Annotated in this window: 52 protein-coding genes and 1 pseudogene (2 of these 53 cut by a window edge); 37 read left to right on the top strand and 16 right to left on the bottom strand. The window is 71.8% G+C overall.

The genetic code is table 11. The features are described from left to right. Both ACFV9W_RS26345 and ACFV9W_RS26340 read left to right on the top strand, forming a co-directional pair. A pseudogene (locus tag ACFV9W_RS26345) lies at positions 1 to 713 on the top strand (hypothetical protein); its annotated part reaches 223 nt to the left of the window's first position; the annotation flags it as partial. Between the two features lie 93 nt (positions 714 to 806). Then, a complete protein-coding gene (locus ACFV9W_RS26340; RefSeq protein ID WP_385765120.1) occupies positions 807 to 1517 on the top strand; it encodes a tetratricopeptide repeat protein in 711 nt (236 codons plus the stop codon). Positions 1518 to 1581: 64 nt separating this feature from the next. On the opposite strand, the gene ACFV9W_RS26335 is transcribed toward ACFV9W_RS26340, so the two are convergent. Next, positions 1582 to 2883 (bottom strand): DUF1015 family protein, encoded by a 1302-nt coding sequence (locus ACFV9W_RS26335; RefSeq protein WP_385765104.1) that lies wholly within the window; start codon positions 2881 to 2883, stop codon positions 1582 to 1584. Positions 2884 to 2955: 72 nt separating this feature from the next. Between ACFV9W_RS26335 and ACFV9W_RS26330 the strand changes: the two genes are divergently transcribed. The 4 genes from ACFV9W_RS26330 (at position 2956) to ACFV9W_RS26315 (ending at position 7339) form a co-directional block, all read left to right on the top strand. Further along, positions 2956 to 4023 carry an HAD hydrolase-like protein gene (locus ACFV9W_RS26330; protein WP_385765102.1) on the top strand — a complete coding sequence of 356 codons (1068 nt, stop codon included), beginning with the start codon at positions 2956 to 2958 and terminating at the stop codon, positions 4021 to 4023. A gap of 324 nt (positions 4024 to 4347) precedes the next feature. Then, the gene (locus ACFV9W_RS26325) at positions 4348 to 5394 is read left to right on the top strand and encodes a FecCD family ABC transporter permease (RefSeq protein ID WP_385765100.1); all 1047 of its coding nucleotides are present in this window, start codon (positions 4348 to 4350) and stop codon (positions 5392 to 5394) included. Then, positions 5391 to 6467 (top strand): FecCD family ABC transporter permease, encoded by a 1077-nt coding sequence (locus tag ACFV9W_RS26320; RefSeq protein ID WP_385765098.1) that lies wholly within the window; start codon positions 5391 to 5393, stop codon positions 6465 to 6467. Before ACFV9W_RS26325 ends, ACFV9W_RS26320 begins: the two co-directional genes overlap by 4 nt. Beyond that, a complete protein-coding gene (locus ACFV9W_RS26315; protein WP_385765096.1) occupies positions 6464 to 7339 on the top strand; it encodes an ABC transporter ATP-binding protein in 876 nt (291 codons plus the stop codon). Before ACFV9W_RS26320 ends, ACFV9W_RS26315 begins: the two co-directional genes overlap by 4 nt. Here the strand turns inward: ACFV9W_RS26315 and ACFV9W_RS26310 are convergent. Continuing rightward, on the bottom strand, positions 7323 to 7670 hold the full coding sequence (locus ACFV9W_RS26310; RefSeq protein WP_385765093.1) for an SCP2 sterol-binding domain-containing protein: 348 nt from the start codon (positions 7668 to 7670) through the stop codon (positions 7323 to 7325). The genes ACFV9W_RS26315 and ACFV9W_RS26310 overlap by 17 nt on opposite strands. Before the next feature lie 42 nt (positions 7671 to 7712). Between ACFV9W_RS26310 and ACFV9W_RS26305 the strand changes: the two genes are divergently transcribed. The 5 genes from ACFV9W_RS26305 (at position 7713) to ACFV9W_RS26285 (ending at position 12985) form a co-directional block, all read left to right on the top strand. Beyond that, complete coding sequence (locus ACFV9W_RS26305) at positions 7713 to 7997, top strand: hypothetical protein (protein ID WP_385765091.1); 285 nt, start codon at positions 7713 to 7715, stop codon at positions 7995 to 7997. A 6-nt stretch (positions 7998 to 8003) separates the two neighbouring features. After that, on the top strand, positions 8004 to 8819 hold the full coding sequence (locus tag ACFV9W_RS26300) for a TlyA family RNA methyltransferase (protein ID WP_385765089.1): 816 nt from the start codon (positions 8004 to 8006) through the stop codon (positions 8817 to 8819). Further along, entirely contained in the window at positions 8816 to 9745 is a 930-nt protein-coding gene (locus tag ACFV9W_RS26295) for an NAD kinase (RefSeq protein WP_385765087.1), read from the top strand. The genes ACFV9W_RS26300 and ACFV9W_RS26295 overlap by 4 nt, the downstream gene beginning before the upstream one ends. Before the next feature lie 148 nt (positions 9746 to 9893). Continuing rightward, complete coding sequence (gene recN, locus ACFV9W_RS26290) at positions 9894 to 11618, top strand: DNA repair protein RecN (protein ID WP_385765118.1); 1725 nt, start codon at positions 9894 to 9896, stop codon at positions 11616 to 11618. A gap of 236 nt (positions 11619 to 11854) precedes the next feature. Then, a complete protein-coding gene (locus ACFV9W_RS26285; protein WP_385765085.1) occupies positions 11855 to 12985 on the top strand; it encodes a glycosyltransferase family 4 protein in 1131 nt (376 codons plus the stop codon). Between the two features lie 9 nt (positions 12986 to 12994). On the opposite strand, the gene ACFV9W_RS26280 is transcribed toward ACFV9W_RS26285, so the two are convergent. Continuing rightward, positions 12995 to 14653 carry a PucR family transcriptional regulator gene (locus ACFV9W_RS26280; protein WP_385765083.1) on the bottom strand — a complete coding sequence of 553 codons (1659 nt, stop codon included), beginning with the start codon at positions 14651 to 14653 and terminating at the stop codon, positions 12995 to 12997. Between the two features lie 356 nt (positions 14654 to 15009). On the opposite strand from ACFV9W_RS26280, the gene ACFV9W_RS26275 reads away from it, so the two are divergent. After that, positions 15010 to 16437, top strand: a complete 1428-nt coding sequence (locus ACFV9W_RS26275; protein ID WP_385765116.1) for an APC family permease — start codon at positions 15010 to 15012, stop codon at positions 16435 to 16437. Here the strand turns inward: ACFV9W_RS26275 and ACFV9W_RS26270 are convergent. Beyond that, positions 16434 to 18236 carry a glycoside hydrolase family 15 protein gene (locus tag ACFV9W_RS26270; protein WP_385765114.1) on the bottom strand — a complete coding sequence of 601 codons (1803 nt, stop codon included), beginning with the start codon at positions 18234 to 18236 and terminating at the stop codon, positions 16434 to 16436. The two genes, ACFV9W_RS26275 and ACFV9W_RS26270, sit on opposite strands and share 4 nt — an antisense overlap. 553 nt (positions 18237 to 18789) lie before the next feature. Between ACFV9W_RS26270 and ACFV9W_RS26265 the strand changes: the two genes are divergently transcribed. The 11 genes from ACFV9W_RS26265 (at position 18790) to ACFV9W_RS26215 (ending at position 31701) form a co-directional block, all read left to right on the top strand. Then, positions 18790 to 20475, top strand: a complete 1686-nt coding sequence (locus tag ACFV9W_RS26265) for a CTP synthase (protein WP_385765081.1) — start codon at positions 18790 to 18792, stop codon at positions 20473 to 20475. A gap of 105 nt (positions 20476 to 20580) precedes the next feature. After that, positions 20581 to 21219, top strand: coding sequence for an NUDIX domain-containing protein (locus tag ACFV9W_RS26260; RefSeq protein WP_385765079.1), 639 nt, complete (start codon positions 20581 to 20583; stop codon positions 21217 to 21219). 336 nt (positions 21220 to 21555) lie between these two features. Continuing rightward, on the top strand, positions 21556 to 23538 hold the full coding sequence (locus tag ACFV9W_RS26255; RefSeq protein ID WP_385765112.1) for a tetratricopeptide repeat protein: 1983 nt from the start codon (positions 21556 to 21558) through the stop codon (positions 23536 to 23538). A 145-nt stretch (positions 23539 to 23683) separates the two neighbouring features. Further along, the gene (ald, locus tag ACFV9W_RS26250) at positions 23684 to 24799 is read left to right on the top strand and encodes an alanine dehydrogenase (RefSeq protein ID WP_385765077.1); all 1116 of its coding nucleotides are present in this window, start codon (positions 23684 to 23686) and stop codon (positions 24797 to 24799) included. 342 nt (positions 24800 to 25141) lie between these two features. Next, the gene (locus tag ACFV9W_RS26245; protein WP_385765075.1) at positions 25142 to 26320 is read left to right on the top strand and encodes a ParA family protein; all 1179 of its coding nucleotides are present in this window, start codon (positions 25142 to 25144) and stop codon (positions 26318 to 26320) included. Next, positions 26305 to 26883, top strand: a complete 579-nt coding sequence (locus tag ACFV9W_RS26240) for a hypothetical protein (RefSeq protein WP_385765073.1) — start codon at positions 26305 to 26307, stop codon at positions 26881 to 26883. Before ACFV9W_RS26245 ends, ACFV9W_RS26240 begins: the two co-directional genes overlap by 16 nt. Before the next feature lie 27 nt (positions 26884 to 26910). Further along, positions 26911 to 28026: a segregation and condensation protein A gene (locus ACFV9W_RS26235; RefSeq protein ID WP_385765071.1), complete on the top strand. Its 1116-nt coding sequence runs from the start codon at positions 26911 to 26913 to the stop codon at positions 28024 to 28026. Continuing rightward, positions 28023 to 28652 (top strand): SMC-Scp complex subunit ScpB, encoded by a 630-nt coding sequence (scpB, locus tag ACFV9W_RS26230; protein WP_385765069.1) that lies wholly within the window; start codon positions 28023 to 28025, stop codon positions 28650 to 28652. The genes ACFV9W_RS26235 and scpB overlap by 4 nt, the downstream gene beginning before the upstream one ends. A 10-nt stretch (positions 28653 to 28662) precedes the next feature. Next, positions 28663 to 29862: a pseudouridine synthase gene (locus ACFV9W_RS26225; RefSeq protein WP_385765067.1), complete on the top strand. Its 1200-nt coding sequence runs from the start codon at positions 28663 to 28665 to the stop codon at positions 29860 to 29862. Between the two features lie 79 nt (positions 29863 to 29941). Next, the gene (locus tag ACFV9W_RS26220) at positions 29942 to 30688 is read left to right on the top strand and encodes an NUDIX domain-containing protein (protein WP_385765065.1); all 747 of its coding nucleotides are present in this window, start codon (positions 29942 to 29944) and stop codon (positions 30686 to 30688) included. Continuing rightward, positions 30685 to 31701 carry an ADP-ribosylglycohydrolase family protein gene (locus ACFV9W_RS26215; RefSeq protein WP_385765063.1) on the top strand — a complete coding sequence of 339 codons (1017 nt, stop codon included), beginning with the start codon at positions 30685 to 30687 and terminating at the stop codon, positions 31699 to 31701. The genes ACFV9W_RS26220 and ACFV9W_RS26215 overlap by 4 nt, the downstream gene beginning before the upstream one ends. Here the strand turns inward: ACFV9W_RS26215 and ACFV9W_RS26210 are convergent. From ACFV9W_RS26210 to ACFV9W_RS26195, 4 genes are read right to left on the bottom strand one after another with little or no spacing between them, the layout of a single operon-like run. Beyond that, positions 31691 to 32380, bottom strand: coding sequence for a DNA polymerase beta superfamily protein (locus ACFV9W_RS26210; RefSeq protein WP_385765061.1), 690 nt, complete (start codon positions 32378 to 32380; stop codon positions 31691 to 31693). The genes ACFV9W_RS26215 and ACFV9W_RS26210 overlap by 11 nt on opposite strands. A gap of 22 nt (positions 32381 to 32402) precedes the next feature. Beyond that, positions 32403 to 32870, bottom strand: coding sequence for a Rieske (2Fe-2S) protein (locus tag ACFV9W_RS26205; RefSeq protein WP_385765059.1), 468 nt, complete (start codon positions 32868 to 32870; stop codon positions 32403 to 32405). Next, positions 32867 to 33445: a DUF6529 family protein gene (locus ACFV9W_RS26200; RefSeq protein ID WP_385765056.1), complete on the bottom strand. Its 579-nt coding sequence runs from the start codon at positions 33443 to 33445 to the stop codon at positions 32867 to 32869. Before ACFV9W_RS26200 ends, ACFV9W_RS26205 begins: the two co-directional genes overlap by 4 nt. Before the next feature lie 27 nt (positions 33446 to 33472). Then, positions 33473 to 34159, bottom strand: coding sequence for a hypothetical protein (locus ACFV9W_RS26195; RefSeq protein ID WP_385765054.1), 687 nt, complete (start codon positions 34157 to 34159; stop codon positions 33473 to 33475). Between the two features lie 138 nt (positions 34160 to 34297). On the opposite strand from ACFV9W_RS26195, the gene ACFV9W_RS26190 reads away from it, so the two are divergent. From ACFV9W_RS26190 to der, 6 genes are all read left to right on the top strand, one after another. Then, entirely contained in the window at positions 34298 to 34747 is a 450-nt protein-coding gene (locus ACFV9W_RS26190; protein WP_385765052.1) for a YidB family protein, read from the top strand. A 122-nt stretch (positions 34748 to 34869) separates the two neighbouring features. After that, positions 34870 to 35232, top strand: a complete 363-nt coding sequence (gene aroH, locus ACFV9W_RS26185) for a chorismate mutase (protein ID WP_385765051.1) — start codon at positions 34870 to 34872, stop codon at positions 35230 to 35232. Further along, entirely contained in the window at positions 35229 to 36314 is a 1086-nt protein-coding gene (locus ACFV9W_RS26180) for a prephenate dehydrogenase (protein ID WP_385765049.1), read from the top strand. Before aroH ends, ACFV9W_RS26180 begins: the two co-directional genes overlap by 4 nt. Before the next feature lie 113 nt (positions 36315 to 36427). After that, on the top strand, positions 36428 to 37120 hold the full coding sequence (gene cmk, locus ACFV9W_RS26175) for a (d)CMP kinase (RefSeq protein ID WP_385765047.1): 693 nt from the start codon (positions 36428 to 36430) through the stop codon (positions 37118 to 37120). Continuing rightward, positions 37117 to 37764 carry a lysophospholipid acyltransferase family protein gene (locus ACFV9W_RS26170; RefSeq protein WP_385765045.1) on the top strand — a complete coding sequence of 216 codons (648 nt, stop codon included), beginning with the start codon at positions 37117 to 37119 and terminating at the stop codon, positions 37762 to 37764. The genes cmk and ACFV9W_RS26170 overlap by 4 nt, the downstream gene beginning before the upstream one ends. A gap of 81 nt (positions 37765 to 37845) precedes the next feature. Further along, a complete protein-coding gene (der, locus tag ACFV9W_RS26165) occupies positions 37846 to 39321 on the top strand; it encodes a ribosome biogenesis GTPase Der (protein WP_385765043.1) in 1476 nt (491 codons plus the stop codon). 82 nt (positions 39322 to 39403) lie between these two features. On the opposite strand, the gene ACFV9W_RS26160 is transcribed toward der, so the two are convergent. Beyond that, the gene (locus ACFV9W_RS26160) at positions 39404 to 39691 is read right to left on the bottom strand and encodes a hypothetical protein (RefSeq protein ID WP_385765041.1); all 288 of its coding nucleotides are present in this window, start codon (positions 39689 to 39691) and stop codon (positions 39404 to 39406) included. A gap of 205 nt (positions 39692 to 39896) precedes the next feature. After that, complete coding sequence (locus ACFV9W_RS26155) at positions 39897 to 40697, bottom strand: hypothetical protein (RefSeq protein WP_385765039.1); 801 nt, start codon at positions 40695 to 40697, stop codon at positions 39897 to 39899. Between the two features lie 400 nt (positions 40698 to 41097). On the opposite strand from ACFV9W_RS26155, the gene ACFV9W_RS26150 reads away from it, so the two are divergent. Then, on the top strand, positions 41098 to 41748 hold the full coding sequence (locus tag ACFV9W_RS26150; RefSeq protein WP_385765037.1) for a transglycosylase family protein: 651 nt from the start codon (positions 41098 to 41100) through the stop codon (positions 41746 to 41748). Between the two features lie 110 nt (positions 41749 to 41858). After that, positions 41859 to 42434 carry a transglycosylase family protein gene (locus ACFV9W_RS26145; protein ID WP_385765035.1) on the top strand — a complete coding sequence of 192 codons (576 nt, stop codon included), beginning with the start codon at positions 41859 to 41861 and terminating at the stop codon, positions 42432 to 42434. Here the strand turns inward: ACFV9W_RS26145 and ACFV9W_RS26140 are convergent. Genes ACFV9W_RS26140 through ACFV9W_RS26130 form a run of 3 tightly spaced genes read right to left on the bottom strand, consistent with a single transcriptional unit; the run spans position 42394 to position 46136 of the window. After that, a complete protein-coding gene (locus tag ACFV9W_RS26140; RefSeq protein WP_385765033.1) occupies positions 42394 to 43107 on the bottom strand; it encodes an ATP-binding cassette domain-containing protein in 714 nt (237 codons plus the stop codon). The two genes, ACFV9W_RS26145 and ACFV9W_RS26140, sit on opposite strands and share 41 nt — an antisense overlap. Next, entirely contained in the window at positions 43104 to 45659 is a 2556-nt protein-coding gene (locus ACFV9W_RS26135; RefSeq protein WP_385765031.1) for an ATP-binding cassette domain-containing protein, read from the bottom strand. Before ACFV9W_RS26135 ends, ACFV9W_RS26140 begins: the two co-directional genes overlap by 4 nt. A gap of 12 nt (positions 45660 to 45671) precedes the next feature. Continuing rightward, the gene (locus ACFV9W_RS26130) at positions 45672 to 46136 is read right to left on the bottom strand and encodes a hypothetical protein (protein ID WP_385765029.1); all 465 of its coding nucleotides are present in this window, start codon (positions 46134 to 46136) and stop codon (positions 45672 to 45674) included. Between the two features lie 165 nt (positions 46137 to 46301). On the opposite strand from ACFV9W_RS26130, the gene ACFV9W_RS26125 reads away from it, so the two are divergent. The 4 genes from ACFV9W_RS26125 (at position 46302) to ACFV9W_RS26110 (ending at position 50409) form a co-directional block, all read left to right on the top strand. Next, complete coding sequence (locus ACFV9W_RS26125; RefSeq protein WP_385765027.1) at positions 46302 to 46904, top strand: hypothetical protein; 603 nt, start codon at positions 46302 to 46304, stop codon at positions 46902 to 46904. Further along, positions 46879 to 48159 carry an ABC transporter substrate-binding protein gene (locus ACFV9W_RS26120; RefSeq protein ID WP_385765025.1) on the top strand — a complete coding sequence of 427 codons (1281 nt, stop codon included), beginning with the start codon at positions 46879 to 46881 and terminating at the stop codon, positions 48157 to 48159. Before ACFV9W_RS26125 ends, ACFV9W_RS26120 begins: the two co-directional genes overlap by 26 nt. Positions 48160 to 48325: 166 nt before the next feature. Beyond that, a complete protein-coding gene (locus ACFV9W_RS26115; protein ID WP_385765023.1) occupies positions 48326 to 49573 on the top strand; it encodes a glycosyltransferase family 4 protein in 1248 nt (415 codons plus the stop codon). A 56-nt stretch (positions 49574 to 49629) separates the two neighbouring features. Beyond that, positions 49630 to 50409, top strand: a complete 780-nt coding sequence (locus ACFV9W_RS26110; RefSeq protein WP_385765021.1) for a hypothetical protein — start codon at positions 49630 to 49632, stop codon at positions 50407 to 50409. A gap of 30 nt (positions 50410 to 50439) precedes the next feature. On the opposite strand, the gene ctaD is transcribed toward ACFV9W_RS26110, so the two are convergent. Further along, complete coding sequence (gene ctaD, locus ACFV9W_RS26105) at positions 50440 to 52125, bottom strand: cytochrome c oxidase subunit I (RefSeq protein ID WP_385765019.1); 1686 nt, start codon at positions 52123 to 52125, stop codon at positions 50440 to 50442. A gap of 335 nt (positions 52126 to 52460) precedes the next feature. On the opposite strand from ctaD, the gene ACFV9W_RS26100 reads away from it, so the two are divergent. Next, positions 52461 to 52676, top strand: coding sequence for an I78 family peptidase inhibitor (locus ACFV9W_RS26100; RefSeq protein WP_385765017.1), 216 nt, complete (start codon positions 52461 to 52463; stop codon positions 52674 to 52676). 104 nt (positions 52677 to 52780) lie between these two features. Here ACFV9W_RS26100 and ACFV9W_RS26095 read toward each other — a convergent pair whose 3' ends face one another. Continuing rightward, positions 52781 to 53770, bottom strand: a complete 990-nt coding sequence (locus ACFV9W_RS26095) for a phosphatase PAP2 family protein (RefSeq protein WP_385765015.1) — start codon at positions 53768 to 53770, stop codon at positions 52781 to 52783. Positions 53771 to 53992: 222 nt separating this feature from the next. Next, positions 53993 to 55177: a hypothetical protein gene (locus ACFV9W_RS26090; RefSeq protein WP_385765012.1), complete on the bottom strand. Its 1185-nt coding sequence runs from the start codon at positions 55175 to 55177 to the stop codon at positions 53993 to 53995. Positions 55178 to 55436: 259 nt separating this feature from the next. On the opposite strand from ACFV9W_RS26090, the gene ACFV9W_RS26085 reads away from it, so the two are divergent. Next, a protein-coding gene (locus tag ACFV9W_RS26085; RefSeq protein ID WP_385765010.1) for an MFS transporter crosses the window boundary here: on the top strand, positions 55437 to 56672 show its 5' portion. The gene runs 396 nt beyond the window's last position; the window shows 1236 of its 1632 coding nt (coding positions 1-1236); the start codon lies at positions 55437 to 55439; its stop codon lies beyond the right edge, outside the window.

Below are 56672 nucleotides of genomic sequence, written 5' to 3'. Positions count from 1 at the left end.
GTTTCCGGCGTGATGACCGTCGGGACGACAACCGTGGCGGTGGCTTCCGTCGCGATGACCGCCGTGATGACCGGGACCGTGATCGTGGTCCGCGTCGTGATGACCGGCGTGACGACAATCGTGGTGGCGGTTTCCGGCGTGATGACCGTCGGGACGACAACCGCGGTGGTGGCTTCCGCCGTGACGACCGTCGCGATGACCGTTCGTATGGTGACCGTGATCGTGGGCCGCGTCGTGATGACCGGCGTGATGAGAATCGTGGTGGCGGTTTCCGTCGCGATGACCGCCGTGACGACCGTGATCGTGGGCCGCGTCGTGATGACCGGCGCGATGACAACCGTGGTGGCGGTTTCCGGCGTGATGACCGGGATCGTGGTCCGCGCCGTGACGACAACCGTGGCGGTGGCTTCCGCCGTGACGACCGGTCGTACGGTGACCGGGATCGTGGGCCGCGTCGTGACGACCGCCGTGATGATCGCCGTGATGACCGTCGGGACGACAACCGTGGCGGTGGCTTCCGGCGTGATGACCGGGACCGGGACCGGGACCGTGGGCCGCGTCGTGATGACCGGCGCGATGACAACCGTGGTGGCGGTTTCCGGCGGGACGATCGGGGCGGGCGTCCCGGTGGGTTCCGTGGGCGGGACGATCGGCGTGATGATCGTCGGGGCGACCGCCGTGACGATCGGCGTGATGACCGGCGTGGTGGTGGGCCCAGGTTCCGGGACGAGCGGGAGCGGGACCGTGAGCCGATCAAGCGGCTGCCGATTCCGGAGGACGTCTCCGGTGCTGAGCTCGACAAGAGCGTGCAGCAGGAGCTTCAGTCCCTCCCGAGGGGGCTTGCCGAGGATGTCGCCAACAACCTCGTGATGGTGGCCCGGCTCATCGACGAGGACCCGGAGAAGGCGTACGCGTACTCCAGGATCGCGCTGCGTCTCGCGTCGCGCGTCGCCGGAGTGCGGGAGGCCGCCGGGTTCGCCGCGTACGGGAACCAGAAGTACAGCGAGGCGCTCGCCGAGTTCAGGGCCGCGCGGCGGATGACCGGGACCGTGGACCTGTGGCCGCTCATGGCCGACTGCGAGCGTGGGCTCGGGCGGCCCGAGAAGGCCCTCGACATGGCCGGCGCCCCCGAGGTGTCGAAGCTGGACAAGGCCGGGCAGGTCGAGATGCGGCTCGTGGCCGCCGGCGCGCGGCGCGACATGGGGCAGCTGGACGCCGCCATCGTGACGCTGCAGAGCCCCGAGCTCGCCTCGAACTCCACGCAGCCGTGGACCGCGCGGCTGCGCTACGCGTACGCCGACGCGCTGCTGGAGGCCGGGCGCGAGGACGAGGCGCGGGAGTGGTTCGCCAAGGCCGTCGAGGCCGACAAGGACGGCAGCACGGACGCGTCGGACCGGCTCGCCGAGCTGGACGGTGTCGAGTTCGTGGACGCCTTCGACGACAGCGCGGAGGACGGCGCCCCGGCGCCCAAGACCGACAGCGACGGTGACGGTGAGAGCGACGCCGACGAGCGGTAGAGCGTGACATGACGAACGGGCGGGCTCCCTCAGGGGGCCCGCCCGTTCGTCGTTGTCGCCGGGGTCAGTCGTCCGTCAGCGTGCGCAGCACCAGGCCCGTGGCCGGCTTGGGGCCGAACGATGTGGACTTGCGGGGCATCGTCACGCCCTGGCGGGCCAGCTCGCGCACGACCTCCTCGCGGACCGGGTGCATCAGGACGGCCGTGCCGCCGTCGCGGCGCGCCTTGTCGACCGTCGCCTGCGTGTCGTGGATGTACGAGACGTCGGCGGGGGAGTCCTCCGGGATGCCCCAGACGTCGCCGAGGAGCGTGGAGTGCAGCACCGTGGCGTCGAGCGTGCGCCAGGCCTCGGGGCGGTCGGCCGGGATCGTACGGTCCAGGAGAGCCGGGTCGGGGCGGTCCAGGAGGTGGTACGTGTCCTCCGTGCCGGTGAGGAGGAACGCGTTGCCGTGGGAGGCCGCCTGTGCGAGGGCCTCCATCGCGTGCGGGAGCGGGCCCGGCACCTCGCGCACGCGGAAGTGCGGGCGGGCCGCCGCCAGCGCCCGGTCGAGGGGGAGGCGGCCCAGCAGACGGTGGATGGCGCGGACCTGGAGGGGGTAGCGGGCCGTGTCGACCAGGAGGACCAGGCCGTAGTCCCAGGGGGTGCGGTCCGGTGAGGTGTGTTCGGTGCGCAGGCGCAGGTAGGTGGCCCAGCGGTGGTGGCCGTCCGCGATCAGGGCCTGGTGGGCGGCGAGGCCGGCGCGGACCTGGCGCTGGTCGGCGGGGTCCGTGAGGGCCCAGAGGCGGTGGCTGTAGCCGTCCTCGGTGGTCGTGGCGAGGAGCGGGGGGCGCTGGACCGTGCGTTCGATGACGGCGGTGGCGCCGGTCGCGTTGCCGTTGCCCCGGTAGGTGAGCAGGAGCGGTTCGAGGTTCGCGGCAGTTGTGCGCATCAGGCCTGCCCGGTCCTCGACCACATGCGGCATGACGTCCTCGTGGGGCAGGACCACACCTTCTGAGGCCTCGGAGAGGTGGAGGGCGCCGATGATGCCGCGTTGCAGCATGTCGCCGTTTCGCTGCTCGTATACGTAGAAGGCGGGTTCGGCGTCGGGGGCGAGGACGCCCTCGGCGAGCCAGCGGTGCAGGGTGGCGGCCGCCAGGTCGTTGCGGGTCCGGGGTTCCACGGCCTGCGGCAGGATCAGGCGGACGATGTTGTGCGGGTCCGCGTTCTCCAGGTGGTGCAGTCCGTCGGGCCGTACGACCACGTCGTACGGGGGCGAGGTCACGGCGGCGAGGCTGCCGACCTGTTCGGGGACGTAGCGGACGCCCCTGAACGGGATCAGGTCCAGGCCGTTGCTGCCTGTCAGTGCCGTGCGACCTGCAGTGTTCATCCCCGCATCGTACGAGTGTCAGTGGTGTGGTGGATGATCGGGTCAGTGGGATCGAGCGAGGAGCGATGCGGAATGAGCCAGGGCGACAGGGCGAGCGGGGCGGCCGACGGCGGGGTTCGGGTGCGGCCCGGTGGCAGCGCGCGGGCGTTGAGCGAGGCGTACGACACCGCGCTGCTCGACCTCGACGGGGTGGTGTACGCGGGCGGGCAGGCCATCGCGCATGCCGTCGAGTCGCTGGCCGTGGCGCGGGGCGGCGGGATGGGGCTCGCGTACGTCACGAACAACGCGCTGCGCACGCCGGACGCCGTGGCCGAGCATCTGACCGAGCTGGGGATCCCGACCGGGGCCGCCGATGTCATCACGTCGGCGCAGGCCGTCGCGCGGCTGATCAGCGAGCAAGTGCCCAGCGGGGCGCGGGTACTGGTGATCGGCGGCGAAGGACTGCGGGTGGCCCTGCGGGAGCGGGGGCTCGTGCCGGTGGACTCCGCGGACGAGGACCCGGCGGCGGTGGCGCAGGGGTACGGCGGGCCCGACATGGCGTGGGGGCGGTTCGCGGAGGCCTGTTACGGCATCGCGCGCGGGGTGCCGTGGTTCGCGTCCAATACCGACCTGACGATTCCGAGTGCGCGCGGCATCGCGCCGGGGAACGGGGCGGCGGTCGAGGTCGTCCGGATTGCGACGGGTGCGGAGCCGCAGGTTGCGGGGAAGCCGTTGCCGCCGATGCACAAGGAGACGATTCTGCGGACCGGGGCGGAGACTCCGTTGGTGGTGGGGGACCGGCTCGACACGGATATCGAGGGGGCGTTCAACGGGGGAGTGGATTCGCTCCTCGTGCTGACCGGGGTCACGGATGCCGCGCAGTTGCTTGCCGCGCCGCCGGAGCATCGGCCCACGTATGTGGATGTGGATCTGCGGGGGCTGCTCGCCGGGCAGCCGGAGGTCGAGGAGCTTCAGGGTGGGGACGGTGGGTTCCGGTGTGGGGGCTGGACCGCGGTCGCCGGGGATGGGGAGTTGCGGCTTGAGGGGGACGGGGAGGCGGTCGATGGGCTGCGGGCGCTGTGTGGGGCGGCGTGGAGTGTGGCCGGGGAGGGTGTGTGCGAGTTGGATGCGGGGAAGGTGGTTGCGCGGTTGGGGTTGTAGCGCGGCGATGCGTCTGCGGGCCGGCCGGGCCGCGGTTGGGCCGGGCCGGGCGGGGCCGCGCCGGGGCGGGCCTGGCCGCGCCGGGGTTGGGGCCCGAAGTGTGCTCGCCCCGCACCGGGGGCCGCCTTGCCCACCCTGCCGCCCTTGGCGGCAGATTGCCCAAGGCGGCGGCGTGACGTGACCAGCCCGTTGCTCTTGGCGGCAGGTTGCCCAAGGCGGCGGCGGGACGTGACCACCCGGCTGCTCCAGGCGGCAGGCCGCCCAAGGCGGCGGCGGGATGGGACCGTGATGTTGTGGGGTTGCAGGGTAGGCTAACCTAACTTCGTGTTGGTCGACAGTCCTCCCGAAGCCAGCGCGGTGACCGCTCCCGCGCCCCCCGACCGTCGTGCGCTCATCCGCACCGTCGGGCTGCTCGTGTCTGTCCTGGTGCTGGTGGCCGTCCTTGTGGCGAGCATCGCCGTGGGCGCGAAACCGCTCTCCCTTGACCAGGTCTGGCACGGCCTGTTCCAGGACACCGGCAACTACGCGGACGTGGTCGTCGGCGAGCGGATCTCGCGCACCCTGCTCGGTCTGCTGGCGGGAGTCGCCCTCGGCCTCGCCGGCGCCGTGCTCCAGGCGCTGACCCGCAATCCGCTCGCCGACCCCGGCATCCTCGGCATCAACATGGGCGCGTCGGCCGCCGTCGTGTCCGCCATCAGTTTCTTCGGGGTCACCTCGCTCACCGGCTACGTATGGTTCGCCTTCGCGGGCGCCGCCGCCGTGGGCGTCCTCGTCTACGCGCTGGGCGGCACCCGCAACGCGACTCCCGTCCGGCTCGCGCTCGCTGGTACCGCGATCAACGCGGCGCTCTCCGGCTATCTCTACGCGGTGATGATCACCGACGACATGGCCCTCAACCGGATGCGGTTCTGGCAGGTCGGCTCGCTGGCCACGTCCACCATGAACACCGTCCAGCAGGTGTGGCCGTTCATCGCGGTCGGCGCCGTGCTCGCGCTGCTGCTGTCCCGGCCGCTCAACGCCATGGCCATGGGCGACGACACCGCCCGCGCGCTCGGCGCCCACCTCGGCCGCACCCGCGCCCTGAGCATGATCGCCGCGACGCTGCTGTGCGGCGCGGCCACCGCGGCCTGCGGCCCCATCGCCTTCGTCGGCCTGATGGTGCCGCACATGGTGCGCTCGTTCACCGGCCCCGACATGCGCTGGATCATGCCGTACGCGGCGGTCCTCTCGCCCGTGCTGCTGCTCGGCGCGGACGTCATCGGCCGGATAGTGGCCCGCCCGTCCGAGCTCCAGGTCGGCATCGTCACGGCCGTCATCGGCGCGCCGGTCTTCATCGTGCTCGTACGTCGCCGAAGGATGGCCCAGCTGTGACCGCCACGAAGAACGCGGCCGAGACCCGTACCAAGAAGCCGAAGACCAAGGCGATACGCACCCCGGGCGGACTCTCCGTCCGGCTCGACGTCCGCTCGCTCCTCGTCGTCGCCGTGCTCCTCGTGGCGGCGCTCGCCGCGAGCGTCTTTCTCATCGGCACCGGCGACTTCCCGATCCCGGTCGCCGACGTGCTGCGCACCCTCGCGGGCAGCGGCGACGCGGGCCAGGAATTCATCATCAACGACCTGCGCCTCCCGCGGGTCCTCGTCGGCCTGCTGGTCGGCGCCGCGCTCGGCCTGTCCGGCGCGCTCTTCCAGTCCGTGTCCCGCAACCCGCTGGGCAGCCCCGACGTGCTCGGCCTCGGGCAGGGCGCGACGGCCGGTGCGCTCGTCATGATCGTGATCTTCGGCGGCAGCGCGGGGCAGGTCGCGATCGGCGCGCTCGTCGGCGGCCTCGTCACCGGCTTCGCGATCTACGTCCTCGCGTGGAAGCGGGGCGTGCACGGTTACCGGCTCGTCCTCGTCGGCATCGGTGTCTCCGCCTTCGTGACCGCGATCAACGGCTATCTGCTCACGAAGGCCGACTTCGTGGACGCCGCCCGCGCCACCGTGTGGATGACCGGCTCGCTCAACGGTCGCGACTGGACGCAGGTCTGGCCGCTGCTGATCATGTTCGTCGTCCTGGTCCCGGTCGTCGCCGCCTTCTCGCGTCCGCTGCGGATGCTGGAGATGGGCGACGACGCGGCGGGCGGCCTCGGCGTACGCGTCGAGCGCACCCGGCTGCTGCTGCTCACGGCCTCCGTCGTGCTGACGGCCGCCGCGACCGCGGCCGCGGGACCGGTCACCTTCGTGGCACTGACCGCGCCGCAGATCGCCCGACGCCTCACCAAGTCCCCGGGACCGAACCTGGCGGCTTCGACGATCCTGGGGGCGGCCCTGCTGATCGTCGCCGACCTGGTCTCGCAGCGGGCGTTCGGCGCCGACCAGCTGCCCGTCGGCGTGGTCACGGGCGTCGTCGGCGGCATCTACCTCCTGTGGCTGCTGGTCACCGAGCGGAAGGCGGGGCGGATATGACCTCGCGCGACCCGCACACGCCCGGCCCATCTCGTACGAACCAAAGGAGCACCGCAGTGAACAGGCTGATAGCCGACGACGTGACCCTCGGATACGACCAGCGCGTCATCGCCGAGAAGCTGTCGGTGGAGATCCCCGACAACTCCTTCACGGTGATCGTCGGCCCGAACGCCTGCGGCAAGTCCACGCTGCTGCGCGCCCTGTCGCGGATGCTCAAGCCGAGCGCGGGCCGTGTCCTGCTGGACGGCAGCGTCATCCAGTCGATGCCCGCCAAGAAGGTCGCCAAGACGCTCGGCCTGCTGCCGCAGTCGTCGACGGCGCCCGACGGCATCACCGTCGGCGACCTCGTGGCCCGCGGCCGGTACCCGCACCAGGGACTGCTGCGCCAGTGGTCGTCCGACGACGAGCGGATCGTGCAGGAGTCGATGGCCTCGACCGGCGTCGCCGAGCTCGCCGAGCGGTACGTCGACGAGCTCTCCGGCGGCCAGCGCCAGCGCGTGTGGATCGCCATGGCGCTCGCCCAGCAGACGCCGCTGCTGCTGCTCGACGAGCCGACGACGTACCTCGACATCCAGCACCAGATCGACGTCCTCGACCTCTGCGCCGAGCTGCACGAGGAGCAGGGACGCACCCTCGTCGCCGTCCTGCACGACCTGAACCACGCGGCCCGCTACGCCACCCACCTCATCGCCCTGCGCGAGGGCGAGGTGATCGCGGAGGGGGCGCCCAAGGACATCGTCACGGCCGAGCTCGTCGAGCAGCTGTTCGGCATGAAGTGCCAGGTCATCGACGACCCGGAGACGGGGACCCCGCTGGTGGTGCCGGCCGCCCGCAAGGCGCGCCGCAAGGAGGTCGCTACAGCAGCGTCCTGAGCCGCAGGAGGTCGCGGAAGGACGCTTCGAGCCTGACGCGTCCCGCCGCCCACGCCTTCGCGAAGTTCAGCTCGCCGTCGACCATCGCCACCAGGTCGTCCCCGGTCATCGCGAGCCGGATCTGCGCCTTCTCGGCGGGCGGCCCCTGGCGGGTGTCGAGGACCTCGATCCGGCCGTCCTCGAGTCGGCCGGAAAACGTCACGTCCAGATCGGTGATGTGGCAGCTCAGCGAGCGGTCCAGGGCCGCGGCGGAGCGCACGTCCCCGCCGGCCCCCGCCATGTTGTCCGAGAGTTTGTCGAGCGCCGCCCGGCACTCCTCAGTCGTCGCCATCGTGATCGACGGTACACCGGCGCTTCGGGGTAGCGTCGGGGCATGAGCGAGACGCCCACCGAGCCCACCGACGTGCCGGAACCCGCAGCGGAGCCGGCGGCGGAACCCTCGTACGACCCGGCGGCCCCCGCCCCGCTGGGCATCGAGCGCACCCCCACGGGCAACGCCGACGTGGACGCGCAGCTGGAGCGGCTCGGCGATGTGGACCACCTCGCGGCGGACGGGCACGCCGAGGTGTACGAGGATGTACATCAGGGGCTGCGGAACGCGCTGACCGCGCTGGATGCCAGGCCCCCTTCCCCGTCCGCGTATGACAACAGGAGCTGAACCACCGTGGCAGGTGTGGCACGTCGCCGCCTCGACGCCGAACTCGTCCGCCGCAAGCTGGCCCGCTCGCGCGAGCACGCGAGCCAGCTGATCGCCGCGGGGCGGGTCACCGTCGGCAAGACCGTCGCGACGAAATCCGCGACACAGGTGGAGACGGCCGCCGCGATCGTCGTCATCGAGGACGGCAGCGACCCGGACTACGTCTCGCGCGGCGGGCACAAGCTCGCGGGCGCGCTGGCCGCGTTCGGCCCGCAGGGTCTTGAGGTCAAGGGGCGCAGGGCGCTGGACGCGGGCGCGTCCACGGGTGGCTTCACCGATGTGCTGCTGCGGGCCGGGGTCGCGCATGTCGTCGCCGTCGACGTCGGCTACGGGCAACTCGCGTGGTCACTGCAGAGCGATGAACGCGTCACCGTCAAGGACCGTACGAACGTACGCGAATTGACGTTGGAGGCGATCGATGACGTACCCGTGGACCTCGTGGTCGGGGACCTGTCCTTCATCCCGCTCGGCCTTGTGCTGCCCGCCCTCGTGCGGTGCGCGGCTCCGGAGGCGGATCTCGTGATGATGGTCAAGCCGCAGTTCGAGGTGGGCAAGGAGCGGCTCGGCAGCGGCGGTGTCGTGCGCAGCCCCGAACTGCGGGCCGAGGCGGTGCGCAGGGTCGCCGAGCAGGCATGGAAGCTCGGATACGGCGTGCGCGGGGTGACCGCGAGCCCCCTGCCGGGACCGTCCGGGAACGTCGAGTACTTTCTGTGGCTGCGTGCCGGGGCGGACCAGCTCGACCCGGCCGACGTAGACCGTGCAGTTGCGGAGGGCCCCCAGTGACAGAGCTGACCCATCGGCCACAGACCGGAGCTCGTACGGTCTTCCTGCTCGCCCACACGGGGCGGCCCGCTGCGATCCGCAGCGCCGAACTCGTCGTACAGGGGCTGCTGCGCAGCGGCCTCGGGGTGCGCGTCCTGGAGACGGAGGCGGTGGACCTGCCGCTGCCCGACTCCGTGGAACTGGTGAAGGAGTCGGAGGCGACACCGGCCTGTCTCGACGGCTGTGAGCTGCTCATCGTGCTCGGCGGGGACGGGACGCTGCTGCGCGGCGCCGAGTTCGCGCGGGCGTCCGGGGTGCCGATGCTCGGCGTGAACCTGGGCCGTGTCGGCTTCCTCGCGGAGGCGGAGCGCGACGACCTCGACAAGGTCGTCGACCGCGTCGTCACCAAGGAGTACGAGGTCGAGGAGCGCATGACGATCGACGTCGCCGTGCACCGCAACGGCGACGTAGTGCACCGGGACTGGGCGCTCAACGAGGCGGCCGTCCAGAAGATCGAGCCCGAGCGGATGCTCGAGGTCGTCCTCGAGATCGACGGTCGGCCGGTCACCGGGTTCGGGTGCGACGGCATCGTGTGCGCCACCCCGACCGGGTCGACCGCCTACGCGTTCTCGGCCGGCGGCCCCGTGGTGTGGCCCGAGGTCGAGGCGCTGCTGATGGTGCCGATCAGCGCGCACGCCCTGTTCGCCAAGCCGCTCATCACCTCGCCCGACTCGGTGCTCGCCGTCGAGGTCCAGCAGCACACGCCGCACGGCGTGCTGTGGTGCGACGGGAGGCGGACCGTGGAGCTGCCGCCGGGCGCGCGCATCGAGGTGCGCCGGGGCGAGGTGCCGGTCCGGCTGGCCCGGCTGCACCACGCGGTGTTCACCGACCGGCTCGTCGCCAAGTTCGCGCTTCCGGTCGCCGGGTGGCGCGGAGCCCCGCACTGACCGGCACCTGAGCGGCACCGATCGAGTGACGGCGGCGTGAAGGTTTGTCACCGCAGGTGCCCTCCCACCTGCGGAATCGGCGCCGGTGGCCAGGGTCCGTCGCACGGACGGCCTCCGACCTCGTAAGGTCAGAGGCGTGTTGGAGGAGATGCGGATACGGTCGCTCGGAGTCATCGACGATGCCGTGGTCGAGCTTTCGCCCGGCTTCACGGCGGTCACCGGTGAGACGGGCGCGGGCAAGACCATGGTCGTCACCAGTCTCGGTTTGCTGCTCGGTGGGCGGGCCGACCCCGCGCTCGTACGGATCGGCGCGAAGAACGCCGTGGTCGAGGGGCGCATCGCCGTGCCCGCCGACTCGGGTGCGCGCGAGCGGGCCGAGGAGGCCGGCGCCGAGCTGGAGGACGGGGTGCTGCTGCTCAGCCGCACCGTGTCCGCCGAGGGGCGCTCCCGGGCGCACCTGGGCGGGCGGTCCGTGCCGGTGGGTGTGCTGAGCGAGCTGGCCGACGACCTGGTGGCCGTGCACGGCCAGACCGACCAGCAGGGCCTGCTGAAGCTCGGCAGGCAGCGGCAGGCGCTCGACCGGTACGCGGGGGACGCCGTCGCGGCGCCGCTCGCCAAGTACGGGGCCGTCTACAAGCGGCTGAGGGCCGTCGGCGCCGAGCTGGAGGAGATCACCACGCGCGCCCGTGAGCGGGCGCAGGAGGCGGATCTGCTGCGCTTCGGGCTCGACGAGATCGGCGCCGTGGAGCCCAGGCCCGGCGAGGATGTGGAGCTGGCCGAGGAGGCCTCCCGGCTGGGGCACGCGGAGGCGCTGGCCTCGGCGGCCGCCGCCGCGCACGCCGCGCTCGCCGGAAACCCCGAGGACCCGGAGGGCGTCGACGCGCAGACGCTGGTCGGCGGCGCGCACCGGGCCCTGGAGGCCGTGCGCTCCCACGACTCGGCGCTCGGCACGCTCGCGGAGCGGATCGGCGAGGTGCAGATCCTGCTCACCGATGTCGCGGCCGAACTCGCGGGCTACGCGGACGATTTGGACGCCGACCCGCTGCGGCTGTCCGCGGTGGAGGAGCGGCGGGCGGCGCTCACGGCGCTCACCCGCAAGTACGGCGAGGACGTGACGGCGGTCCTCGCCTGGGCCGAGACGAGCGCCGCGCGCCTTCTCGAACTCGACGGCGACGACGAGCGGATCGGCGAGCTGACCGCGGAGCGCGAGTCGCTCCGCGGCGAACTGGGCGTACTGGCGCAGGAGCTGACGCACGCGCGCGTGGAGGCGGCCGACCGCTTCGCGGCCGCGGTGACCGAGGAGCTCTCCTCGCTCGCGATGCCGCACGCCCGGGTCTCCTTCGACATCCGGCAGACCGAGACGGACGCGGCCGACGGCGTCGAGGTCGACGGCCGGAACGTGGCCTGCGGCCCCAAGGGTGTCGACGAGGTGGAGCTGCTGCTCGCCCCGCACCCCGGCGCGCCGCCCCGGCCCATCGCGAAGGGCGCGTCCGGCGGTGAGCTGTCGCGCGTGATGCTCGCCGTGGAGGTCGTCTTCGCGGGCAACGACCCGGTACCTACGTATCTCTTCGACGAGGTCGACGCGGGCGTCGGCGGCAAGGCGGCCGTCGAGATCGGCCGGCGCCTCGCCAAGCTCGCCAGGTCGGCGCAGGTCGTGGTCGTCACGCACCTGCCGCAGGTCGCCGCGTTCGCGGACCGCCAGCTCCTGGTCGAGAAGACCAACGACGGTTCCGTGACGAGTTCCGGTGTGACGGTGCTCGAGGGCGAGGACCGGGTGCGGGAACTGTCCCGCATGCTGGCGGGCCAGGAGGACTCGGAGACGGCGCGGGCGCATGCGGAGGAGCTCCTGTCGGCGGCCAGGTCGGACGCCTGAGGGTGCTGTTGCGGGCAGCGTAAGCATCGGGTTCCTCAACTCACCCATGTGGGTGGTCCCGTGCGTCGTGTTGCCCAGGCCCGGGCGGTGGGGGACGGCGACCGGTGCCGGAACGTCGGTACGGGCTGGCATCCTGGGGGACCGACGGTGTACGTATCCCTGAGCCCGTACTCTCCGTATACCTAGCCCCTTCCGTACCTACCGAGTTCGCCGACACCCCTCAGGAGCCCGGCCGCGTGAGCCACCCCAGCAGCCCGTCAGCGCACGGACAGCCGACGCTGCGCACCGTGCAGGTGCTGGGCGGCGGCAGTGCGGGCAGCAGCGCTCATGTCCGGTCCCTGACCGCGGGGTTGGTGGCCCGCGGGGTGCGGGTGACGGTGTGCGCGCCGATGGCGGCCGAGCGGGCGTACGGGTTCGCGGAGGCGGGCGCGCACCACCTTCCGGTGCCGCGCCGCGGCGATCCGGCGTCCGTCGCCGCGCTCCGTGTCGCCTGCACCGACGCCGACCTCGTGCACGCGCACGGGCTGCACGCCGCGCTGCGCGCCTCCATCGCGCTCGGCGGCCGCCGCGTCCCGCTCGTCGTCACCTGGCACACCCGCTCGTACGCCGAGGGGGCCCGCGCCCATCTGCTGCGGGTGCTGGAGCGGCGCGTGGCCAGGGCGGCGGCCGTCGTCCTCGGCACCTCCTCCGACCTGGTGGACCGGGCGCGGGCGCGTGGCGCGCGGGACGCCCGGCTCGCCGCGGTGGCCTTCCCGGCGCCGCGCGGACCGCTCCCGGAGGACGAGGAGGCCGAGCGCACCCGCAGCAAGACGCGGGCCGAACTGGGCTGCGTGGACCGGCCGTTGCTGATGGCCGTCGGCAGCCTGGAGCGGCACCGCGGCTACGACGTGCTGCTCGACGCCGCGCACGCGCTGCTCGGGCTCGACCCCGTGCCGCTGCTCGTGATCGCGGGGGAGGGGCCCGAACGGGCCGCGCTGCAGCGGCGCATCGAGACCGAGTGCCTACCGGTGCGGCTCGCGGGCCGCCGCGACGACGTCGCGGAACTGCTGCGCGCCGCCGATGTCGCGGTGCTGCCCAGCAGTTGGGAGTCCCGCTCGCTGCTCGCGCAGGAGGCGCTGCACGCGCGCGTGCCCCTCGTGGCGACGGACGTCGGCGGCATTCCCGAACTCGTCGGCGACGGCGCGGAGTTGGTCCCGTACGGAGACGCGCCCGCGCTCGCCCGCGCCGTCGGACGTCTCCTCGCAGACCCCCTGCGCCGGGACCAGCTCAAGGAGCGGGGCGCCGCGCAGGCCGCGTCCTGGCCGACGGAGGATGCGACCGTGGCCCAAGTCCTCAGCGTCTACGACGAGTTGACGGGCTTTCACTGAGCCCGCCGGTCAGGACGGTGCGTGCCGCCGTGCCCGGAGCGCCAGGCTCAGCGCGAGCACCGTCTGTGGGTCGTCCAGGTCCGTGCCGAGCAACTCGCCGATCCGCGCGAGGCGGTTGTAGAGCGTCTGCCGGTTCAGATGGAGTTCGCGCGCCGTCTCCGCCTTGCGGCCCGCGTGCGCGAGGTACGTCTGGAGCGTGGGCAGCAGCGGCGGCTTGGCCCGCCTGTCGTGCTCCTGGAGCGGGCCGATCGCCCGCTCCACGAACGCCGCCAGGTCCGGATGGTCCCGCAGCCGCCACAGCAGCAGGTCGATGTCGAGGCGCCGCGCGTCGAACCACGGCCGGTCGTCCAGCCCCTGCGCCGCCGTCGCCGTTTCCGCGGCGTGCCGCAGCCCTGCCGCGGCGGCGGCCCAGCCACCCGCCCCGCCCACCACCACGACCGGCGGCTGCCCGCCCGCCCGCTGCATCCCGGCCCGCGCCACACCCGCCCGCAGCGCCGCCGCGACCCGGTCCGCGACCGCCGCCCGCTCCGGCTCCGAACGCAGCCCGAGCAGCAGCGGCACCCGCCCCTCCACCGGGCGCACGCCCAGCAGCACCGGCACGCCGACCGAGGCCAGCTCCTCGGACACGGCCCGCGCGAGGACCGCCCAGCCGCCGCCCGGCGACAGGCCCACCCCCGTCTCGGGAAGGCGCATCACCACGGGCAGCAGCGGCCCGCTCCCGGCGGGCTTGAAGCCGAGGACGCGGGCCTGCGCGGGGGCGTCGTCCGGCGCGATCCGGCCCTCCGCGAGGTCGGTGAGGAAGTCGCCGCGCCCGCGGGCGGCCAGCTCCTCCTCCTGGCGGGCCTGCATCAGCACCACGGCCAGCGACCCGGCGGCCCGCTCGGCGGCGATCCGGTGCACGGGCGCGAGCGTCCCCGACACGGGCAGCAGCACGAGCCTGGCCCGTACGGAACCCGCTCCGGGGCCGCCGCCCGGCACGTCCACGAGGACGGCCCCGCCCGGCGGCTCGTCCTTGTGCGTGGCGCGCATGCCCCCCCACACCTGGAGCGGGTCGGTGATGTCGTCCTCGGCCCCGGCCGCGTAGAGCAACTGACCGTCGGCGGTCTCCAGGAAGACCGGGTTGCCGCTGAACTCGGCCAGGATGCGCAGGACTTGAGGGACCCCGCCGCCGCTCAGCAACGCGTCCGTGCAGCGCCGGTGCACCTCCTCCGCCCGCCGCAGCAGCGCGTAGTGCCCGTTGACGATCTCGGTGTGGATCTCCTCCGTCACCGTCACGAACGGCACCTCGCGGTGCAGCTGGACCAGCGGGAGCCCCGCCGCCCGCGCCGTCTCCACCAGTGCCGCGGGCAGCCGGGCGAACCGCTGGCCCAGCTCGATGACGAGCGCGGCGATGCCCCGCTCGGCCAGCTTGCGCACGAAGGCGCGCTGTTCGGCGGGGCGGGTCCCGATCCCGAAACCCGTGGTCAGCAGCAGTTCGCCGCCCTTGAGGAGGGACGCGATGTTCGGCACCTCGCCGGCGTGCACCCAGCGCACGATCCGGTGCAGGCGCTCCCCGCCGGCCACGACCTCGGGGAGCCCGCTGCGCAGCCCGGGCAGTTCCAGGGCGCGGCGCACCGTGATGCCACCGGGCGAGGAGAAGGCGGAGAACTCGGGGGAGGTGCTGTCCATGACACGGACGCTACCGGCGCCCGGGTTTCCGGAACATCTCCGCCCGGTCACAGGGGCGGTCGCGGTCCCCGTTTCCACGACAACTCGTCGCGCCGTGGCGGGATTTGTCCGACCGGGTGTCTGTTGTGGCGTGGGTCACCATCCGGCCACACTGGCGATCCCGCACGAGCACCGCATTTCGATCTACAGATTCCTACGGATTTCGTAGCAGCGCCCCCAAGAGAGGGACGAAGATGTCAGAGCCAGTGCAGCCGCCCCAGTCGCCCCAGCCACCTCAACCGGCCCGACCGCCCCGTCCGGTACAGCCGGTGCAGCGTCTGAAGGCGAACTCGGTGGGGATCGTGGGAGTGGTCTTCATGGCCGTCGCGACGGCCGCCCCGATCACCGCGATGACCGGAAACCTGCCCATCGCGGTCGGCTTCGGCAACGGCACGGGCGCCCCCGCGGGCTATCTCTTCGCGACGCTCGTCCTGACGGTGTTCTCCGTCGGCTACGTCGCGATGGCCAAGCGGATCACGGCGGCCGGCGCCTTCTACGGCTACATCTCGCACGGCCTCGGCCGGATCGCCGGCCTGGCCTCCGGGATGCTCGCGGTGCTCGCGTACATCGTGTTCGAGGCGTCGATCGTCGGCGTCTTCTCGTACTTCGCGCAGACCACGGTCCATGACCAGCTGGGCTGGGACGTCCCGTGGATCGTCTACGCGGCCGCCATGCTCGCCGTCACGGGCGTGCTCGCCTTCTTCGACATCAACCTCACCGCGAAGGCGCTCGGCGTGATGCTGATCGCCGAGATCGCGGTGCTCTTCGCGGTGGCGACGGCGGTCCTGGTCCAGGGCGGCGGCCCCGACGGCATCCCCGTCGAACCGATCAACCCGAAGAACGCCTTCACCGGGGCCTCCGCCGGACTCGGCCTGTTCTTCGCGTTCTGGTCCTGGGTCGGCTTCGAGTCGACGGCGATGTACGGCGAGGAGTCCCGCGACCCCAAGCGCGTCATCCCGCGCGCGACCCTCGTCTCGGTCGTCGGCGTCGGCCTCTTCTACATCTACGTCTCGTGGATGACGATCGCGGGCAACGGCCTGAGCGGCTCGGTGAAGGTCTCCTCCGGCAGCGCCCCGCTCGACCTCTTCTTCGGCCCGGCCCACGCCTTCATCGGCGCGTGGGCCGTCGACGCCTTCCAATGGCTGCTGATCACCGGCTCGTTCGCCTGCGGCATGGCCTTCCACCAGTGCGCCTCGCGCTACCTCTACGCGATCGGCCGCGAGGGCTTCCTGCACTCAGGCCTCGGCCGCACCCACCACAAGCACGGCTCGCCGTACGTCGCGTCGTTCGTGCAGTCGGTGATCGCGGTGGCGCTCGTCGGCGCCTTCTGGGTGACGGGCCAGGACCCGTACATCCACCTCTACACGCTCCTCGCGATCCTCGGCACGATGGCGATCCTCATCGTCCAGACGCTGTGCTCCTTCGCGGTCATCGGCTACTTCCGCCGCAACCACCCGGAGGACCGGCACTGGTTCAGGACGCTCGTCGCTCCGCTGCTCGGCGGCATCGGCATGACGGCGGTCGTCGTCCTGCTCGTCATCAACATGGACACGGCGGCGGGCACGGCCGCCGGTTCGGTGTTCTTCAAGGCGATCCCGTGGACCGTCGGCCTGGTCTTCTTCGGCGGCCTGGCCCTCGGCCTCTACGTCAAGGCCCGCCACCCGCACCGCTACGAGATCATCGGCCGCATCGTCCTGGAGGACGCGGCGGAGCGCACGCAGCGCCCCGCCGACCAGCCCGTCTAACCGCCGTACGCCCCCGAGGCGGTCAGCCGCAGTGCCGTGTCGATCAGTGGCACGTGGCTGAACGCCTGCGGGAAGTTGCCGACCTGGCGCTGGAGGCGCGGGTCCCACTCCTCGGCGAGCAGGCCCAGGTCGTTGCGGAGCGCGAGCAGCTTTTCGAACAGCTTGCGGGCCTCGTCGACCCGGCCGATCATCGCGAGGTCGTCCGCCATCCAGAACGAGCAGGCGAGGAACGCCCCTTCGTCGCCCGGCAGCCCGTCGACACCGGCGTCGTCGCCGTCCGTCGGGTACCGCAGGATGAAGCCGTCCGGCGTCGACAGCTCCCGCTGGATCGCCTCGATGGTGCCGATGACCCGCTTGTCGTCGGGCGGCAGGAAGCCCATCTGCGGGATCAGCAGCAGCGAGGCGTCCAGCTCCTTGCTGCCGTACGACTGCGTGAAGGTGTTGCGCTCCTTGTCGTAGCCCTTCTCGCAGACGTCCCGGTGGATGTCGTCGCGCAGGTCGCGCCACTTCTCCAGCGGGCCGTCCACGTCACCGGACTCGATGAGCTTGATGGTGCGGTCCACCGCCACCCACGCCATGACCTTCGAGTGCACGAAGTGCCGGCGCGGACCGCGCACCTCCCAGATGCCCTCGTCCGGCTCGTCCCAGTGCCCCTCCAGGTACCGGATGAGCTTGAGCTGGAGCATCGACGCGTAGTCGTTCCTCGCCAGGCCCGTCATGTGCGCGAGGTGCAGCGCCTCGGTGACCTCGCCGTACACGTCGAGCTGGAGCTGATGGGCGGCGCCGTTCCCGACCCGGACCGGGCCCGAGTTCTCGTACCCGGGCAGCCAGTCCAGCTCCGCCTCGCCGAGCTCCCGCTCGCCCGCGATGCCGTACATGATCTGCAGGTTCTCCGGGTCGCCCGCGACGGCCCGCAGCAGCCACTCGCGCCAGGCGCGGGCCTCCTCGCGGTACCCCGTGCGCAGCAGCGACGACAGGGTGATGGCGGCGTCGCGCAGCCAGGTGTAGCGGTAGTCCCAGTTGCGTACGCCGCCGATCTCCTCGGGCAGCGAGGTCGTCGGCGCGGCGACGATGCCGCCCGTCGGCGCGTACGTGAGGGCCTTCAGCGTGATGAGCGAGCGGACGACGGCCTCGCGGTACGGGCCGTGGTACGTGCAGTGCTCGACCCACTCGCGCCAGAACTGCTCGGTCGCCGTGAGCGCGTTCTCCGGATCCGGCAGCGGCGGCTGCTCCTTGTGCGAGGGCTGCCACTGGATGGTGAAGGCGACCCGCTCACCGGGCGCCACCGTGAAGTCCGAGTACGTCGTCAGGTTCTCGCCGTACGTCTCGGCCTCGGAGTCCAGCCACACGGAGTCGGGCCCCGCCACGGCGACCGTACGGCCGTCGACCTTGTGCACCCAGGGAGTGATCCGGCCGTAGCTGAAGCGCATGCGCAGCGCGGAACGCATCGGCACGCGTCCGCTCACGCCCTCCACGATCCGGGTCAGCTGAGGTGCGCCGTCGCGCGGCGGCATGAAGTCCGTGACCCGGACCGTGCCGCGCGGCGTGTCCCACTCCGACTCCAGGACCAGCGAGTCGCCGCGGTAGCCCCGGCGTGCCGCTCTCGGCGGCTCCGTATCGGACGCATGGGCGGGACCCAGGCGCCAGAACCCGTGATCCTCGGTGCCGAGCAACCCGGCGAAAATGGCGTGCGAGTCGAAGCGGGGCAGGCACAGCCAGTCGACTGTGCCGTCCCGGCAGACCAGGGCGGCGGTCTGCATGTCTCCGATGAGTGCGTAATCCTCGATGCGCCCGGCCACGTGCATCTCCAGTCGAACGGCCACGGTTGGAGTGAAAAGTTGGAGCGAAGAAGTGATGCGAGGGGTTGAAGGGTGGGGGGATGGGACGACGGATCGTGCTGTCCGTTGATACGCCGTCCGGATACATGGTTGTCAAACGAACTGACGAGTCGGTTGTTCCGGGTGGGGATCGCGGCGAACGGACGCAGTGCTCCGATGAACGGTGGGGGACGGGCGGGGGTGTTGCCGTCGTGACGCCGTGTTCCGTTGTGACTCGCCAGCCGAGTGTCCGAGCAGGATACGACGCGCTCAAGTGATCCGCGTGCCGCTCAACGCAACACGTCCCGTGCGCGTCTGGGCCGTACGGGTGATGGTCCACCCCCTGTCCCACCTGCGTGGTGAGCTGTGCGCGGAGCGTGGCCGGAAGCAGCCTCGTCCCGTCGCTGATACCCTGGTAGCCCGTGAGCCGGTGGTCATAGAACCCCCGAACCGCAGCGACGGCGCACCCCGAAAATTCGGGCGAGCGCGTCGGTACGCACCCCACGACCGCGACCACGGGAGCCCCCTCTTGGCCATGCAGCCGAAATCTTCGACGACCAAGCACATCTTCGTCACTGGGGGTGTCGCCTCGTCCCTCGGTAAGGGCCTCACCGCCTCCAGCCTCGGCATGCTGCTCAAGGCCCGTGGCCTCCGCGTCGTCATGCAGAAGCTCGACCCGTACCTGAACGTCGACCCGGGCACGATGAACCCCTTCCAGCACGGCGAGGTGTTCGTCACCAACGACGGCGCCGAGACCGACCTGGACATCGGCCACTACGAGCGCTTCCTCGACATCGACTTCGACGGCTCGGCCAACGTGACCACCGGCCAGGTGTACTCGCAGGTCATCGCCAAGGAGCGGCGCGGCGAGTACCTCGGCGACACCGTCCAGGTCATCCCGCACATCACGAACGAGATCAAGCACCGCATCCGCCGCATGGCGACGGACGAGGTCGACGTCGTGATCACCGAGGTCGGCGGCACCGTCGGCGACATCGAGTCGCTGCCGTTCCTGGAGACCGTCCGCCAGGTCCGCCACGAGGTCGGCCGCGACAACGTGCTGGTCGTCCACATTTCCCTCCTGCCGTACATCGGCCCGTCGGGTGAGTTGAAGACGAAGCCGACCCAGCACTCGGTTGCGGCGCTGCGCAACATCGGTATCCAGCCGGACGCCATCGTGCTGCGCTGCGACCGTGAGGTCCCGACCGCGATCAAGCGCAAGATCAGCCTGATGTGCGACGTCGACGAGGCCGCGGTCGTCGCCTGCCCCGACGCCCCCTCGATCTACGACATCCCGAAGGTCGTGCACAGCGAGGGCCTGGACGCCTACGCCGTCCGCAAGCTGGACCTGCCGTTCCGTGACGTGGACTGGACGCAGTGGGACGACCTGCTCGGCCGTGTCCACAAGCCGGACCACGAGATCGTCATGGCCCTGGTCGGCAAGTACATCGACCTGCCCGACGCCTACCTGTCGGTGACCGAGGCGCTGCGCGCGGGCGGCTTCGCCAACCGTGCCAAGGTCAAGATCAAGTGGGTCACGTCGGACGACTGCAAGACGCCGGCCGGCGCCAAGAAGACGCTCGGCGATGTCGACGCGATCTGCATCCCCGGCGGCTTCGGCGACCGCGGCGTGTCCGGCAAGGTCGGCGCGATCCAGTTCGCCCGCGAGAACAAGATCCCGCTCCTCGGCCTCTGCCTGGGCCTCCAGTGCACGGTCATCGAGGCCGCGCGGAACCTGGCCGACATCCCGGACGCCAACTCCACCGAGTTCGACGCGGCCACGGCCCACCCGGTCATCTCGACCATGGCCGAGCAGCTCGACATCGTCGCCGGTGAGGGCGACATGGGCGGCACCATGCGGCTCGGCATGTACCCGGCGAAGCTCGCCGAGGGCTCCATCGTGCGCGAGGTGTACGACAACAAGGAGTACGTCGAGGAGCGCCACCGGCACCGCTACGAGGTGAACAACGCGTACCGCGCCGAGCTGGAGAAGAAGGCCGGTCTGCAGTTCTCCGGCCTGTCGCCCGACGGCAAGCTCGTCGAGTACGTCGAGTACCCGCGCGAGGTCCACCCCTACCTGGTCGCCACGCAGGCGCACCCGGAGCTGCGCTCGCGCCCGACGCGTCCGCACCCGCTGTTCGCCGGTCTGGTGAAGGCGGCCGTGGAGCGCAAGGTGAAGGCGGCGCAGGGCGGTTCGGCGAGCGCGAAGAAGGCCAAGTAAGGCTTGTAACAGCAGCGATGTACGGTTACCGGGGTGTACGCCTTTGCGGCGTGCGCCCCGGTTTCTTGTGAGTACCGCTCACGCGTACGTAGGAGGGCTTTCGGTATGACGGCCAACACGCCGCTCGTGGACACGGCCGAGGAGTGGGAGGTGCGGGCGACCGACACCCCCTTCGTCGGGAACAAGACCTCCGTACGCACGGATGACGTCGTCATGCCGGACGGCTCCGTCGCCCGCCGCGACTACCAGGTGCACCCCGGCTCCGTGGCCGTGGTGGCCCTCGACGACCAGGACCGGGTGCTGCTGCTCAAGCAGTACCGGCACCCCGTGGGCATGAAGCTGTGGGAGATCCCGGCGGGCCTCCTCGACGTCCCCGGTGAGAACCCGCTGCACGCGGCGCAGCGCGAGCTGTACGAAGAGGTGCACGTCAAGGCCGAGGACTGGCGGGTCCTCACGGACGTCTACACGACGCCGGGCGGCTGCTCCGAGGCCGTCCGCATCTTCCTCGCGCGGGACCTCTCCGAGGCGGAGGGCGAGCGGTTCGAGGTGGAGGAGGAAGAGGCGGACATGGAGTTCGCGCGGGTGCCGCTGGCGGAGCTGGTCCGTGGTGTGCTCGCGGGCGAGCTGCACAACAACTGCCTTGTGGTCGGAGCGCTTTCGCTGAGCGCTGTGCTTGCGGGGGACGGTCTTGACTCCCTGCGCCCGGCGCTGGCGGAGTGGCCGGCGCGACCGTTCGACGCGTAACGCCACCGTGGTCACGGCCTCCGGGCTCCGCCCCGGACCCCGCACCTCAAACGCCGGCGGGGCTTGATAGTGGTCACATCATCCGTTGATCCGATCAGGGGACTTGGGCGCGCCGCCCGCCAAGGGCACCCGCACCCCCTCAACTAGGCTCGGGAACGCCCCCTGCCGACCCCCGGAGGGGATGGGTGAGACGGAGCGTGGCCCGTGACGGATCAGGCGGTCGAGTCGGACGACGTGACGGAGGCCGAATCGGCCCCCGGACGGCCCCGCAAACGGCGTCGCACCCGTCGGGCGCAAGAGGTGGCGGAGCGTCAGTTCCTGGGACGCAAGCGGGAGTTGTCGCAGCTCCGGTCCGACATCGAGCGGGCCGGACTCGACACGCTCTCGGGGCGCAAGGCGCCCCGTGCCCGGGTGCTCCTGATCGCGGGACGCCCGGGCACGGGACGCACCGCCCTCGCCGAAGAGCTGTTGCGGGGCGTCCGCGACCAGTACCCCGACGGCACCCTGCGGGCCCGCCTCACCGCTCCCGACGGCACCCCCGTCCCCACCGAACACGTCCTGCGTGACCTGCTGAACGCCCTCGAACTGCCCGCCCCGCCCGGCGAGAACGCCGACGACCTCTCCGAGCGGCTGCGCGAAGGACTCGCGGTCCGCCGCGTCGTGCTGCTCCTCGACGACGCGGGCAGCGCCGAACAGGTCGACCCGCTGCTCCCCGACACCCCGGACTGCCTCGCCGTGGCCGTCGCCGAGGGCCCGCTGACCGGCATCCCGGACGTGCGGCCCTGCACGCTCGGCGGCCTCGACACCAAGGCCGCGCTCGAACTCCTCACCTGGCACACCGGTTCGGTCCGCGTCACCTGCGACCCGCGCTCGGCCGAGTCCCTGGTGGAGCTGTGCGGCGCGGGACCCGCCGCCCTGGAGATCGCGGGCGGCTGGCTCGCCGCACGCCCCAAGGAATCCGTCGCCGATCTGGCCAAGCAGCTGCACGCCCTCGAACCGGACGGGTCCTCGCTCGCGCGCGTCTTCCGCTTCGCCTACGAATCGTTGCCCGGGCCCGCCGCCCGGATACTGCGCTACCTGTGCCTCGCCCCCGAGGGACTCGTCGACCCGCACACCGCGTCGGCCCTCGCCGGCTGCTCGGTCGCGGCGGCCCACTCCACCCTCGACGCCTTCGTCACCCTCGGCCTGGTCCGCGGCGTGGACTCCGAGCTGCCGCAGTACGAGGTGCCCGGCTGCCTCGCACCGTTCCTGCGCGGCCTCACCGAGACCGTCGACCGCCCCGCCGAGGTGCAGCTGGCCCGCGCCCGGATGCTGGAGCGGACCGTACGGCTGCTCACCTCGTGCCGCGCCGTCACCGAACCCGACGGCTCCCCGGCCCGCAAGAAGCTCGCCGGACTGCCGAGCGCCCTGCGCTTCGCCGACCGGGAGGCGGCCGCCCGGTGGCTGCGCGTACGGCAGCCCGCGCTGCTCGCCGCGGCCCGACTGGCCGTCGCGGACGGGGAGTTGGACACCCTCGCGAGGCGTCTGATGGCCGCTCTCGTACGGGCGATCGTGGCGCACCGGGGCACCGAGGACGCCGCGTCCGAGCTGTACGGGATCCACCGGCTCGTGCTCGATGTCGCCGAGCGGCGCGAGCTGCCGAGGGAGCAGGCCGCGGCCCTGCTCAACCTCGCCGACCTCGACGCCAGGACCGGCCGCACCCACGAGGCCCTGGCCCGCTACCGGGCCGCGCTCGACGCGGGCCGCGCCGCCCGGGACCCGTACGCGACGGGCCGTGCGATGGAATCCGTAGGCGGCGCCTACCAGTCGCTGGGGGACTGGCAGCGGGCCGCCGACTGGTACGGACGGGCCCTCGCGCAGCGGCTCACGCGCGGCGAGCGGGCCGACGCCGCGCGCCTGCACGGACGGATCGCGGGAGTCCACACGTACGCGGGCCGCTACGGCGAGGCGCAGCGGTCGCTGCGCTCGGCGCTCGCCGGCTACCGCAAGGAGGGCGACGTGCCCGCGCAGGCACGGGCCCTGAGTGAGTTGGCACGGGTGCTCGAATACGCGGGCCGGCCCGAGGAGTCGCTGCACACCTGCCGGGAGGCGATCGAGTGGGCGCGTCAGGCGCAGGACACGCGGCTGCAGGCCGCGCTCCAGCTGCGCCTCGCCGACACCCTCGACCGGCTCGGCGACCCCGCCGCCGCCAAGCTGCACCGGGGTGCGGCCGAGCGCATGCTGGGAGAGGAGCTGGCGCCTCCGGAGGGAGCGGAGGCAAAACCTTCGGAACAGGCCGCTAACACCTGCGAAATCCGTAGTGCATCCGCAGAAGATTGATGCTTCGAAAGGCTAGACAGCTCAATAACCTTCATTAGACTGGCTCTGCCGCGGTCATCCGTGGCGTCTCCCGGTGCGTCCTCCGATGTGCCGCTATGTAGTGCATTGCCCGTTTTAACCCCTGAGCCAAGGACCGTGATCGACGATGAAGGTCGGCATCCCCCGCGAGGTCAAGAACAACGAGTTCCGGGTGGCCATCACCCCGGCCGGCGTCCATGAGCTGGTACGCCACGGCCACCAGGTCTTCGTCGAGCAGAACGCCGGTGTCGGCTCCTCGATCACGGACGCCGAGTACGTCTCGGCCGGCGCGCAGATCCTCGGCACCGCCGACGAGGTCTGGGCCACGGCGGACCTGCTCCTGAAGGTCAAGGAGCCGATCGCGGAGGAGTACCACCGCCTCCGCAAGGACCAGACGCTCTTCACGTACCTGCACCTGGCCGCGTCCAAGGAGTGCACGGACGCGCTCCTGGAGTCCGGCACGACCGCCATCGCGTACGAGACGGTCGAGACCGCGAACCGCCAGCTGCCGCTGCTCGCCCCGATGTCCGAGGTCGCGGGCCGCCTCGCCCCGCAGGTCGGCGCCTACCACCTGCTGGCCGCCAACGGCGGCCGCGGTGTGCTGCCCGGCGGTGTGCCCGGCGTGCACGCGGGCAAGGCCGTCGTCATCGGCGGTGGCGTCTCCGGCTGGAACGCCGCGACGATCGCCATCGGCATGGGCTTCCACGTGACCCTGCTCGACAAGGACATCAACAAGCTCAAGGAGGCGGACAAGGTCTTCGGCACGAAGATCCAGACGGTCGTCTCCAACTCCTTCGAGCTGGAGAAGGCCTGCCTGGAGGCCGACCTCGTCATCGGCGCCGTCCTGATCCCCGGCGCCAAGGCGCCGAAGCTGGTCACCAACGAGCTCGTGTCCCGTATGAAGCCCGGAAGTGTCCTTGTCGACATCGCGATCGACCAGGGCGGCTGCTTCGAGGACTCGCACCCGACCACGCACGCCGAGCCGACCTTCAAGGTGCACAACTCGGTCTTCTACTGCGTCGCCAACATGCCCGGCGCGGTCCCGAACACCTCGACGTACGCGCTGACCAACGCGACGATGCCGTACATCGTCGAGCTGGCGAACCGCGGCTGGGCCGAGGCCCTGCGCCGCGACGCGGCCCTCGCCCTGGGTCTCAACACCCATGACGGCAAGGTCGTTTACAAGGAGGTCGCCGAGGCGCACGGCCTCGAGCACGTCGAGCTGGAGAGCCTGCTCGGCTGACCTGTCTCCAAGGCGACGTCAACAAAAGTCGTCAATCTCACGCCTACGGCCGGACCTTGTGAGGGGTCCGGCCGTACGTGTAGGGGATCAGGACGGGTCCGGACATGGTCAACTCGCCGCGAACGTAACCCTTTACCCGATTCGCACGGCGACGAAATGCACCGAAGAGCCGTCGTACGCCCTTGACATGAGGGTGTTTCGTTACCGACACATCGGGCCGGGTCCGGCGGATTGTGTTGCTGCGGAGCGGTGACACGCCATAGAGTCGCCAACCGTCGGCATGGTGCCACGCTGACCTATCGATAAATGTTCCTGGCCATATCCAAGGAGGTAAGACGACTTGTGAATGAGTCGACATTTACTCCCGGGGGTGGCCAGCCAGGCGGACAGGTTCCCGCGGGGCTTCAGGCTGTCGGCCCCGTCGCTGTGCGTACCTTCGCTGCCCATCAGAGCAGTTATCAGGGCATCCCCCAGCAGACGCCGACGCAGACAGCAGACCAGAGCATGGATGGCCATCACGTGAACGCCATGGCCGGCGACCGAAGTGGCGACACACAAAGCCACTTCGCCGACTACGACACCCTGCCCGAGGGGTCGTTCTACGACCCCGACGCCGAGTACGAGCCCGACCCCGAGTACGCGGCCACGCTCGCCCCCGACGCTGCCCGCCAGCGCCGCGAGCGCGTCGGTCCCACCGGGCGTCCGTTGCCGTACTTCCCGATCCCAGGACCGCTGACCGATCACGGCCCGGCGAAGATCATCGCGATGTGCAACCAGAAGGGCGGCGTCGGCAAGACCACGTCGACCATCAACCTGGGTGCCGCGCTCGCCGAGTACGGCCGCCGGGTCCTGCTCGTCGACTTCGACCCGCAGGGTGCCCTGTCGGTCGGCCTCGGCGTGAACCCGATGGAGCTCGACCTCACGGTCTACAACCTGCTCATGGAGCGGGGCATGGCCGCGGACGAGGTCCTGCTGAAGACCGCGGTTCCGAACATGGACCTGCTCCCCAGCAATATCGACTTGTCCGCTGCCGAGGTGCAGTTGGTCAGCGAGGTGGCGCGCGAGTCCACGCTGCAGCGGGCGCTCAAGCCGCTGATGGCCGACTACGACTACATCGTGATCGACTGTCAGCCCTCGCTCGGCCTGCTGACCGTGAACGCGCTGACGGCCGCTCACAAGGTGATCGTGCCGCTGGAGTGCGAGTTCTTCGCGCTGCGTGGTGTCGCCCTGCTGACCGAGACGATCGAGAAGGTCCAGGAGCGGCTCAACCCGGACCTGGAGCTCGACGGGATCCTCGCCACGATGTACGACTCGCGGACCGTGCACAGCCGTGAGGTGCTCGCGCGCGTCGTGGAGGCGTTCGACAACAACGTCTACCACACGGTGATCGGCAGAACCGTTCGCTTCCCGGAGACCACGGTCGCCGGTGAGCCGATCACCACGTACGCCTCGAACTCGGTCGGTGCCGCGGCCTATCGCCAGCTTGCCAGGGAGGTGCTCGCCCGGTGTCACGCCGAGTGAGTCTGCCGGGGGCCGACGAACTGTTCCGTACGACCGGGGGCATGGGGCTGCAGGCGTCGTCGCCGAGACGCTCGGCGAACGGCGAGGCGCGGGTTCCCTCGCCCGCCGGGGAGAGCGACGAGGCGGCCGCCTCCGACGGCGAAGCGGAGGCGGCTCCGGCCTCCTCCGCGTCCGGTGAGCACTCCGCGGCCGAGGCCGAGTCGGACGCCGGGTCGCGCACCCGGGGCGCTGCCGCGGAGGGCGCGGAGAAGGCCGGACGCAAGGCCTCCGGCGGGGCGCAGGAAGGTTCCGGTGGGCGTGGGTCGTCCGCGGCGGCGCGGAAGCGGTCGCGGGCGGCGAATCGGCGGCCCAGCGGGCGTGAGCGGCACGACGAGAAGATCACCGTGTACGTCTCCGCCGAGGAGCTGATGGACCTCGAGCACGCGCGGCTCGTGCTGCGCGGTGAGCACGGGCTCGCGGTCGACCGGGGGCGGATCGTGCGTGAGGCGGTCGCCGTGGTCCTGGCCGATCTGGAGTCCCGTGGGGACGCGAGCATTCTTGTACGTCGGCTGCGGGGGCGCTAGCCGCTGGGCGGGTAGCGTCCTGGGTTGATGTCCGTCAACGAATCCTCTGGTCCTCCGATGCCGCCGCCGGGCGGTCGTCGGCGTGCGCTCGGGCGTGGTGCGCTCTCCGAGCCGGAGCCGGAGCCGTCGCAATCCTCGGCCGGAACCGGGGGCCGCCTTGCCCACCCTGCCGCCCAAGGCGGCAGATTGCCCAAGGCGGAGGCGGCCGAAGCGGAGGCGGCGGCGCCCGAAGTGGGTGGGGAAGCCCAGGCAGAAGTGCCGGAGGGCGAGGTTGGCGCCGGCGGTGAGTCTGCCGAGGTCGACGACGGGAAGTTCACGGTTCGGCTCGATAATTTCGAGGGGCCGTTCGATCTTCTGCTGCAGCTCATCTCCAAGCACAAGCTCGACGTCACCGAGGTCGCGCTCTCCAAGGTCACCGACGAGTTCATGGCCCACATCCGGGCCATGGGGCCGGACTGGGACCTCGACCAGACGACGGAGTTCCTCGTCGTCGCCGCGACGCTGCTCGATCTGAAGGCCGCCCGCCTGCTGCCCGCCGCCGAGGTGGAGGACGAGGCGGACCTGGCCCTCCTGGAGGCGCGGGACCTGCTCTTCGCGCGGCTGCTGCAGTACCGCGCGTACAAGCGGATCGCCGACATCTTCAGCGAGCGGATGGACGACGAGGCGCGGCGGTACCCGCGGACCGTGGGCCTGGAGCCGCACCACGCCGAGCTGCTGCCCGACGTCGTCATCAACATCGGCGCCGAGGGGTTCGCGAAGCTGGCCGTGAAGGCGATGCAGCCGAAGCCCGAGCCGCAGGTGTACGTCGAGCACATTCACGCGCCGCTGGTGAGCGTGCAGGAGCAGGCGCAGCTCGTCGTCGCCCGGCTCAAGGAGGTCGGTGAGGCCCCGTTCCGGGAGCTCGTCGCCGACACCGACGACACGCTCACCGTCGTCGCCCGGTTCCTGGCCCTGCTGGAGCTGTACCGCGAGAAGGCCGTCGGGCTCGACCAGGAGACTCCGCTGGGTGAGCTGATGGTGCGCTGGACCGGGGGCGACGCCGACGCCGAGCCCGTGGTGACGGACGAGTTCGACAGGGCGCCCGAGGTGCCCGACGCGCCCGGGGCCGCCGCGGACCCCGAGCAGAAGGAGGCTGCCCGATGAGCGAGCTCGACCCCGGTGGCGTGGCGGTGCTCGACCTCAAGCCCGCCCTGGAAGCCGTGCTCATGGTGGTCGACGAGCCCGCCACCGAGGAGCATCTGGCCAAGATCCTGCAGCGGCCCAGGAGGGCCGTGAGCGACGCGCTGCGGGAGCTGGCCGACGAGTACCGCACGCAGGGCCGCGGCTTCGAGCTGCGGCTCGTGGCGGGCGGCTGGCGCTTCTACACCCGGCCCGAGTACGCGGCCGCCGTCGAGGGCTTCGTCCTGGACGGGCAGGTGGCGAGGCTCACCCAGGCGGCCCTGGAGACCCTCGCCGTCGTCGCGTACCGGCAGCCGGTCAGCCGTTCCCGGGTCTCCGCGGTGCGCGGAGTGAACTGTGACGGGGTCATGAGGACCCTGTTGCAGCGGGGTCTGGTGGAGGAGGCGGGCGCGGAACCCGAAACAGGTGCGATCCTGTACAGGACGACGAACTATTTCCTGGAGCGGATGGGCCTGCGCGGCCTGGACGAGCTGCCGGAACTCGCGCCCTTCCTCCCCGAGGCGGACGCGATCGAGGGCGATACGCAGGAAGGCGTTCCGTCGTTCGACCCGGACGCACCCGATGCGCCGGGTGTCGACGTACACGACTAACGGAAATCTGATGCGAAGCAGCAGCGGCAGGAACAGCAGCGGAAACAACGGCGGGAGCCGTGGTGGCAACAGCAGCGGCCGCGGCGGGAACAGCGGGGGCCGCGGCAACCAGCGCGGCGCCGGCAACAACCGCGACGACAGGCGCGGTGGCGGTGGCTACCGCGACGACAAGCGTGACGACAGGCGTGACGACAAGCGGGACGACAGGCCCGCTCGCCCGAAGCGGCCGCGTCCCGAGGAGCGCCTCTACGACGTAGGCCCGAACGCCACGAAGGACGGTCCGAAGGCGGGCCGTGGCGCCTCCGCGCGCGGCGGCGCCAAGGGCGGCCCCAAGCGCGGGCAGCAGCAGTCGGGCGGGCAGGCGGGAAGGGGCCGCACGGCTCCCTCGCGTTCGCGCGAGTACGAGACGCGGACCGAGGAGCGCAACCGCGAGCGGTACGCGGGCAAGAAGGACGTCAAGCTCCCGAAGACGTTCCCCGGCGCCGAGCAGGAGGGCGAGCGGCTCCAGAAGGTGCTGGCCCGTGCCGGTTACGGCTCGCGGCGCGCCTGCGAGGAGCTGGTCGACGAGGCCCGTGTCGAGGTCAACGGCGAGATCGTCATGGAGCAGGGTCTCCGTGTCGACACGGAGAAGGACGAGATCAAGGTCGACGGCCTGACCGTGGCCACGCAGTCGTACCAGTTCTTCGCGCTGAACAAGCCGGTCGGCGTCGTCTCCACCATGGAGGACAACGAGGGGCGGCAGTGCCTCGGCGACTACACGAACAACCGTGAGACGCGCCTTTTCCACGTGGGACGGCTCGACACGGAGACCGAGGGCGTCATCCTGCTCACCAACCACGGTGAGCTGGCGCACCGCCTCACGCACCCGAAGTACGGCGTGAAGAAGGTCTACCTCGCGCACCTCGTGGGCCCGATCCCGCGCGACCTGGGCAAGCGGCTCAAGGACGGCATCGAGCTGGAGGACGGGTACGCGCGAGCGGACCACTTCCGCATCGTCGAGCAGACCGGCAAGAACTACCTGGTCGAGGTCACCCTGCACGAGGGCCGCAAGCACATCGTGCGGCGGATGCTGGCCGAGGCCGGCTTCCCGGTCGACAAGCTGGTGCGGGTCGCCTTCGGCCCGATCACGCTGGGCGACCAGAAGTCGGGCTGGCTGCGACGCCTCTCGAACACCGAGGTCGGCATGCTGATGCAGGAGGTCGACCTGTAGGTCGCGCCTGCGCGGGTCTTGTGTGCGGCGACCCCCTCCCTTTAAGGTCTGTTGGACCATAAAGGGAGGGGGTCCTCGCATGTCCGACAACGGCACCGTGGCGGGCTACGACAAGTACGCCTACGAGCCCTTCGCCGTCACCGTCGACCTGGCCGTGTTCACGCTCCGGTCGGGACGGCTGCACATCCTGCTCGTCGAGCGCGGCCACGAGCCGTACGCGGGGCGCTGGGCGCTGCCCGGCGGGTTCCTGGAGCCGCACGAGTCCGCGGAGGCGGCGGCGCGCCGCGAACTCGCCGAGGAGACCGGGCTCGCCGACGTCGCCGGGCTGCATCTGGAACAGCTGCGCACGTACAGCGAACCGGGGCGCGATCCGCGGATGCGGGTGGTGTCCGTCGCGTTCGCCGCGCTCGTGCCCGACGCCCCGCAGGCGCACGGCGGCGGGGACGCGGCGCGGGCCGCCTGGCTGCCGTACGGGACCCAGGGCCCGCTCGCCTTCGACCACGACCGGATCCTCGCCGACGCCCAGATCCGGATCGGCGGGAAGCTGGAGTACACCTGCCTGGCCACCGCGTTCTGCCCGCCCGAGTTCACCCTCGGCGAGCTGCGGCAGGTCTACGAGGTGGTGTGGGGGACCGACCTCGACCCGGCGAACTTCCGCCGCAAGGTGCTCGCGACGCCCGGCTTCGTCGAGCAGATCCCCGGCGCGTCCCGGCTCACCGGCGGGCGCGGCAAGCCCGCGGCGCTGTACCGGGCCGGCGACGCCACGTCCTTGCACCCGCCGCTGCTGCGCCCCGCGCACGAGCCCTCGGAGAGGTCCCGCCGATGACGAAGAGTCCCGCCACCGGATCGCTGCTCGGCCTCGCCCTCGGGGACGCGCTCGGCTACCCGACCGAGTTCAGCGACGTACCCGCCATCCTCGACAAGCACGGGCCCTGGCGGGAGATGGAGCTGCCGGGCCACCCCGTCGCGTACATCACCGACGACACGCAGATGGCGCTCGCCGTGGCGCGGGCGCTGCACAGGACCGGGCCCCTCACGCCGGAGCGGTTCGAGCGCCCGCTGCGCGAGGAGTTCGTCGACTGGTACGAGTCGCCCGACAACAACCGCGCTCCCGGCAACACCTGCCTGCGCGCGTGCGCCCTCCTGAAGACCGCGAGCCGGCCCTGGCAGGAGGCCAGCCAGATCCACTCCAAGGGCTGCGGCGCCAATATGCGTGTCACGCCGCTGGGGCTCGTCCCCGGGCTGAGCGACGAACAGCGCGCGGGCGCCGCCCAGTTGCAGGCGGGCCTCACCCACGGCCACCCCACCGGCCTCGCCGCCGCCGACCTCACCGCGCACGCTGTACGCCTCCTCGCCGCGGGCGCGGAGCCGACGGGCCTGGTCGGCCGGCTCCGCTCCTACGCGTACGAGAACCGGGAGACGTACCACGAGGCCTGGCTCGGCGACCTGTGGCGGCGCGGCGCGGAGCCGACGCCGCAGCGGTTCATCGCGCTCGGCTGGGACGAGTGCCTGACCGTCCTCGACCGGCTGCGGGAGGCGCTGCGTCAGCCGTCCCCCGAGACCGACCCGTGCCTCGCCACGGGCGCCGGCTGGATCGCGGAGGAGGCCCTGGCCACGGCCCTGCTGAGCTTCCTCCTCTTCGTCGACGAACCGGTCCTGGCGCTGCGCCGCGCCGCCTGCACCTCCGGCGACTCGGACTCGATCGCGGCCCTCGCCGGGGCCTTCGCTGGGGCGCACCTCGGCGCCGACGCGTGGCCCGAGGAGTGGACCGACCGCATCGAGCACCGGGAGGAGCTGCTGGGGTTCGGGGCGCGGTGGGACGCGGTGGTCACGGGCTGAGCGCGGCGGAGGCGCGGCGCGTGCGGATCAGGAAGTCCTCCACTCGGGCGCGGTCCGGCTCCTGGGGGAGGGGCGTGCGGGGCGCCGCCTCCTCGACCTCGGCCGTCAGGCGCGTCATCCGGCGGTCCACCTCCGGCCAGGACACCTCGCCGCGCTTCACCGCGAGCAGCGGTTCGCGGTCCGGGCCCACGTCGATCGTCAGTTTCCCGGTGCGCAGCAGGTCGCGGCAGGAGCTCAGGAGACGCAGCAGGTGCATCGCGTGCTTCCAGCGCGGGGCGCCGTGGGTGCGGACGTCCGCTTCCAGCTTCCTGCGCTGGCCCGCCGCGTAGCGGGCGAACGTCTCGTGCGCCCTGCGCGAGAGGAACGCCTCGCGCAGGGACAGGAGTTCGCGGCCCGTGTCCGTGACCTGCTCGACCAGCGGGGAGTGCAGGCACTCCAGGACGTTCGGGTTGGCGCGCAGCGCCAGTTCGCAGAAGCGCTCCAGCTCCCAGGAGAACTGTTCGTCCGCCGGGCCGTCGACGTGCGTCGGTGGCTTCTCGAAGCGCCAGAACAGCGGCGTCGGGGCCAGGTACACGCCCCGGAGGTCCGTATCGCTCGTGTCCGTGGCCAGGCCGAAGGCGCGCGAGCCCATGACACAGGCGTAGATGGTGTGGTCGCGCACCAGGTGTTCCCCGTTCATGGGGTGAGCGTAGGCGCAGACGTCAGGCGAGCGTGATCGAGTTTCCGGTGACCTTGATCTGCCGGGCCTCCAGCGGGCCCGGCGCCGGGCCGCCCGCCACCGAGGCGTCTTCGATCTTGAACTTCGAGCCGTGGCACGGGCAGTTGATGGTGCCGCCGGAGACGTCCTTGACCGAGCAGCCCTGGTGCGTGCAGACCGCCGAGAAGGCCTTGAAGTCGCCCTCGGCCGGCTGGGTCACCACGACCTTGTCGTCGGGGAAGACCTTGCCGCCGCCGACCGGGACGGCGGAGGTCTTCGTCAGCTCCTTGGCCGGGGGCGGGTTCTCGGACCCGTCGCCGGTCGGCTCGGAGGGGGCGGGGGAGGCAGCCGATGTGGCGGTCTTCTCGCCCCCGTCGCCCCCGCCGCTCTCGTCCCCGTACTTGCTGCAGCCCGCCGCCAGCGCCGCCGTGCCCGCGACGAGGACGCTCCTGCGCGAAGCGGTGCGCCTCATGTCGTCACTCCCACCGTCCGGAAGAACCACAGTGCCGACGTCAACCACAGCAGCGTCAGGACCGCGAACGCAAGACCGCCCACCACCGGCAGCAGCCAGCCCGGCAGCCGTTCCACCCGCAGCAGCAGCATCTTGGCGCTGAACGCCCCGAAGAAGAAGCAGCCGAGGAACGAGTGCCACAGGACGCGGGTCGAGTACGTCTGGTAGCCGAGCGCGTAGAGGCAGTGCACTGCCACGGGCACCGCGAGCAGGAACGCGACCCGGCCCGACCAGCGGTGCAGCGCGGGCGCCCAGGACGGGCCGCGCAGCTTCCCGTACACCATGAACGCCGAGACGATCTGGACCAGCGCGAAGGCGAAGGCCGCCGTCCCCAGCCAGGACTTCACCGCGCTCGTGCCGGAGAAGCCGGCGAGGTTGAACGCCGTGCCCGCGGGGTCGTGCACCTTGCCGTACGCGCCGAGCGCCACCGCCACCACCGCCGCCACGAGCGCGGGGACCAGATAGCGGGCCGCGGACGGGCGGCGGTGGTCGGGACTCGGGAAGTCCTGGGTCGCGGCGTTCGGGTCGACGGTCATCGAAAACCCTCTCAGCAGGTCACGCGGTCACGGAGTCACCGGGCGGGCCGTCAGCCGGTCGCCGTCGACCGTGACCGCGCCCGACTCCGGGTCGATGCGCGGCGCGGCGGACGGCTTGTCGTCGCGGCGCACGATGCCCACCTGGCGGCCGTCGGGCAGCACGATCCAGCCGCCGTCGATCTTCGCGCCGCGCACCTCGGTGGTCGCCCGGTACAGGCCGGACGGCTTGACGGCCTTCTTCGCCGTGAAGCCGTAGGGGTGCTTGTCGATGGTCGTGGTGCCGCGCACCCGGTCGCCCGCGAGCCGGCCTTCCAGCTTCGCGCCGTGCTTGCCGGACAGCTTCATGGCGCCGTCGTCCTCCACGTTCCCCTTCAGCCACGACTCCTTGGAGCGGCCGTCGCAGAAGTAGGCGATCGCCTTGTCGCCGCGTACGGAGATGGAGATCGCGGACGTGTCGTCGTCGGTGCGGCCCGCGTAGCTGGTCTTGGCGCGGGCCGTCCGCGTCGGGCTCGCCTCCGAAGGCTCCGAGGACTTCGAGGATTTCGAGGGCTCCGGGGACTTCGAAGGCGACGCGGAGGCGGACGGCGTGACCTTCGCCGCGGGAGCCTCCTCGTACGACGAAGTGCCCTCGCCCGTCGTCGCGTTGAGCGACAGCATGAACAGGCCGAGGACCAGTCCGGCGAGCAAGGTGAACAGCGGGCCCGAGCGCTTCATGACCGGGCCTCCCCCCGAGGCGGCAGCGGTACGGCCTCCATGCAAGCAGCTCCGGCCGGGTGGCGACAGGGGGCGGTTCGGGCGACATTGAGGTGGTCCGGTTTCCTCGCAGGTGAATGTCCCGAAAGGCGCGTGACCATGGCCGGTAACGATCTGGGCGGTCTGCTCGGCGGTCTCCTCGGCGGAGGCGGCCAGAGCGGCGGCTCCGGCGGCGGCAACATCCTCGGCTCGCTCCTGGGCGGCCTCCTCGGCGGCGGCGCGACGGGTTCCGGTGGCGGGACGGGCGCCGGGTCGAGTCCGCTGGGCGGTCTGCTCGAGATGATCACGAACTCGGGCCTGGTCGACAAGGGCCAGCTCGACTCGTGGGTCGGCACGGGCGACAACCAGACGCTCAGCCCCGACCGGGTCAAGCAGGCGGTGCCCGACGAGACCCTCGACAGGGTCGCCGCGGAGGCGGGCGTCAGCCGCGACGAGGCGGCCGAGCAGGTGGCGCGGGAACTGCCGCAGGTCGTCGACAAGCTCACCCCCGAGGGCCAGGTGCCGTCGTCCGGCTCCCTGGAGGACCTGATCAAGCAGCAGAAGCTCTGACCCGTATCAAGCAGCAGAAGCTCTGACCCGTCTCGGCAGACGGGCGCCGCGCACCCGCGTCCGCCGCCTTGATTACGCTGGTCTCCTATCCAATCTCGTGTACGTGGAAAAGGGGCAGTGACGTGGCGGTACGAGCGGTCCGGGGCGCCGTCCAACTCGATCGGGACGAGGCCGGGCACATGGACGAGCAGGTGAGCGAGCTGCTCACCGCCGTCCTTGAGCGCAACGAGCTGACCGCCGACGACCTGATCTCCATCTGGTTCACGGCCACCCCCGATCTGCACTCCGACTTCCCGGCGGCCGCCGCCCGCAAGCTCGGCATCGTCGACGTGCCCCTGATCTGCGCGCAGGAACTCGACATCGAGGGCGCCCTGCCGCGCGTCGTCCGGGTCCTCGCGCACATCGAGACCGAGCGGACCAAGGCCGAGGTCGCGCACGTCTACCTCGGCGCCGCGGCCACCCTCCGCAAGGACATCGCACAGTGAGAACCGCACTCGTCATCGGCACCGGCCTGATCGGCACCTCCGCCGCCCTGGCCCTGGCCTCGCGCGGCGTCACCGTGCACCTCGCCGACCACGACCCCGGGCAGGCCCGCACCGCCGCCGCGCTCGGCGCCGGGACCGACGAGGCGCCCGAGGGGCCGGTCGACCTGTGCATCGTGGCGGTGCCGCCCGCGCACGTCGCCGAACAGCTCGCCGACGCGATGCGCCGGGGCCTCGCCCGCGCCTACATCGACGTCGCCAGCGTCAAGGGCGGCCCGCGCCGCGAGCTGGAGGAGCTGGGCCTCGACCTCACCCCGTACATCGGCACGCACCCGATGTCCGGCCGTGAGCGCAGCGGCCCCCTCGCCGCCAACGCCGACCTCTTCGAGGGCCGGCCGTGGGTGCTGACCCCGACCCGCGACACGGACACCGAGGTCCTCAACCTCGGCCTGGAACTGGTCGCCCTGTGCCGGGCCGTCCCCGTCGTCATGGACTCCGACGCCCACGACCGGGCCGTCGCCCTCGTCTCGCACATGCCGCACCTGGTCTCCAGCATGGTCGCGGCCCGCCTGGAGAACGCCGAGGAGGCCGCCGTACGCCTCTGTGGGCAGGGCATCCGTGACGTGACGCGGATCGCCGCCTCCGACCCGCGGATGTGGATCGACATCCTCTCCGCGAACCCGGGCCCCGTCGCCGACCTGCTCTCCGCCGTCGCGGGCGACCTGGAGGAGACGGTGCAGGCGCTGCGCTCCCTCCAGTCCTCCGACGACGCCAAGCGCCGCGAGGGCGCGGACGGCGTCGAGACGATGCTGCGGCGGGGCAACGCGGGCCAGTCCCGGGTCCCCGGCAAGCACGGCGCGGCCCCGGCGGCGTACGAGATCGTGGCCGTCCTCATCTCCGACCAGCCGGGCGAGCTGGCGCGGATCTTCGCCGACGCGGGCGCGGCCGGCGTGAACATCGAGGACGTGCGGATCGAGCACGCGACCGGGCAGCAGGCCGGATTCGTACAGCTCATGGTGCAGCCGGCGCAGGCGCCGAAGCTGGCCGCGGCGCTGCGCGAGCGCGGCTGGGCGATGCGCCAGTAGCGGGGCCGTCGGAGGCACGTAAGAAGGGGTCTTCCGGAGCCAGTAACCTTGTGCGGGGCGCTTCCGCGCCCCGTACCCATGCCCCCGTGCACTGAGAAAGGTGTCCGTCACCTATGGAAACCGCCGCGACCGCCGCCGCAGCAGTGATCGTCGCCATCGACGGACCCTCCGGCACGGGCAAGTCGAGCACCTCCAAGGCCGTCGCCGCGCAGCTCGGCCTCAGCTACCTGGACACCGGCGCCCAGTACCGGGCGATCACCTGGTGGATGGTGAACAACGGCATCGAGCTGGACGACCCGTCCGCGATCGCCGCCGTCGCCGGCAAGGCCGACATCGTCTCCGGCACCGACCCGGCCGCCCCCACCATCACGGTGGACGGCACGGACGTGTCCGCCCCGATCCGCACCACCGAGGTCACCTCCAAGGTCAGCGCCGTCAGCGCCGTCCCCGAGGTGCGCGCCCGGATCACCGAGCTGCAGCGCACCATCGCACTCGGCGCCGAGAAGGGCATCGTCGTCGAGGGCCGTGACATCGGTACGACCGTGCTGCCCGACGCCGACCTGAAGATCTTCCTCACCGCCTCGCCCGAGGCCCGCGCCGCCCGCCGCTCCGGCGAGCTCAAGGGCTCCGACGTGAAGGCCACGCAGGAGGCCCTCGTCGCCCGCGACAAGGCCGACTCGAGCCGCAAGACGTCGCCGCTGGCCAAGGCCGGGGACGCCGTCGAGGTCGACACGAGCGACCTCACGCTGCAGCAGGTCATCGAGTGCGTCGTCACCCTCGTCGAGGAGAAGCGGGACTCGAAGTGACCCAAGCGCCTTCCGAGCGGGGCGCCGAGGTCGGTCGGCGCATCGGCGTCGGCCTCATGTACGGGCTGTGGAAGCCGCGGGTCCTGGGATCCTGGCGGGTCCCGGCGACCGGCCCGGTGATCCTCGCGGTGAACCACTCCCACAACATCGACGGACCCATGGTCATGGGCGTCGCCCCGCGTCCGACGCACTTCCTGATCAAGCAGGAGGCGTTCGTCGGACCGCTCGGGCCCTTCCTCGACGGGATCGGGCAGGTGAAGGTCGACCGCACGAGCGCGGACCGCACGGCCATCACGAGGGCGCTCGACGTGCTGAAGCAGGGCGGCGTCCTCGGCATCTTCCCGGAGGGCACGCGCGGCGAGGGCGACTTCGCGTCGCTGCGGGCCGGACTCTCGTACTTCGCGGTGCGCAGCGGGGCACCGATCGTCCCGGTCGCCGTCCTGGGAAGCACGGAGCGGTCCGGACGGTTGATAAAGAAGCTGCCCCCGCTCAGGAGCCGGGTCGACGTCGTCTTCGGCGACCCCTTCGAGGCGGGCGACGGCAGCGGGCGGCGTACGCGCAAGGCCCTCGACGAGGCCACCGTGCGCATCCAGGAGCGGCTCAGCGGCCACCTGGACAACGCCAGGCGCCTGACCGGGCGCTGAGCGAGACTTTCAGTAGTGCGGCTTTCCTGACACGAGGCGGGCGCACCGATCACCACGAATGAACGACGAGGTACGGACTTCATGAACGACCAGATCCAGCCCGAGGGCTCCCCGGAACACGAGCACGGGGAGCTGGGCGACGCTGAGTACGCGGAGTTCATGGAGCTCGCCGCGGAGGAGGGCTTCGACCTCGAGGACGTCGAGGGCGCGCTCGACGCCGCGGGCCACGGCCCGCTCCCGGTCCTCGCCGTCGTCGGCCGCCCGAATGTCGGCAAGTCGACCCTGGTGAACCGCATCATCGGCCGCCGCGAGGCCGTCGTCGAGGACAAGCCGGGCGTCACCCGCGACCGCGTCACCTACGAGGCCGAATGGGCGGGCCGCCGTTTCAAGGTCGTCGACACCGGCGGCTGGGAGCAGGACGTCCTCGGCATCGACGCGTCCGTGGCCGCGCAGGCCGAGTACGCGATCGAGGCCTCCGACGCCGTCGTCTTCGTCGTCGACGCCAAGGTCGGCGTCACCGACACCGACGAGGCCGTCGTGCGCCTGCTGCGCAAGGCCAACAAGCCCGTCGTGCTCTGCGCCAACAAGGTCGACGGCCCGAGCGGCGAGGCCGACGCCTCGTACCTGTGGTCCCTCGGCATCGGCGAGCCGCACCCGGTCTCCTCGCTGCACGGCCGCGGCACCGGCGACATGCTGGACGCCGTCCTGGAGGCGCTGCCGGAGGCCCCGCAGCAGAGCTTCGGCGGCGCGGGTCTCGGCGGTCCGCGCCGGATCGCCCTGATCGGCCGCCCGAACGTGGGTAAGTCGTCGCTTCTGAACAAGGTGGCCGACGAGGACCGCGTCGTCGTCAACGAGCTGGCGGGCACCACCCGCGACCCGGTCGACGAGCTGATCGAGCTCGGCGGCGTCACCTGGAAGTTCGTCGACACGGCGGGCATCCGCAAGCGCGTCCACCTCCAGCAGGGCGCCGACTACTACGCCTCGCTGCGCACCGCCGCCGCCGTGGAGAAGGCGGAGGTCGCGGTCATCCTGATCGACGCCTCCGAGTCGATCTCCATCCAGGACCAGCGGATCGTCACGATGGCGGTCGAGGCGGGCCGCGCGATCGTCCTCGCGTTCAACAAGTGGGACACCCTCGACGAGGAGCGCCGCTACTACCTGGAGCGCGAGATCGAGACCGAGCTCGGCCAGGTCGCCTGGGCGCCCCGGGTGAACGTCTCGGCGCGCACCGGCCGGCACATGGAGAAGCTGGTCCCCGCGATCGAGACGGCCCTGGAGGGCTGGGAGACACGCATCCCGACGGGCCGGCTCAACGCCTTCCTCGGCGAGCTCGTCGCCTCCCACCCGCACCCGGTGCGCGGCGGCAAGCAGCCCCGCATCCTGTTCGGCACGCAGGCCGCCTCCAAGCCGCCGCGGTTCGTGCTCTTCGCCTCCGGCTTCATCGAGCACGGCTACCGGCGCTTCATCGAGCGCCGCCTGCGCGAGGAGTTCGGCTTCGAGGGCACGCCGATCCACATCTCGGTGCGCGTGCGCGAGAAGCGCGGCAAGAAGAAGTAGTTCCGCTCCGGCAGGAGCGCAGGCGAACGCCGCCGGTGGAGAGATCCACTCGGCGGCGTTGTGCTGTGCGGGGCGCGGGAGGTCAGTGCTCCCGGCGCGGTCCCGGCGGCAGAGCCGCGGGGAAGTGCCGTCCCGTGGTGTGCTGCGGGGGGTACGGCTGCCAGCGCGGCGGATGGTGCGGGCGCGGGCCGTGGAGCGGGTCGAAGCCGCTGAACCCCAGGTCCTCCTCGCCGCTGCGGTCGCCGGGCAGCGTCCGGAAGGAGCGGCGCCACTCCGCGTACAGGGCGTCGTAGATGGGGGTCACCGACGGGCCGCTCCCCGCGTGGCCGCCCACGGCATGGCCGCCCGGCAGCTCCTCCGCGGGGCGCATCGACGGGATGTGGTTCTGATACGGCTGGTGCCGTCGGGACGAAGGGGTGGAACCGGGCGCGGGGGATGAGGTGGGGTCGTATGGGTGCACGTATGTGCCAACGAACCGGGCCCCCGACGGATGCGCCCTTGGCCTGCGCTGTTGCGGGCTGTCAGCGGTGTGACCGGCGCATTCGTGGGGGCCCTCGGGGTCCGGGCGGGGTGGCTCAGGTGCCGGCGAGCGGCATGGCGGCGGCCACCAGGCGGCCGTTCGCCGCGGCCTTGTCGAGGGCCTGACGGAGCAGGTCCTCGCGCGGCTGGTGGCCGATCGACCCGGCGGAGGCGGCGAAGACGAGCACCCTCTGCGTCTTGTTCGCCGCGGTCCGCCAGCCCTCCGTGACCTGGAGCGGCTGGTGCGCCTGCCACCAGGCGACCTGGGCGGGGGCGCCGCCGGTACCGGGCTGCAGGATCGCGTGCAGCTGGCCCATGGCGAGCAGCACCGACCAGCCGCCGAGGGCCGAGGGGACCCCGTCGAGCGTGGTGGCCGGCATGAAGCCCTGCTCGATCAGGAGCGGCAGGAAGTCGTCCCCGTCCGTGGTCGTGCCGGGGCGGGCGATGGGGCCCGTCGGCTCGACGACCAGGGCGGGGTGCGTCGTGTCACCGATCAGGACGAGGCCGCTGGTGACGCCGAGCACGGCCTGCGAGGGCGCGGCGGGGGCGCCGCCGGCCGGCGGCGCGGCCGCGGCGTCCGGGCCGCCGCCGATGGACTGCACGGCGCCCTGCAGCTGGTCCTCCGCGACCTGGACGACCTGCGAGGGCAGGCAGGAGGCATGGGCGAAGGCGAGCACGGCGGTCTCGTCGCCGACGAACAGGACGGTGCTGGTCGGCTGCTGCTGCGAGTCGCCCGGCGTGCGGCAGGAGGTGCAGTCGTAGCTGCCGGGGGCGTTGTCGCCGGCCATCAGGCGGTCGGCTTCTTCGTCGCCGATCTCGGCGCGTACGTCGTTGCTGACGTCGAGCAAGCGAGGCACGGGGACTCCTCAGGGATCTGTTGGACCGATCGGGGTGATCGGCCACGGTCAGGCGAGTGCTTATGAAGGGACAACGGATGATCTGTGTCCTCGGTCACGCCCGGATCGGAACGGAATCACCTCATCCGGCGCACACCGTGAACGACCGCCCGGAATCCGTCACTCCCCGCCAACTTGTTGGTTTTCCAAGGAAGTTGGACCGGTGAAGTGGGTCACAGATCGTCGGGGCGACAGGTCGACAAATACTGAAATCCTCGTATCTATCGGTTGGCCGAAAATCGCCGGTACCCCGGGTAACGGCGAACTGGCCTGGCGGGACGGACCGTTGGTTGCCGCGGCCGTCGTGGGCTGCCTAGATTCCACCGCCGTCCGCAACGAGCAGTCCACGAGAGGGATTCTCATGTCCGCGCCGATCCGTACGGCACGCACGACAACGGCTCGCACGACAGCGGTCCTCGCCGGGGTGGCCCTCGCCGCCCCGCTCGGTCTCCTCGCCCTCGCAGGACCCGCCCCAGCGGCGGACGGCGGCGTGTGGGACCGCATCGCCCGCTGCGAGAGCGGCGGCAACTGGCACATCAACACCGGGAACGGCTACTACGGCGGGCTCCAGTTCTCGGCAGGCACCTGGCGCGCGTACGGCGGAGGGGCCTACGCGGCGACCGCCGACCGGGCCAGCAGGGGGCAGCAGATCGCCGTCGCCACCAAGGTGCAGCGTGCGCAGGGGTGGGGCGCCTGGCCCACGTGTGCGGCACGGGCCGGGGCGTACGGCAGCGCACCCGGCGTGCAGTCGGCCCCCAAGGCGGCACCGAAGGCGGCCCCCAAGGCCGCGCCGAAATCCGCTCCCAAGGCCGCGCAGAAGCCGCGCACTTCAGGCCACACCGACCGCGGCGCCACCCGCGGTGGCGGCTACGTCGTCCGCGGCGGCGACACCCTCGGCCGGATCGCCGCGGCCCACGGCACCACCTGGCAGCGCCTGTACGCCGCGAACCGGGCGGTGATCGGCGGCGACCCCGACCTGATCATGCCGGGGCAGCGGCTGCTGCTGAGCTGACCGCACGTGCGCCGCACGACCCCACCCGGTCCGCCGACCGGGTGGGGTCGCGCGCCGGGCGCGGCGCGGCACGCCCGGCGGCCGCACACCGGCTGCCTAGCGTCCGCGCTATGCACCAGAGCGCTACGTTCCCGAAGGCGCACGGCCCGCGGCGGTGGACGGCGGCCCTGCTGGGCGTGCTGCTCGCCCTGGCCGCGCTGCCGGCCCTCGCCGCACCGGCGGACGCCGCCGAGCCGTACGACTGTGCCAAGACCGAGTGGCCGTGGTCCTGCCTCGCCGAGTGCGAGAGCGGCGGCGACTGGGACGAGAACACCGGCAACTCCTTCTACGGGGGACTCCAGTTCAAGCAGTCCACCTGGGAGGAGCACGGCGGACTCCAGTACGCGCCGCGCGCCGACCTCGCGACCCGCGCCGAACAGATCAAGGTCGCGGAGGAGGTGCTGCGCACCCAGGGCTGGGAGGCGTGGCCGGTCTGCTCCAAGCGGTACGGGCTCGAGGGCCGCGTCCACGTGGTGCAGCGCGGCGACACGCTGGCGTCCATCGCGCGGCGCTTCGAGGTCGAGGGCGGCGCACAGGCGCTCTACAAGGCCAACCGTGACGTGATCGGGCCGCACCCGGACCGGCTCGACGAGGGGACGACGCTGGTCATCCCCGAGCCGGGGGCGTCGGCGGGCTCGTCGGGCTGACCGGCGGCGGCCCGCCCGCCCGGCTCTCGCCGGCCTCGCCCCGGAAGACGACCGCGCCGCGCCCGAGTTCGTACACGAACACCGGCGTCCCGCGCAGGCCGGGCGGCAGGCGCTGCTCGGCGAGGACCACGCAGGCGTCGAGTGCGCGCAGGAGGGCGTGGGTGCGGGCGGCGACCGGCGGGGCCATGCCCTGGGTGGGCTCGTCGACGAGGACGACGCGGGCCCGGGAGACCAGGACCCGTGCGACGGCGAGCATCCGCTGCTCGCCGCCGGAGAGGGTGCCTGCGCGGCGGGCGAGGAGCGGGCCCAGCTCGGGGTAGGCGTCGAGGGCGGCGCCGAAGTCCCGCTCGGGCGCGGCGAGGCGGAGGTTCTCGGCGACGGTGAGTCCGGCGAAGACGGCCTGCCGGTCCGGTACGAGGCGCAGACCCGCGGCCGCGCGGGCGTGCGCGGTGTGCCGGGTCACGTCGGCTCCGTCCCACACCACGGACCCGGCGGTGAGCCGTACGGTGCCGGCGAGGGCGCGCAGGGCGGTGCTGCGGCCGGAGCCGTTCGGCCCGAGCAGCACGGTGAGCGCGCGGGCGGGGGCGGCCAGGGTGACGCCGTGGAGCGCTTCCAGGGGGCCGTAGCGGACGCGGGCGTCGCGCAGTTGGATGCCGCCGGGCCCGGACGTCATGAGGGCTCCGGGGTGCGGTCGAGGACCGAGTCCGGCGTGCCCGAGCTCACGATGCGGCCCGCCGCGAGGACGTGCACGGTGTCCGCGAGTTCGGCGACGAGGTCCAGATCGTGCTCGACGACGAGTACGGCGACGCCGTCGTCGGCGAGCGCCCGCAGCAGGCGGGCGAGGGCGGCGACTTCGGCGGGGTCGAGCCCGGCGGTCGGCTCGTCGAGCAGGAGTATGTGCGGGTCGCCGGCCAGCGCGCGGGCCAGTTCGACGCGGCGCAGCGTTCCCGTGGGCAGCCCGTCCGTCGCCTGCCCGCCCCGCAGGCCGAACAGCCGGGTCATCCGCTCCACGGCCGCCGGGTCCCGTACGCGGCCCTGCTCGGCGCCGACGCGGATGTTCTCGGCCACCGTCAACGAGGCGAAGACGACGAGCTGTTGGAAGGTGCGGGCGATGCCGAGTCTGGTGCGGGTGTGGGCGGGGAAGCGGGTCACGTCCCGTGGGCCGAGCAGGACCCTGCCGGTGTCGGGGCGGACCGTTCCGGCGAGGCAGTGGAAGAGGGTGCTCTTTCCGGCGCCGTTGGGCCCCACGATGGCGGTGACCGTGCCGATCGGGAGGCGGATGGTGGTGTTCTGGAGGACGGGGTGGGTGTTGTAGGTGACGGTGAGGTCGGTGGCGGTGAGGGCGGTGGGGGTGGGGTGGCGTCTGGTTGCGGTGGGCCGTGTGCGCGCCACGGGGCTCTGCCACGGACCCCGCGCCTCAATCGCCGGCGGGGCTTGATCTGGCCGACCGGGCCTTGGGCCCCGGAGCCGTACGCTCACCCCCCGGCCCACCAGCACCGCCAGCATGCCGATCACCAGCGCGGCGATCCCGCCCCGGGCCCCCGCGTCCAGGCCCACCAGGAGGCCCGCCCCGATGAGCGCGCCGAACGGGTTGTCCGCGCCCAGGACCACCACCGCCGCGAACCACAACAGGCCCCGCACCGGGTCGTACGCCGACGGGTCGAAGGAGTGCAGGCCGAAGGTGAGGAGGCCGCCTCCCAGTGCCGCGAGTCCCGCCCCCGCCACGAACACCGCGACCTTCAGGCCCGGCACCCCGACACCCGCCGCCGACGCCCCAGCCTCGTGGTCCCTGACCGCCGCGAGTGCCCGGCCCACGCGCCCCCGTCGCAGGCCCGCCACGCACACCAACGCCCCGAGCAGCAGGGCGAGTTCGAGTGCGTAGAACGCCCGGTCGTCCGCGAACCCCGCGGGGCGCGACGGTGAGAGGCCCGATGCCGCGTACGGCTGCGCGAACACGAATCGGCTCACCCCGACGCCCACCGCGAAGGTCGCGAGTGCAAGGGCGAGGCCGCGCCGCCGGATCGCGGGTGCGGCGGTCAGCAGGCCGAGTGGCGTCACCATCACCACGGCCGCCAAGAGGGCCAGAAGGGCGGGGAGTTGGGGGAGGCCCGGGAAGCGGCCCGTCGCCAGCAGTGCCGCGAAGAGGGCTCCCAGGCCCGCAAACGCGCCCTGACCGAGAGCGAGTTGGCCGGCCCTGCCCGTGACCACCACCAAGGACAGCAGGATCAACGCCAGCGCCGGTACCTGGATCGACGTCCGCAGGTCCGAGCCCGCGAACCCGAGCGGCAGCAGGAACAGCACGCCCGCCACGAGCCAGGCCCCCGGTGGAGCGGCCCGGGTCCGGCGGGTCACCGTCGTCGGCAGCGCCCCCTTCCCGCCCACGCCCGGCAGCACGAGCGCCGCGACCAGCAGCGCCACCACGAACAGGTTCGCCCCCACCGCCTGGACGAGCGGCTCGGCCCAGCCGCGCGGATGCAGCCGCGTCAACTGGCTCTGCGCGACCCCGATCGCGAGCGCCGCGCCCACCGCCACCCCGAGCCGCCGCATGCCCGCCGCGACCGCCACCGCCACGACCTCCATCACCAGCAACGGCAGACCGTACGGGTCGAGACGTACGTAGGGGGCGAGGAGCACCCCCGTCAGGCCCGCGGTGAAGGTGCCGAACGCCCAGCCCGCCGCCGCGACCCGGTCAGCGTCGATCCCGCCGAGCACGGCCAGCCGCCGGTTGTCGACGACCGCCCGCAGCTCACCGCCGAACCGCGTCCAGCGCGTCACCGCCCACACCGCGACCCCGACCGCGCAGGCGGTCGCGAGCTGGCCCCACGGCTCCCCGGGGATCAGCCTCGGCGCGTCCTCCTGCGCGCCCGTGCCCCAGAGCAGCGTCGCCGCCCCGACGAGGAGGACGAACACGCCGATGGACGCCACCAGGGTGCGCGCCGGGTCGTTCCCCGTGCGGGCCAACGGCCTGAACACCCAGCGTTCCAGGGCGAGTCCGAGCCCCGGCGCCACCACCAGGAGCACCAGCGCCGCGGCCGCCCACAGCGGCACCTCCCACACCACGACCAACTGCCGCAGCAGATACGCGCAGATCATCGCGACCGCGCCGTGCGCGAAGTTGAGGACACCGGTCGCCCGGTAGGTGACGATCAGGCCGATCCCGGTGAGTGCCGCCGCCGCTCCCACCGAGAGGCCGGCGAGCGTGAGGTCGTAACTGAGGGATGACACGACCTCGGCTCCTCAACTCCCGGTGGGCGGTTCGCAGACGGGGCACGGGCCCAGGCCCGCCTCCGTGATCGCGCCCGCGTCCACGGGCACCGCCCGCGGCTTGCCCTCGACGAGCGGGCAGTCGGCGCGGTGCCACAGCGTGCCGCCGGGCACCATGAGCAGCCGGTCGCTGGAGGCGAGCGGGGGCGCCGGATCCGGCTCCCCGGGCGTCGGTTCGGCCGTGACCAGCAGCTCGTAGAGGCGCTCCACGCGCGAAGCGGCGAGCATGTCCCTGCCGTGCGTGAGGAGCACCGCGCCCGCGACGATCAGGGCCGCGCCCGGCACCGTGCAGGAGGCCAGATAGGGGAGCTGGCGCTCGGCGAAACGTTCGCCCGACATGCCGTACCAGCCGATCACGCAGAGCACCGCGCCGACGGCGAGCGCCGCGAGCCCCGCCCACAGGGCGGGATGCACAGTACGTAGTCGGGCAGTCCGCATCGCCGGCCCCCACTGGTGCGCGCGTGTGTCTGGCCTTGTCCGCCGATCGCTTGCACTATGCCTTTTGGAGCACAACTCCGAAAGCTCCGGGGACAGTTGGCGAGGCATTCGCGATCTCATCGAGTCCGCCACCCCGTCCCCGGACCGACACCCGGCGGTGGCCTGATGGTTCTCGGGAGCACATCTCGCGCGGCTCGCGGACGGGGCGCGGCGCTCGCCCTCGCGCTGACCCTGGTTCTCGGCCCCGCCCTGGCGGCCTGCGGCGACGACAGCGGCGGCGACGACAGCGCCCCGCCGACACCGACCTCGAAGGCACCCACCAGCGAGGAACCCGCCAGCGAGGAACCCACGAACAAGGAGCCCACGAGCGAGGAGCCCTCGTCGGCGCGGCCCGACGGCGGGGGGCCCGCCGACCGGGCCGCCGCCGAGAAGGAGATCAAGACCAACTGGAAGAAGTTCTTCGACCCGAAGGTGTCGATGAAGGAGAAGGAGGCCGTCCTCGAGGACGGCGCCAAGATGCGCCCCGTCCTGAAGGGCTTCAGCGGCGACGAGCGCGGCGGCCAGGTGGAGGCCACCGTCACCAAGGTCGCCTTCACCTCGGCGACCGCGGCCGACGTGACGTACGGCCTCGCGCTCAAGGGCGCGACGGTGCTGCCCGACGCCAAGGGGACCTCCGTCGAGCAGGGCGGCACCTGGAAGGTGTCCGTCAACACCCTGTGCGCGCTGGTGCAGTTGAGCGGCAATGCGTCGCCGGGCCCGGGCTGCTGAGGCCCTGGCGGCGGGCCTGGCTCTCCTCGCCGTCGCGGCCTGTGGGTCCCGGCTGCCGGAGAGCGACTTCGAGGACCGCTCAGGGCCCGCGCCGCGGACCACCGCGCCACTCCACGTCGGCATCATCACCAGCGCCACCAGCCCCGTGGGCGGCGCCGCCTTCACCGACACCCGCGACGGGGCGCAGGCGTACTTCCGGCAGCTGAACCGGCAGGGCGGCATCCAGGGGCGCCGCGTCGAGGTGCACCTGTGCGACGACGGCGGCAGCGGCGTCGGCAACACCGCCTGCGTGCACAAACTCGTCGACGAGCGGAAGGTCGTCGCCCTGGTGGCCACCACGGCGCTCGACTACGCGGGCGCGGAACGCGTCTCCCACGCGCGCGTGCCCGACATCGGCGGCCAGCCGGTCGGCGCCGCCTACGACACCTATCCGCACCTGTACGGGATCTACGGCAGCCAGGCGCCGCGCGAGGGGAAGCCGGGCTGGGACGGGAAGCTGTACGGCGGAACCGAGGTCTACCGCTACTTCAAGCGCGAGCACGGCGCCCGCACCGCCGCCGTCGTCTCCTACAACCAGGCCGCATCGGCCGCGTACGCCCGTCTGGTGACGCGCGGGCTCAGGGCCGAGGGCTACCGCGTGATCACCGAGCAGCTCGACTTCGCGCTGCCCAACTTCCGTGCCGCGGCCGCCGACCTGAAGGACGCGAAGGCCGACCTCGTCCTCGACGCCATCGACGCGCACGGCAACGCGCGGCTGTGCGAGGCCATGGACGAGGCGGGCGCCCGCGTCACCGCGAAGGTCACGAACGTACAGAACTGGACCTCGACCGTCCGGTCCGCCTACAAGGACGCGCCGCACTGCCGCGCCTCCCTGTGGGCCACCGGCGCCAGCCGCAACCACGAGGACACCGGGCACCCCGCCGTACGCGCCTTCCGGGAGGCGACCAAGGGGCTCGGGACGCACTCGCAGTGGCAGCTGGAGGGCTGGGCCGCCGCCATGTGGTTCACGGACGCCGCGCGTTCCTGCCGCACCGTCACGCGCGCGTGCGTCGACCGTTTTATGGAGCGCGGCGCACGGTACTCGGCCGATGGGCTGCTGCTTCCCGTGACGTACGCGCGGCAGGCGGAGCCGCCGAGAACTCGAAAGACGTGTCTGTCGGTCGCGAGATGGACCGACGCGAAAGGCTGGGTCACTCAGGGCGGCGGCATGACGCACACCTGTTTCGACGTTCCGCAGCTCTCCTACCAGCCCTGACGTACCTCCTGATGGGTGATTTGGCGAGAAGGTTCCCGAAAACACCTACCGATCCGGCATCTGTTCAGGAACAAGATGACGATGAGGAACAACCCTCGCCAGATCATCTCCGTCTAACTACCCGGTAGGCGGAGAAGACGGACTGTTCAGACAGATACGAGGGCGCATGCAGATTTCCTTTTTGATTCACAATGCGTACGGGATCGGAGGGACGATCCGCACCACGTACAACCTTGCCAGCGCGCTTGCCGACCACCACGACGTGGAGGTCGTGTCCGTCTTCCGGCACCGCGACGAGCCGGTGTTCGCGCCGGACCCGCGCGTACGGGTGCGCCACCTGGTCGACCTGCGCAAGGGCACCGCGGGGTACGAGGGCGAGGACCCGGAGTTCCGGCGGTCCGCCTCGGTCTTCCCGCGCAGCGAAGGGCGGTACGAGCAGTACAGCGCGCTCACCGACCGGCGGATCGCCGAGCACCTCGGCTCGCTGGAGGCCGACGTCGTCGTCGGCACCCGGCCGGGTCTGAACGTGCACCTGGCCAGGGACACCCGGCGCGGCGTGCTGCGCGTCGGCCAGGAGCACCTCACCCTCGGCACGCACTCCACCGCGCTCCGCCGCGAACTGCGCGGCATCTACCCGCGGCTCGACGCGCTCACCACGACCACGGAAGCCGACGCGTACGCCTACCGCGAGCAGCTGCGGCTCCCCGGAGTGCGCATAGAGGCGATGCCCAACCCGGTCCCGCAGCCCGGCGTCGCGCCCGCCGACGGCAGCGGGAAGTGGGTCGTGGCGGCCGGCAGGCTCGCGCCCGTGAAGCGCTACGACCTGCTGGTGCGCGCCTTCGACCAGGTGCGCGCCGAGCGGCCCGACTGGCGGCTGCGGATCTACGGCGGCGGCAAGCAGAAGGACAAGCTGCGCACGCTCATCGACGACCTCGGCCTCTACAACCACGTCTACCTCATGGGGCCCGCCCACCCCATCGAGCCCGAGTGGGCGAAAGGTTCCCTCGCCGCCGTCACCTCGACGTACGAGTCCTTCGGCATGACGATCGTCGAGGCGATGCGCTGCGGCCTTCCGGTGGTCTCCACCGACTGCCCGCACGGCCCCGGCGAGATCATCGACAACGGCGTGGACGGCCGGCTCGTCAAGACCGGCAGCGTCCAGGCGATCTCCGGCGGCCTGCTCGAACTCATCAACAACGACACCCTGCGCCAGGAGATGAGCGCTCGCGCCCTCAAGGGTTCCGAGCGCTTCGACCCGGCGCGGATCGCCGAGCGCTACGAGGACCTGTTCGGCTCGCTCACCAGCCGCGGCGGCTCCCTCGGCCTGCTGCACCGGGCCCGCGGCTCACTCCTCGGCGGCGCCTACGCGGTGCGCGACGCCCTCCGACCGCAGCGGAAGGAACACCCCGCATGACAGCCCCCACGGCCCCGCCCCCGCCGTGCCCCGAAGACAGCGACAGGAGCGTCCGCATGCCGCCCCGAGCCGACTGCATCGCCGACTCCGCCGGCGGGCTCACCTTCGACGTCACCGACCACGGGTCGCCCGACCCGGCCCACCTGGTGCTCGTCGACCGGGCCGCGGGGCACACGGTGCGGCTGCCGCTCACGCCGACCGGCGAGGGGCGGCTGCGCGCGTCGCTGCCGATAAGCGTCTCCCTCGCGGAGGGCCGCTGGGACGCGTACGCGCAGGTCGCGGGGGACGAGCCGGTGCGGCTCACGCCGGGCGTCAACGATCTGCGCTCCCTGGTGGACCGGGCACCGAGCGGCTCGCGCGGTTACGTCGCCGTACGCATCCCGTACGCCACCAAGCACGGCAACCTCTCCGTGCGCAGCTGGCTGCGGGCGCCGCACGCGGAGGCCGGTGAACTGCTCATCGCGGACGGCGAGCTGACCGTGCACGGGCGGATCTACGGCGCCGAGTTCACGGCGAAGGCGTACGCGGAGATCCGCTCCCGCGCGGAGCGCGGCCCCGTCCTGCGTGCCGAACTGGCCTGGGACGGCGCCCGGTTCACGCTCCGCATCGGCTACGACGAGCTGCGCGAGGGCCGTTGGGACCTGTGGCTGCGGCCCTCGGGGGACGACGGCCCGCCGGTACGGCTCGCCCGGCTCCTCGACGACATCGCCGACAAGAAGCCGATCTTCACGTACCCGCCCGCGCGGGTGACCGTCGCGGGCCGCGGCGAACTGACCGCGGATCCTTACTACACCGGGTCCAACGACCTTTCGATCCAGGTGACGTCGGCCCAGTAGGCGGACGGCCGGGGCGGCCGCACAGCCTCCTCAGGACTTCTTGCGCGACACCGCCGGCATGTCCTCGAAGGCCGCGAACTCCGGGTGGTGCAGGTCGAACGCGGGGGACTCCGAGCGGATCCTCGGCAGGGTGACGAAGTTGTGGCGCGGCGGCGGGCAGGCCGTCGCCCACTCCAGGGACCTGCCGTACCCCCACGGGTCGTCGACCTCGACCTTCACGCCGTACTTCGCCGTCCGCCAGACGTTGTAGAGGAACGGCAGCGTCGACAGGCCCAGCAGGAACGCGCCGATCGACGAGACGGTGTTGAGCGCCGTGAAGCCGTCCGCCGCCAGATAGTCCGCGTACCGGCGCGGCATGCCCTCCGCGCCCAGCCAGTGCTGGACCAGGAACGTGGTGTGGAAGCCGACGAACAGCGTCCAGAAGTGGATCTTGCCGAGCCGTTCGTCGAGCAGCTTCCCCGTCAGCTTCGGCCACCAGAAGTAGAAGCCGGCGAAGGTCGCGAAGACGACCGTGCCGAACACCACGTAGTGGAAGTGCGCGACGACGAAGTACGAGTCCGTGACGTGGAAGTCCATCGGCGGCGAGGCGAGGATGACGCCCGTCAGGCCGCCGAAGAGGAACGTGGTCAGGAAGCCGACCGACCACAGCATCGGCGTCTCGAAGGACAGCGAGCCCTTCAGCATCGTCCCGGTCCAGTTGAAGAACTTCACGCCCGTCGGCACCGCGATCAGGAACGACATGAACGAGAAGAAGGGCAGCAGCACCCCGCCGGTCGCGAACATGTGGTGCGCCCACACGACCACCGACAGGCCGGTGATCGCCATCGTCGCGCCGACCAGCATCGTGTAGCCCCAGATCGGCTTGCGGCTGAAGACCGGCAGGATCTCGCTGATGATCCCGAAGAAGGGCAGCGCGATGATGTAGACCTCCGGATGCCCGAAGAACCAGAAGAGGTGCTGCCACAGCAGCGCACCCCCGTACTGGGCCTCGAAGACGACGGACCCGAACCGCCGGTCCGCCTCCAGGCAGAGCAGCGCGGCCGCGAGCACCGGGAACGCGAGCAGCACCAGGATCGACGTGAACAGCGTGTTCCACGTGAAGATCGGCATCCGGAACATCGTCATGCCGGGCGCCCGCATCCCGATGATCGTGGTCAGGAAGTTCACCGAGCCGAGGATCGTGCCGAACCCGGCGAGCGCGAGCCCCATGATCCACAGGTCGGCGCCGATGCCGGGGGAGCGGGTCAGGCTGTTCAGCGGCGCGTACGCGAACCAGCCGAAGTCCGCGGCCCCGCCCGGCACGATCAGCGAGCCGAGCACGATCAGGCCGCCGAAGAGGAACAGCCAGTACGAGAACATGTTCAGGCGCGGGAACGCGACGTCCGGCGAGCCGATCTGCAGCGGCATGATCTCGTTCGCGAAGCCGGCGAAGGTCGGCGTCGCGAACAGCAGCAGCATGATCGTGCCGTGCATCGTGAACAGCTGGTTGTACTCCTCGTTGGAGAGCGCCTGCATGCCGGGGCGGGCCAGCTCGGCCCGCATCAGCAGGGCCATCACCCCGCCGATCAGGAAGAAGCCGAACGACGTGATCAGGTAGAGGTGGCCGATCTTCTTGTGGTCGGTCGTCGTCAGCCAGTCCACGACGATCCGGCCCGGCCGTCGCTCGCGCGCCGCCCCCACCGATGCGGGCCCGGCCTGCACCCCGGTCGTTCCCATCGCTTGCCCCCTCGCTGCTCTGCTGCGCGCCTCGGGCCTGCTGCGGACTGAAGGCCATGATGCTCGCGCGACACCCGCGGCGACAGAGGGCGTACCCCTGTTTCTGGCATGGACAGGCAATTCCCGGACGTCCTCAACTCGCCCGCTCCGCAGCCGCATTCGGAATGCCCGGGGGGAATTGCGCGCGGGCCGCCGCAATTCCCCCGCGCCGTGCGGAGAAAGCGAAAATAAGGAGCGGGTAAGAAGCGGGAAACCCTCGAACGTGTGAGGAACTCCTAATAGCCAACTGTCGTGATCTTGTGACAAAAGCGTGACGCGCGGCCTACGGTGGCGGCATGGCACCCATACCCACCCCGCCGACCGAGCCGCAGGACAATCCGGACGCGTATCTCGGCCTCGAAGCAGAGGCCGCCGAGTCGCAGGCCCGTGGCCGCGGCTGGACCTCCGTGCGGCAGTTGCCGCCCGGCGCGATCATCACCATGGAGTACCTGACCGGCCGGCTGAACTTCGAGGTCAAGGACGGAAGAGTGACGCGCTGCTGGATGGGCTGAAGGCCCCTGGAGCGTGCGAAGGCCCCCGAACCTGCAGGAGGTTCGGGGGCCTTCGCGGTGCGGGGCTTGGTTGTGCGTACCGGGCCCCGCCGTCTGTGGGCGCGCTAGGACACCGTTCTCGTCGACGGCGTCCCGCGCGTGAGTCTCTCCGCGGCCGGGCGGCGGCTGCCCGCCGGGGTGATCGGTGTGCGCTCGCCGCGCGGGGTGTGCGGGCCCTGCGGGAGCAGCTGGCGGCTCGTCCTGGTGGCGCCGACGGAATCGCGCGCATGGCTCGTGGTCATCGCGGGAACCGCGACGGGCTCGGTCTCCGGCTGTGGCAGCCCGGCGCCGGAGCGGCGGCCGCGCAGGCGGTCGCGGACCGCGAAGATCCACGCCTCGGCGCGGGCCACCAGCGGCTCGAACCAGGGGAGCGCGAGCAGGATGAGCAGGCCCGCGGCCCAGCCGAGCAGTACGTCGCTCAGCCAGTGCGTACCGAGGTAGACCGTGGTCAGGCCGACGCTCAGGGAGATCACCGCGGAGACCGCGGACAGCCAGCGCCTGGCCCGCGGGGTGGAGGCGAGGTAGGCGAGGATGCCCCAGGTCACCACCGCGTTCGCGGTGTGGCCCGAGGGAAATATGTCGCCGCCCTGCCACATCTCGCTCGACCCGATGGCCGTCGCGTAGTGCGGGCCCGCGCGGCCCATGCCGTACTTGGCGGCGCCCACCGTCACGTTGAGCAGCAGCAGCGCCGTGCCGAACATCAGCAGCGGCCGCAGCGTGTGCTGCCGCCACGAGCGCCAGCCCAGCCATGCCGTCACCATGACGGCCGTCGGGCCGCGCTGGCCGAGGACGACCCAGTAGTCGAGGAAGGCGTGGATGTCCGGCCACTGCTGGTACGGCCGGAAGAACATGACCTGCCAGTCCACCGCCACCAGCCATGACGTGGTGAGGACCGCCACGACGATCGTGAGGTAGAAGGACAGGGTCAGCCCGAAGAGCACGACCCGGTGCCGGCTCATGTGGGGCATGTCCACATGGGTCGGCCGTTCGGGCTCGCGATCGAGCCTGGCGAAGACCCGCTCCACACGGCGGGTCAGGTTTCGTTCGGTACGCACCCAATCGACGCTACAGCGACCGAGAGGTGGACCGACGCGAATCACGGGCTTTGTGATGACGATGTGATGTGGGATTGATCTCAGGTGGCCGAATATTCCCATGATTTCGACGACCCGGAAGGAAGGATTCCCGAATTCAAAGATCGTTTCCGTGGCTCATTATATGACGCTTATGAATGCGTTCACCTGATACCCGTGTGGAATTGGCCGTTCACTCACCGCTCACGGCGGGCCCGACCCGTTCAGCCAGAACGCTCCGTAGACCGCCGACAACGCTGCGAGACCGCCGAGCACCCACGCCGACCTGCTGGTACGCCGGCCGGCGAGCGCCGTCGCGAGCGGCAGCAGCAGCGGGAACGCGGGCAGCAGCAGCCGCGGCTTCGAGCCGAAGTACCCCGAGGCGCACAGCGCGAGCACGACCACGATGCCCGTGTAGACGAGCACCGGAACCGGCTCGTGCCGCCGCACACCGGCGACATACAGCCAGATCACCAGCGCGACCCCGACGATCAGGCCGACCCCCGTGAGCGCGCCCAGCGGTGACGTGAACCGGTCGGCGACGAACCCGGCGAAGGCCATGCCCCCGTCGAAGCCGTTGCCCCACTGTTCCTGCACGTCGAGATAGCCGAACAGCCCGCCACCGGTCCGCCGCCCGACCCACAGCACGTACCCCGCGGCGCCCAGCGGAGCCAGCAGCACCCCGATGACGAGGCGCCACGACTCCCGCCCGTCTCCCGCCGCCGCCCTTCCAAGGCCGCGCTGCGCGCCTCTCCCTCTTCGCTCCCGTACGACCCACAGGACAGCCGCCACCCACACCGCCGCGACCACGGCCGCCCCGATCGGCCGGGTCAGCCCCGCGAGCGCGGCGAGCAGCCCCGCGAGCACCCAGTGCCGGCGCAGCACCGCGTACAGGCCCCACGCCGCGAGCGCCGTGAACAGCGCCTCGCTGTACGCCATCGACGTCACGATCCCGACGGGCAGCGCGCCCCACAGCACGGCGAGACAGATCCCCGCCCGCCTCCCGTGCAGCAGGTCGCCCACGGCGAAGATCCCCCACGCCGCCGCGAGCGAGGCGAGCAGGCTCACCACGAGGCCCGCGTCCGCGTACGACAGCGGGCTGACGGCCGAGACGAAACGTTCGAGCCACGGAAGGAGCGGAAAGAACGCGAGATTCGAGTGCACGGTGCCGTCGGGCAGCGTCACCGACCAGCCGTAGCCGTGCTCGGCGACCCGCGTGTACCAGAGCGAGTCCCAGCGGGCCGTCAGCAGCGTGTGCGCGCTCTTGCCGTTCGCCGCGCTCCACACGGCGAGCACGAGCAGGCCGAGCGCCCGCACGGCGGCGTATCCGAGCAGGGCGGGCGCGGCGTGCCGCGGCGAGGGTCGATGTCGTTGGTCCACGTCCGTCACGGCCCCGATTATCGGCGTCCGTCCCGTCCGCCCCACCAGCAGGTCCCCGTCCCTCGAGTGGTGCACGCCACACCCGCGTGCGGTCACCTTGAGAGGTCCGCCACGTGTCATTGGCGAGAACTCGCGTACGCTGACGGCTTACTCGCCTTGTCGCCGCGGGGCCGGGAGACCGCTCCTCCCGAGCCGGAACCCAGACAACGCCTATGGCATCCCCTGTCCTGGGAACCGCCGAACGCGAGGACCACTGGGAGGTACGTACATGTCCGGGACGAACACGGCCTCCGGGCGCGCGCTCGGGCGCCTGGCCGCAATGGGCACCCGACCCCACCGCTGGGTCGTCCTCGTCGTCCTGTGCACAAGTCTTCTTCTGGTCGCCCTCGACTCGACCATCCTCTACGTGGCGCTGCCCGCGGTCACCGAGGACCTCAAGCCGACCTCCGTCGAGCTCCTGTGGATCGGCGACGCGTATCCGCTCGTGTGCGCCTCGCTGCTGATCCTTTTCGGCACGCTCGGCGACCGGGTCGGCCGCCGGAGGATCCTGCTGCTCGGCTACGCCCTGTTCGGCGCGGCCTCCGCGCTCGCCGTGTTCTCCGACACCGCGCAGGTGCTCATCGTGGCCCGCGCGATCCTCGGCATCGGCGGCGCGATGATCATGCCCGCGACGCTCTCGATCCTGCGCGACGTCTTCCCCGACCGGCACGAGCGGGCCGTCGCGATCGGCGTGTGGACCGCGGTCGCCGCGGTCGGCGCCGCCACCGGGCCCGTACTCGGCGGCTTCCTCGTCGAGCACTTCTGGTGGGGCTCCGTCTTCCTCATCAACATCCCGCTGATGCTGATCATGCTGCCGCTGTGCCGGGTCCTCGTGCCCGAGTCCAAGGGGCGCAGCGACGGTCCGTGGGACCTGTTCGGCGCGCTGCTCGCCGCGCTCGGCGTGCTCGGCGTCGTCTACGGCATCAAGGAGCTCGGCACCAAGCGCGATCTGCTCGACGCAGAGGCCGTGCTGCCGTTCCTCGTCGGTGTCGTGCTGCTCTTCCTCTTCGTGCGCCGCCAGCGCCGCCGCGAGCACCCGCTCATCGACATGAAGCTGTTCTCGCGGGTCGCGTTCTCCACCTCCGTCGGCTGCATCGTCATCGCGATGCTCGCCCTCGTCGGCCTCGAACTGATCGCGGTCCAGTACCTGCAGCTGGTGCTCGGCCTGAGCCCGCTGGAGACCGGTCTGCGGATGCTGCCGCTGACCTTCGCCGCGATGACCGCGGGCATCATCGGCTCCGCGAACCTGCGCCGCTTCGGGCCGCGCGCCATGGTGTCGTCCGGCTTCGCGCTGACCGCCTGCGCCGTGCTGATGCTCTGCGCGATGGGCCAGCAGGACAAGCCGTGGCTGCTCGGCTTCGGCTTCGTCCTGCTCGGCTTCGGCTTCCAGACCACGCTGTTCGGGGCCTACGAGTCGATGCTCACGGAGGCGCCCGCGGACGACGCCGGTGGCGCGGCCGCGATC

This window comes from Streptomyces sp. NPDC059897 (assembly GCF_042730865.1).
Taxonomy (GTDB): Bacteria; Actinomycetota; Actinomycetes; order Streptomycetales; family Streptomycetaceae; genus Streptomyces.
This window is presented reverse-complemented; position numbering and strand designations above follow the sequence as displayed.

Coding starts and splice junctions, on each gene's coding strand:
- ACFV9W_RS26315 (WP_385765096.1), top strand. CDS start 6,464: ATGACCTCGCGCGACCCGCACACGCCCGGCCCATCTCGTACGAACCAA.
- ACFV9W_RS26215 (WP_385765063.1), top strand. CDS start 30,685: ATGACGAAGAGTCCCGCCACCGGATCGCTGCTCGGCCTCGCCCTCGGG.
- ACFV9W_RS26195 (WP_385765054.1), bottom strand. CDS start 34,159: ATGAAGCGCTCGGGCCCGCTGTTCACCTTGCTCGCCGGACTGGTCCTC.
- ACFV9W_RS26225 (WP_385765067.1), top strand. CDS start 28,663: ATGCGAAGCAGCAGCGGCAGGAACAGCAGCGGAAACAACGGCGGGAGC.
- scpB (WP_385765069.1), top strand. CDS start 28,023: ATGAGCGAGCTCGACCCCGGTGGCGTGGCGGTGCTCGACCTCAAGCCC.
- ACFV9W_RS26330 (WP_385765102.1), top strand. CDS start 2,956: ATGAGCCAGGGCGACAGGGCGAGCGGGGCGGCCGACGGCGGGGTTCGG.
- ACFV9W_RS26275 (WP_385765116.1), top strand. CDS start 15,010: ATGGCCGTCGCGACGGCCGCCCCGATCACCGCGATGACCGGAAACCTG.
- ACFV9W_RS26260 (WP_385765079.1), top strand. CDS start 20,581: ATGACGGCCAACACGCCGCTCGTGGACACGGCCGAGGAGTGGGAGGTG.
- ACFV9W_RS26200 (WP_385765056.1), bottom strand. CDS start 33,445: ATGACCGTCGACCCGAACGCCGCGACCCAGGACTTCCCGAGTCCCGAC.
- ACFV9W_RS26100 (WP_385765017.1), top strand. CDS start 52,461: ATGGCACCCATACCCACCCCGCCGACCGAGCCGCAGGACAATCCGGAC.
- ACFV9W_RS26335 (WP_385765104.1), bottom strand. CDS start 2,883: ATGAACACTGCAGGTCGCACGGCACTGACAGGCAGCAACGGCCTGGAC.
- cmk (WP_385765047.1), top strand. CDS start 36,428: ATGGAAACCGCCGCGACCGCCGCCGCAGCAGTGATCGTCGCCATCGAC.
- ACFV9W_RS26310 (WP_385765093.1), bottom strand. CDS start 7,670: ATGGCGACGACTGAGGAGTGCCGGGCGGCGCTCGACAAACTCTCGGAC.
- ACFV9W_RS26150 (WP_385765037.1), top strand. CDS start 41,098: ATGTCCGCGCCGATCCGTACGGCACGCACGACAACGGCTCGCACGACA.
- ACFV9W_RS26190 (WP_385765052.1), top strand. CDS start 34,298: ATGGCCGGTAACGATCTGGGCGGTCTGCTCGGCGGTCTCCTCGGCGGA.
- ACFV9W_RS26265 (WP_385765081.1), top strand. CDS start 18,790: ATGCAGCCGAAATCTTCGACGACCAAGCACATCTTCGTCACTGGGGGT.
- ACFV9W_RS26125 (WP_385765027.1), top strand. CDS start 46,302: ATGGTTCTCGGGAGCACATCTCGCGCGGCTCGCGGACGGGGCGCGGCG.
- ACFV9W_RS26145 (WP_385765035.1), top strand. CDS start 41,859: ATGCACCAGAGCGCTACGTTCCCGAAGGCGCACGGCCCGCGGCGGTGG.
- ACFV9W_RS26305 (WP_385765091.1), top strand. CDS start 7,713: ATGAGCGAGACGCCCACCGAGCCCACCGACGTGCCGGAACCCGCAGCG.
- ACFV9W_RS26130 (WP_385765029.1), bottom strand. CDS start 46,136: ATGCGGACTGCCCGACTACGTACTGTGCATCCCGCCCTGTGGGCGGGG.
- ACFV9W_RS26205 (WP_385765059.1), bottom strand. CDS start 32,870: ATGAGGCGCACCGCTTCGCGCAGGAGCGTCCTCGTCGCGGGCACGGCG.
- ACFV9W_RS26120 (WP_385765025.1), top strand. CDS start 46,879: ATGCGTCGCCGGGCCCGGGCTGCTGAGGCCCTGGCGGCGGGCCTGGCT.
- ACFV9W_RS26280 (WP_385765083.1), bottom strand. CDS start 14,653: ATGGACAGCACCTCCCCCGAGTTCTCCGCCTTCTCCTCGCCCGGTGGC.
- ACFV9W_RS26115 (WP_385765023.1), top strand. CDS start 48,326: ATGCAGATTTCCTTTTTGATTCACAATGCGTACGGGATCGGAGGGACG.
- der (WP_385765043.1), top strand. CDS start 37,846: ATGAACGACCAGATCCAGCCCGAGGGCTCCCCGGAACACGAGCACGGG.
- ACFV9W_RS26160 (WP_385765041.1), bottom strand. CDS start 39,691: ATGCGCCCCGCGGAGGAGCTGCCGGGCGGCCATGCCGTGGGCGGCCAC.
- ACFV9W_RS26235 (WP_385765071.1), top strand. CDS start 26,911: ATGTCCGTCAACGAATCCTCTGGTCCTCCGATGCCGCCGCCGGGCGGT.
- ACFV9W_RS26110 (WP_385765021.1), top strand. CDS start 49,630: ATGCCGCCCCGAGCCGACTGCATCGCCGACTCCGCCGGCGGGCTCACC.
- ACFV9W_RS26210 (WP_385765061.1), bottom strand. CDS start 32,380: ATGAACGGGGAACACCTGGTGCGCGACCACACCATCTACGCCTGTGTC.
- ctaD (WP_385765019.1), bottom strand. CDS start 52,125: ATGGGAACGACCGGGGTGCAGGCCGGGCCCGCATCGGTGGGGGCGGCG.
- ald (WP_385765077.1), top strand. CDS start 23,684: ATGAAGGTCGGCATCCCCCGCGAGGTCAAGAACAACGAGTTCCGGGTG.
- ACFV9W_RS26140 (WP_385765033.1), bottom strand. CDS start 43,107: ATGACGTCCGGGCCCGGCGGCATCCAACTGCGCGACGCCCGCGTCCGC.
- recN (WP_385765118.1), top strand. CDS start 9,894: ATGCGGATACGGTCGCTCGGAGTCATCGACGATGCCGTGGTCGAGCTT.
- ACFV9W_RS26220 (WP_385765065.1), top strand. CDS start 29,942: ATGTCCGACAACGGCACCGTGGCGGGCTACGACAAGTACGCCTACGAG.